Annotated in this window: 50 protein-coding genes and 1 pseudogene (2 of these 51 running past the window's edge); 29 read left to right on the top strand and 22 right to left on the bottom strand. The window is 73.5% G+C overall.

Annotated elements, in window-relative coordinates:
* From FGW37_RS26325 to FGW37_RS26270, 12 genes are all read right to left on the bottom strand, one after another.
* Window positions 1-1,088, bottom strand: partial view of a CHAT domain-containing WD40 repeat protein gene (locus FGW37_RS26325; RefSeq protein WP_179083310.1) — the 5' portion only. 1,012 nt of this gene lie to the left of the window's left edge; only the first 1,088 of its 2,100 coding nucleotides appear in the window; the start codon lies at window positions 1,086-1,088; its stop codon lies beyond the left edge, outside the window.
* Window positions 1,089-1,140: 52 nt separating this feature from the next.
* Window positions 1,141-1,770, bottom strand: coding sequence for a hypothetical protein (locus FGW37_RS26320; protein ID WP_179083309.1), 630 nt, complete (start codon window positions 1,768-1,770; stop codon window positions 1,141-1,143).
* Between the two features lie 308 nt (window positions 1,771-2,078).
* The gene (locus FGW37_RS26315; RefSeq protein ID WP_179083308.1) at window positions 2,079-2,822 is read right to left on the bottom strand and encodes a 4'-phosphopantetheinyl transferase family protein; all 744 of its coding nucleotides are present in this window, start codon (window positions 2,820-2,822) and stop codon (window positions 2,079-2,081) included.
* Window positions 2,822-6,937 carry an amino acid adenylation domain-containing protein gene (locus FGW37_RS26310; protein ID WP_425506595.1) on the bottom strand — a complete coding sequence of 1,372 codons (4,116 nt, stop codon included), beginning with the start codon at window positions 6,935-6,937 and terminating at the stop codon, window positions 2,822-2,824. The genes FGW37_RS26315 and FGW37_RS26310 overlap by 1 nt, the downstream gene beginning before the upstream one ends.
* Window positions 6,934-7,164 (bottom strand): phosphopantetheine-binding protein, encoded by a 231-nt coding sequence (locus FGW37_RS26305; protein ID WP_058042512.1) that lies wholly within the window; start codon window positions 7,162-7,164, stop codon window positions 6,934-6,936. The genes FGW37_RS26310 and FGW37_RS26305 overlap by 4 nt, the downstream gene beginning before the upstream one ends.
* A 6-nt stretch (window positions 7,165-7,170) precedes the next feature.
* The gene (locus tag FGW37_RS26300) at window positions 7,171-7,803 is read right to left on the bottom strand and encodes an isochorismatase family protein (RefSeq protein WP_179083307.1); all 633 of its coding nucleotides are present in this window, start codon (window positions 7,801-7,803) and stop codon (window positions 7,171-7,173) included.
* A 35-nt stretch (window positions 7,804-7,838) separates the two neighbouring features.
* A complete protein-coding gene (locus FGW37_RS26295) occupies window positions 7,839-9,500 on the bottom strand; it encodes a (2,3-dihydroxybenzoyl)adenylate synthase (protein ID WP_179083306.1) in 1,662 nt (553 codons plus the stop codon).
* On the bottom strand, window positions 9,497-10,762 hold the full coding sequence (dhbC, locus tag FGW37_RS26290) for an isochorismate synthase DhbC (RefSeq protein WP_179083305.1): 1,266 nt from the start codon (window positions 10,760-10,762) through the stop codon (window positions 9,497-9,499). The genes FGW37_RS26295 and dhbC overlap by 4 nt, the downstream gene beginning before the upstream one ends.
* Before the next feature lie 238 nt (window positions 10,763-11,000).
* On the bottom strand, window positions 11,001-11,789 hold the full coding sequence (locus FGW37_RS26285) for a 2,3-dihydro-2,3-dihydroxybenzoate dehydrogenase (RefSeq protein ID WP_179083304.1): 789 nt from the start codon (window positions 11,787-11,789) through the stop codon (window positions 11,001-11,003).
* Window positions 11,790-12,011: 222 nt separating this feature from the next.
* Window positions 12,012-14,000 carry a S9 family peptidase gene (locus FGW37_RS26280; protein WP_179083303.1) on the bottom strand — a complete coding sequence of 663 codons (1,989 nt, stop codon included), beginning with the start codon at window positions 13,998-14,000 and terminating at the stop codon, window positions 12,012-12,014.
* Between the two features lie 113 nt (window positions 14,001-14,113).
* Complete coding sequence (locus FGW37_RS26275; protein WP_179083302.1) at window positions 14,114-15,547, bottom strand: M20/M25/M40 family metallo-hydrolase; 1,434 nt, start codon at window positions 15,545-15,547, stop codon at window positions 14,114-14,116.
* On the bottom strand, window positions 15,540-16,376 hold the full coding sequence (locus FGW37_RS26270; RefSeq protein ID WP_179084924.1) for a M55 family metallopeptidase: 837 nt from the start codon (window positions 16,374-16,376) through the stop codon (window positions 15,540-15,542). Before FGW37_RS26270 ends, FGW37_RS26275 begins: the two co-directional genes overlap by 8 nt.
* Window positions 16,377-16,852: 476 nt before the next feature.
* On the opposite strand from FGW37_RS26270, the gene FGW37_RS26265 reads away from it, so the two are divergent.
* From FGW37_RS26265 to FGW37_RS26235, 7 genes are all read left to right on the top strand, one after another.
* The gene (locus FGW37_RS26265; RefSeq protein WP_179083301.1) at window positions 16,853-17,665 is read left to right on the top strand and encodes an alpha/beta fold hydrolase; all 813 of its coding nucleotides are present in this window, start codon (window positions 16,853-16,855) and stop codon (window positions 17,663-17,665) included.
* Window positions 17,662-19,296: an amino acid adenylation domain-containing protein gene (locus FGW37_RS26260; RefSeq protein WP_179083300.1), complete on the top strand. Its 1,635-nt coding sequence runs from the start codon at window positions 17,662-17,664 to the stop codon at window positions 19,294-19,296. The genes FGW37_RS26265 and FGW37_RS26260 overlap by 4 nt, the downstream gene beginning before the upstream one ends.
* A gap of 33 nt (window positions 19,297-19,329) precedes the next feature.
* A complete protein-coding gene (locus FGW37_RS26255; protein ID WP_179083299.1) occupies window positions 19,330-19,593 on the top strand; it encodes an acyl carrier protein in 264 nt (87 codons plus the stop codon).
* An 88-nt stretch (window positions 19,594-19,681) separates the two neighbouring features.
* Window positions 19,682-20,860 (top strand): acyl-CoA dehydrogenase family protein, encoded by a 1,179-nt coding sequence (locus tag FGW37_RS26250; protein ID WP_218650606.1) that lies wholly within the window; start codon window positions 19,682-19,684, stop codon window positions 20,858-20,860.
* 87 nt (window positions 20,861-20,947) lie between these two features.
* A complete protein-coding gene (locus FGW37_RS26245) occupies window positions 20,948-22,147 on the top strand; it encodes an acyl-CoA dehydrogenase family protein (RefSeq protein WP_179083298.1) in 1,200 nt (399 codons plus the stop codon).
* On the top strand, window positions 22,144-23,382 hold the full coding sequence (locus FGW37_RS26240; protein ID WP_179083297.1) for an MFS transporter: 1,239 nt from the start codon (window positions 22,144-22,146) through the stop codon (window positions 23,380-23,382). The genes FGW37_RS26245 and FGW37_RS26240 overlap by 4 nt, the downstream gene beginning before the upstream one ends.
* Window positions 23,379-23,888 carry a flavin reductase family protein gene (locus FGW37_RS26235; protein WP_179083296.1) on the top strand — a complete coding sequence of 170 codons (510 nt, stop codon included), beginning with the start codon at window positions 23,379-23,381 and terminating at the stop codon, window positions 23,886-23,888. Before FGW37_RS26240 ends, FGW37_RS26235 begins: the two co-directional genes overlap by 4 nt.
* A gap of 150 nt (window positions 23,889-24,038) precedes the next feature.
* Here the strand turns inward: FGW37_RS26235 and FGW37_RS26230 are convergent, their stop codons facing one another.
* The gene (locus FGW37_RS26230) at window positions 24,039-26,420 is read right to left on the bottom strand and encodes an MFS transporter (protein ID WP_179083295.1); all 2,382 of its coding nucleotides are present in this window, start codon (window positions 26,418-26,420) and stop codon (window positions 24,039-24,041) included.
* 223 nt (window positions 26,421-26,643) lie between these two features.
* Window positions 26,644-27,087: an SRPBCC family protein gene (locus FGW37_RS26225; RefSeq protein ID WP_179084922.1), complete on the bottom strand. Its 444-nt coding sequence runs from the start codon at window positions 27,085-27,087 to the stop codon at window positions 26,644-26,646.
* A 290-nt stretch (window positions 27,088-27,377) separates the two neighbouring features.
* Between FGW37_RS26225 and FGW37_RS26220 the strand changes: the two genes are divergently transcribed.
* The 7 genes and pseudogenes from FGW37_RS26220 (at window position 27,378) to FGW37_RS26190 (ending at window position 31,772) form a co-directional block, all read left to right on the top strand.
* Window positions 27,378-27,644: a hypothetical protein gene (locus FGW37_RS26220; RefSeq protein WP_179083294.1), complete on the top strand. Its 267-nt coding sequence runs from the start codon at window positions 27,378-27,380 to the stop codon at window positions 27,642-27,644.
* The gene (locus FGW37_RS26215; protein ID WP_343067194.1) at window positions 27,625-28,143 is read left to right on the top strand and encodes a DUF6879 family protein; all 519 of its coding nucleotides are present in this window, start codon (window positions 27,625-27,627) and stop codon (window positions 28,141-28,143) included. Before FGW37_RS26220 ends, FGW37_RS26215 begins: the two co-directional genes overlap by 20 nt.
* Before the next feature lie 10 nt (window positions 28,144-28,153).
* Window positions 28,154-29,002, top strand: coding sequence for a helix-turn-helix domain-containing protein (locus tag FGW37_RS26210; protein WP_179083292.1), 849 nt, complete (start codon window positions 28,154-28,156; stop codon window positions 29,000-29,002).
* A gap of 334 nt (window positions 29,003-29,336) precedes the next feature.
* Window positions 29,337-29,480 carry a hypothetical protein gene (locus tag FGW37_RS26205; protein ID WP_019885290.1) on the top strand — a complete coding sequence of 48 codons (144 nt, stop codon included), beginning with the start codon at window positions 29,337-29,339 and terminating at the stop codon, window positions 29,478-29,480.
* Between the two features lie 6 nt (window positions 29,481-29,486).
* Window positions 29,487-30,656: a methyltransferase domain-containing protein gene (locus tag FGW37_RS26200; RefSeq protein WP_179083291.1), complete on the top strand. Its 1,170-nt coding sequence runs from the start codon at window positions 29,487-29,489 to the stop codon at window positions 30,654-30,656.
* A gap of 101 nt (window positions 30,657-30,757) precedes the next feature.
* Window positions 30,758-31,214, top strand: a pseudogene (locus tag FGW37_RS26195) (radical SAM family protein); the annotation flags it as partial.
* A 30-nt stretch (window positions 31,215-31,244) separates the two neighbouring features.
* Complete coding sequence (locus tag FGW37_RS26190; RefSeq protein ID WP_246430576.1) at window positions 31,245-31,772, top strand: GNAT family N-acetyltransferase; 528 nt, start codon at window positions 31,245-31,247, stop codon at window positions 31,770-31,772.
* On the opposite strand, the gene FGW37_RS26185 is transcribed toward FGW37_RS26190, so the two are convergent.
* Window positions 31,765-32,394 (bottom strand): HEAT repeat domain-containing protein, encoded by a 630-nt coding sequence (locus tag FGW37_RS26185; RefSeq protein WP_246430575.1) that lies wholly within the window; start codon window positions 32,392-32,394, stop codon window positions 31,765-31,767. The genes FGW37_RS26190 and FGW37_RS26185 overlap by 8 nt on opposite strands.
* 370 nt (window positions 32,395-32,764) lie before the next feature.
* On the opposite strand from FGW37_RS26185, the gene FGW37_RS26180 reads away from it, so the two are divergent.
* The 9 genes from FGW37_RS26180 to pssA all read left to right on the top strand — a co-directional run bounded on the left by FGW37_RS26180 (window position 32,765) and on the right by pssA (window position 43,636).
* Window positions 32,765-34,588, top strand: coding sequence for a 3-hydroxyacyl-CoA dehydrogenase family protein (locus tag FGW37_RS26180; protein ID WP_179083289.1), 1,824 nt, complete (start codon window positions 32,765-32,767; stop codon window positions 34,586-34,588).
* Window positions 34,589-34,688: 100 nt separating this feature from the next.
* Entirely contained in the window at window positions 34,689-35,528 is an 840-nt protein-coding gene (locus FGW37_RS26175; protein WP_168091139.1) for a TetR family transcriptional regulator, read from the top strand.
* Window positions 35,529-35,922: 394 nt separating this feature from the next.
* Complete coding sequence (ccrA, locus tag FGW37_RS26170) at window positions 35,923-37,260, top strand: crotonyl-CoA carboxylase/reductase (protein WP_179083288.1); 1,338 nt, start codon at window positions 35,923-35,925, stop codon at window positions 37,258-37,260.
* Between the two features lie 9 nt (window positions 37,261-37,269).
* Entirely contained in the window at window positions 37,270-39,282 is a 2,013-nt protein-coding gene (locus FGW37_RS26165) for a protein meaA (protein WP_179083287.1), read from the top strand.
* Window positions 39,279-40,250 carry an HpcH/HpaI aldolase/citrate lyase family protein gene (locus FGW37_RS26160; protein WP_179083286.1) on the top strand — a complete coding sequence of 324 codons (972 nt, stop codon included), beginning with the start codon at window positions 39,279-39,281 and terminating at the stop codon, window positions 40,248-40,250. The genes FGW37_RS26165 and FGW37_RS26160 overlap by 4 nt, the downstream gene beginning before the upstream one ends.
* A gap of 5 nt (window positions 40,251-40,255) precedes the next feature.
* Window positions 40,256-40,768: a MaoC family dehydratase gene (locus tag FGW37_RS26155; RefSeq protein WP_179083285.1), complete on the top strand. Its 513-nt coding sequence runs from the start codon at window positions 40,256-40,258 to the stop codon at window positions 40,766-40,768.
* A 1-nt stretch (window position 40,769) separates the two neighbouring features.
* Window positions 40,770-41,975 carry an acyl-CoA dehydrogenase family protein gene (locus FGW37_RS26150; protein WP_058042490.1) on the top strand — a complete coding sequence of 402 codons (1,206 nt, stop codon included), beginning with the start codon at window positions 40,770-40,772 and terminating at the stop codon, window positions 41,973-41,975.
* 169 nt (window positions 41,976-42,144) lie between these two features.
* The gene (locus FGW37_RS26145; protein WP_179083284.1) at window positions 42,145-42,801 is read left to right on the top strand and encodes a phosphatidylserine decarboxylase; all 657 of its coding nucleotides are present in this window, start codon (window positions 42,145-42,147) and stop codon (window positions 42,799-42,801) included.
* Window positions 42,788-43,636, top strand: a complete 849-nt coding sequence (gene pssA, locus FGW37_RS26140) for a CDP-diacylglycerol--serine O-phosphatidyltransferase (protein ID WP_179083283.1) — start codon at window positions 42,788-42,790, stop codon at window positions 43,634-43,636. Before FGW37_RS26145 ends, pssA begins: the two co-directional genes overlap by 14 nt.
* 556 nt (window positions 43,637-44,192) lie before the next feature.
* Here the strand turns inward: pssA and FGW37_RS26135 are convergent.
* Window positions 44,193-45,326 (bottom strand): glycerate kinase, encoded by a 1,134-nt coding sequence (locus FGW37_RS26135; protein WP_179083282.1) that lies wholly within the window; start codon window positions 45,324-45,326, stop codon window positions 44,193-44,195.
* Between the two features lie 147 nt (window positions 45,327-45,473).
* Here FGW37_RS26135 and FGW37_RS26130 point away from each other — a divergent pair, with 147 nt between their 5' ends.
* Entirely contained in the window at window positions 45,474-47,210 is a 1,737-nt protein-coding gene (locus tag FGW37_RS26130; RefSeq protein ID WP_179083281.1) for a BCCT family transporter, read from the top strand.
* Between the two features lie 64 nt (window positions 47,211-47,274).
* On the opposite strand, the gene FGW37_RS26125 is transcribed toward FGW37_RS26130, so the two are convergent.
* The 3 genes from FGW37_RS26125 to FGW37_RS26115 all read right to left on the bottom strand — a co-directional run bounded on the left by FGW37_RS26125 (window position 47,275) and on the right by FGW37_RS26115 (window position 49,956).
* Window positions 47,275-48,060, bottom strand: coding sequence for an oxidoreductase (locus tag FGW37_RS26125; RefSeq protein WP_179083280.1), 786 nt, complete (start codon window positions 48,058-48,060; stop codon window positions 47,275-47,277).
* A gap of 113 nt (window positions 48,061-48,173) precedes the next feature.
* A complete protein-coding gene (locus FGW37_RS26120; RefSeq protein WP_179083279.1) occupies window positions 48,174-48,752 on the bottom strand; it encodes a TetR/AcrR family transcriptional regulator in 579 nt (192 codons plus the stop codon).
* A gap of 172 nt (window positions 48,753-48,924) precedes the next feature.
* A complete protein-coding gene (locus FGW37_RS26115) occupies window positions 48,925-49,956 on the bottom strand; it encodes a collagen-like domain-containing protein (RefSeq protein WP_179083278.1) in 1,032 nt (343 codons plus the stop codon).
* A gap of 382 nt (window positions 49,957-50,338) precedes the next feature.
* Here FGW37_RS26115 and FGW37_RS26110 point away from each other — a divergent pair, with 382 nt between their 5' ends.
* From FGW37_RS26110 to FGW37_RS26095, 4 genes are read left to right on the top strand one after another with little or no spacing between them, the layout of a single operon-like run.
* Window positions 50,339-50,674: a hypothetical protein gene (locus FGW37_RS26110; protein WP_179083277.1), complete on the top strand. Its 336-nt coding sequence runs from the start codon at window positions 50,339-50,341 to the stop codon at window positions 50,672-50,674.
* Window positions 50,671-51,249, top strand: a complete 579-nt coding sequence (locus FGW37_RS26105) for a hypothetical protein (RefSeq protein ID WP_179083276.1) — start codon at window positions 50,671-50,673, stop codon at window positions 51,247-51,249. Before FGW37_RS26110 ends, FGW37_RS26105 begins: the two co-directional genes overlap by 4 nt.
* Before the next feature lie 32 nt (window positions 51,250-51,281).
* The gene (locus FGW37_RS26100) at window positions 51,282-51,506 is read left to right on the top strand and encodes a helix-turn-helix domain-containing protein (protein WP_058042480.1); all 225 of its coding nucleotides are present in this window, start codon (window positions 51,282-51,284) and stop codon (window positions 51,504-51,506) included.
* 2 nt (window positions 51,507-51,508) lie between these two features.
* Entirely contained in the window at window positions 51,509-52,099 is a 591-nt protein-coding gene (locus FGW37_RS26095) for a Clp protease N-terminal domain-containing protein (RefSeq protein WP_179083275.1), read from the top strand.
* A gap of 20 nt (window positions 52,100-52,119) precedes the next feature.
* On the opposite strand, the gene FGW37_RS26090 is transcribed toward FGW37_RS26095, so the two are convergent.
* The 3 genes from FGW37_RS26090 to FGW37_RS26080 all read right to left on the bottom strand — a co-directional run bounded on the left by FGW37_RS26090 (window position 52,120) and on the right by FGW37_RS26080 (window position 56,324).
* Window positions 52,120-53,535: a phytoene desaturase family protein gene (locus FGW37_RS26090; protein ID WP_246430574.1), complete on the bottom strand. Its 1,416-nt coding sequence runs from the start codon at window positions 53,533-53,535 to the stop codon at window positions 52,120-52,122.
* Between the two features lie 27 nt (window positions 53,536-53,562).
* On the bottom strand, window positions 53,563-54,390 hold the full coding sequence (locus FGW37_RS26085; RefSeq protein ID WP_179083274.1) for an inositol monophosphatase family protein: 828 nt from the start codon (window positions 54,388-54,390) through the stop codon (window positions 53,563-53,565).
* Window positions 54,391-54,536: 146 nt separating this feature from the next.
* The gene (locus FGW37_RS26080) at window positions 54,537-56,324 is read right to left on the bottom strand and encodes a gamma-glutamyltransferase family protein (protein ID WP_179083273.1); all 1,788 of its coding nucleotides are present in this window, start codon (window positions 56,322-56,324) and stop codon (window positions 54,537-54,539) included.
* A gap of 159 nt (window positions 56,325-56,483) precedes the next feature.
* Here FGW37_RS26080 and lplAB point away from each other — a divergent pair, with 159 nt between their 5' ends.
* Window positions 56,484-56,731, top strand: partial view of a lipoate-protein ligase LplAB gene (gene lplAB / locus FGW37_RS26075; RefSeq protein WP_179083272.1) — the 5' end (the start) only. The gene runs 808 nt beyond the window's last position; the window shows 248 of its 1,056 coding nt (coding positions 1-248); the start codon lies at window positions 56,484-56,486; its stop codon lies off the right edge, out of view.

Raw genomic sequence — 56,731 nt, 5'->3', positions numbered from 1 at the left:
ATGTCGAAGAGGCGGGCGTCCCCGCCGCGCAGGTAGAGCACCGGGGTCGCCCACTCCAGGCTGTCGTCCTTGTCGACGACGAGGGCGATCCGGCCGACCCGTACGGCCTCGTCGACGGTGCGGCCCTGGGCCAGCGCCTGGTAGAAGGAGGCCGCGAAGCGGGTGGCCGCCTTGTCGGTGACGGCGAACTGCATGGCGACGACGGCCGGTACGGTGCGCACGAGCACGGCGGCCGTGCTGGAGAAGAGGTCCTCGGCGTTGCCCATGCCGCTCTGGCAGCTGTTGAGGATCACCAGCTGGGGCCGGGGCCGGGCCACGCTGAGGAGCGAGGCGAGGGCGGAGGCGTGCAGGTGGTGCTCGCGCCCGTCCGCGTCGGCCAGGGTGATCATGCCCTCGTGGCGCTGCGGGTCGTACGCGCCGTGCCCGATGAAGTGCAGGACGTGGCAGCCCCGGAGCAGCCTGCGGGAGAGGTCGTCCGCGGTCTGGCCGGGCACCCAGTCGAGGTCGGCCAGCCCGCGCTCCGTCAGCGGGCCCAGCGCGACGGACAGGGCGGCCCGCTCGCTCTCCGCGCCCAGGGGCGCGCGGGAGCGCGGCAGCGAGGTCATGCCGAGGATCTTCAGGGGCGGTTCGGAGCGCAGCGGGGCGAGGGGCTCGGGCAGGTCGACGTAGCGGACGAGGGGCCGGTGCAGGCACAGGTACTCGCCGGAGTCCTCGTCGTAGAGCAGCTCCCAGGGCAGGGCGGCGAGTTCGGGGGCGCGGATGCGCAGGACCACGCGCAGTGCTTCGTCGCGCTCGCCGGCGTGCTGGCGGCTGGCGAGGTACAGCCCGCGCAGGTGTCCGCCGAACACGGCACGGAAGAGCCGTTCCCCGACCTCCCGCACGGGCCGCTCCAGGCCGAGCGCCGCCGCGCGCGGTGTCACGGAGGAGGCGAGGACGGCCCGCTGGAGGTCGGCGAGGCGGGCGCCGATGGCGTCGGTGTCCAGGGCGACGGAGAGGCTCCCCTCGCCGGCCGGTGAGGAGACGGCCACCGTGTACCGCCCGCCCGGACCGCCGCTGACCTCCAGCACGAAATCGGCGGCTCCGCGCATCACGGCTCCGGCAATTCGCGGGAAGAATTCACCATTCTCGTTTCCCGCTTTCTCACGCGGCCGTGCCCGCGCCCGTGCCGTGCAACGGTCCGGCCGTCATCCACCAGGCGCACAGCCGCCCGTAGGAGGCGAGGGGGGCGTGGGCCTCCGCGACGATGTTCAGGTCCTCACTGGACCAGGTGAGATAGGCGTCGCCGTCGGAACTCTCGTAACAGGCGAGGTCGCCCACCGTCTTTCCGCCGACTTTGTACCTCTGCCGCCCGTCGAGCGGAACCGAGGGGCCGCACGCGTCGTGCGTGATCGTGGCGTCGCCCAGCAGCCTGTCGTAGGCGCCGCTCATGCTGATGCCGTCCACGAACCGGGTGTAGATCACGGGAAATCCGCCGGGCGGCGTGCAGGCGACCACGGCGACGACGGACGGCGGGAACCTGGACGCGTCGCCGTCGGAGCAGCTGGGACGGATGGCGTCGGGCACGCGCTCGAGCAGGGCCGCCGTCGCGGTACGGGTGGAGCCCGGGGCCGGCGCCGTGGGCGGTACGGCCGACGGCGGCGTGGACGGCGGGGCGGGCGACGGGCCGGCGGACGGTGGCGTGGAAGGCGGCGTGGACGGCGGGGCGGACGGCGGCGTGGTGGCCGGCACCACGGTCCCGTGCAGGCCGCCGCGGGAATTCCCGTTCGCCATCAGGACAATGCTCGTCACCACGAGTCCGGCCCCGAGGAGGGCTGCGGTGGACCGGATCACAGGACTGATCCGGGGAAAGGAGATTTCCCTGACGGAAAATCCGCTGCCGAGCAGGGAGATGAGGACCATGAGGCCCCCGAAGACACATAAGATGATCGAAGCAGAGGTCGGCATGGTTCCCCCCGACGCGTCATGACCCTCCGCGGAACGCTCAGGCTATAGGTAATTCAGATGAATACCCTCGGGCCGTGCGCCGCTTATTCAGCCGGTCACCACTGCACGCCCCCTAAATGCGCCCCGCGCCCCGTTCAGCGCGGGGCGTCCGTCGCCGCGCCCGTGACCGCCCTCGTGACCGCGACCGCGACGGCCGCCGCGTACCCCGGCGCCGCGGGGACGTCCTCCAGCGCCCACCCGGCGGGCGAGGCCGGGACGGGCCCCGTGCCGACGTACGTCACCGACGGGTTCTCCGACAGGCCCGTGCCGGTGCCCTTCAGGTAGGCCTCCTTGCGCGTCCAGCAGCGCGCGAAGGCCTCCGGGAGCCGCGGCGCGGGCAGCGCGGTCAGCTCCGCGGTCTCGGCCGGGTGCAGGACGCCCGCCAGCTCCCGGGCCGTCCCGGCGGGCTGCACCTCCTCCACGTCCGCGCCGACGGGCGTGTCCGCGAAGGCGAAGAGCGCGAGGTCGCCCGCGTGCGAGAGGTTGAAGTGCAGGGCGGCGCCGACCGCGGCCGGGCGGCCGTGCGGACCGCCGCAGCCGGGGCAGGGCTCGCGCACGAGCGCGACCGCGGCCGGGTCGGTGCCCAGGTAGGCGCCGAGGAGCAGCCGCAGCCCGGTGTGCGAGGCGACGTAGCGCTCGCGGTGCAGGTCGCGCACGAACGCCGCGGCGCGCGCCCGTTCCCCGGCGTCGAGGATGCGCTCCGGGTCCTGCGCGGGGCCGGGCAGGGGCCTGTCGGTCCGCAGGAGCCACACGTGCGGCGGGCCGGGCGTCCACACCCCCGGAAGGGGGTCCTCGCCGAGGACCCGGGGCGCGGTGCCCGGCCCGTCACTCACGCGCATCAGCTCTCCCCCAGGTGGCGGGTCACCGCCTCGGCGACCTCCGCGGCCGGCCCCGGCCGCGTCATGTGCGCGTGCGGGCAGGCGATATCGCGGTTGATCACCCTACCCGTGACGTAGGGCCGCCACGCCTCCCGCGTCACGGATCCCGCGGCCGTACGCGTGCCTGCGGCCGTACCCGTACCCGTGGCCGTACCCGTGGCCGTGAAGAACAGGACGTCGCCGTCGAAGACGCGGTGCGGGTGCCGCCCGGCGAGGGCCGTCGTGCCGAGCGCGACGTCCACCACCGCCTGCAGGGTGCGCGGGGTCAGCGCGGCGAAGGCGCCGCCGTCGGCGCGCAGGGCGGCGAGGACGCCGTCCCGGGTGAGCGGAGCGCCGTCGCCGTGCGCGCGGCCCGCCATGTCCAGCAGGGCGCCCAGGACGGCCTGTTCCTCGAACGCGGCGGCCGCGGGGTAGGCGTCGAGCATGGCGAGCAGCTCGACCTTCTCCCCGGCCTCCTGCAGCCGTACGGCGACGGCGTGCGCGAGGACGCCGCCCGCCGACCAGCCCAGCAGCCGGTAGGGGCCCTGGGGCCGGATGTCCCGGATGCGCTGCGCGTGGTCCGCGGCCATCTCCTCCAGCGTCGCGGGCAGCGGCTCACCGGGCGTCAGCCCGCGGGCCTGGAGGGCGTGGAGGGGCTGGTCGGGGCCGAGGCCGGCGAGCAGCGACGCGTAGCACCAGCCGAGGCCCGCCGCCGGGGGCAGGGCGAACAGCGGCGTACGGCTGCCGGTGGCGCGCAGCGGCAGTACGGGCTGCGGTGCGGCGCCGTCCATGCCGCCCGTGCCGTCCGTGTCTCCGGCGCCGTCCATGCCGCCGCCCAGCCTGCGGGCGAGCGCGGCCGGGGTCGGCTCCCGGAAGAGGGTGCCCATGGCGAATCCTCCGTCGCCGGTGTCGCCCATGACGCCGACGCCTTCGCCGAAGACGTCCCGGACGCGGGCGACGAGCCGGGCCGCGAGCAGCGACGTGCCGCCGAGGGCGAAGAAGCTGTCGTCGACGCCGACGTGGGGCAGCCCGAGGACCTCCGCGAACAGCCGCGTCAGGGTCTCCTCGCGGGGCCCGGCGGGGGCCCGCCCCCCGGCATCGGCCTGCGGGCCGGGCGCGGGGAGCGCCGCGCGGTCCAGCTTGCCGTTGGGGCCCGTGGGGAAGGCGTCCAGGACCACGACGGCGCTCGGCACCATGGCCTCGGGCAGCTGCGCGGCCAGCGACTCGCGCAGGGCGTCCGGGGCGGGCCGCGAAAGGGGGCCGGCCTCGGCGGCGGCATCCGCCGAGACCGGAGTCACGTAGGCGACCAGGCGGCGGTCGCCGGGCCGGTCCTCGCGGACGACGGCGCAGGCCGCCTGTACGCGAGGGTCGGCCAGCAGGACGGCTTCGACACCGTCGGGTTCGATGCGGCGCCCGTGCAGCTTGACCTGGCGGTCGGTGCGGCCGAGGTACTCGGCCTCGCCGTCCTGGCGCCAGCGGGCGAGGTCGCCCGTGCGGTACATGCGTGCGCCGGGCCCCGCGAAGGGGTCGTCCACGAACCGTTCGGCCGTCAGGTCCGGCCGTCCCAGGTAGCCGGTGGCGAGCTGGGCACCCGCCAGGTAGAGCTCGCCGGGGACGCCGGGCGGGCAGGGCTGCAGGGCCGGGTCGAGGATGTAGAGGCGGGTGTTCCAGGCGGGCCGTCCGATGGGGACGGGCCCGCTCGCGCCCGGCCGGCAGGTGTGGTGGGTGACGTCGACGGCCGCCTCGGTCGGGCCGTAGAGGTTGTGCAGGGCGGTGCCGGGGAGCAGTCGGTGGAAGTCCTCGGCCGTGGCGCGCGGCAGGACCTCGCCGCTGCTGAAGACGTGGCGCAGGCCGGTGCAGGCGGCCGCGCCGGGTGCGGCGAGGAAGAGCTGCAGCACCGAGGGCACGAAGTGGGTGACGGTGACGCCCTGTCCGGCGATGGTGCGGGCGAGTTCCGCGGGGTCGCGGTGGGCGCCGGGCCCGGCCAGGACGAGGGTGGCGCCCTCGCGCAGCGGCCAGAAGAGCTCCCACACCGAGACGTCGAAGCCGGCGGGGGTCTTGTGCAGGACGCGGTCGCCGGGGGCGAGCGGGTACTGCGCCTGCATCCAGCGCAGCCGGTTGTCGATGGCCGAGTGCGGGACGACGACGCCCTTGGGGGCTCCGGTGGTGCCGGAGGTGTGCAGGACGTACGCGGGGTGCTGCGGGGTCAGAGCCCGGCCGGGGTCGGTGGGCAGGTGCGCGGCCAGCGCCTCGCCGAGCGCGGGGTCGTCGAGGGCGACGACGGGCGCGGCGCCGGCGGGCAGAGCGGCGGCGCCGGCGCGGTCGGTCAGGACGCATACCGGTGCGGCGGTGTCCAGCATCTCGCGCAGGCGCACGGCCGGGTCCGCGGTGTCGAGCGGCACGTACGCGCCGCCGGCCTTGAGGACGGCGAGCAGGGCCACGACGAGCTCGGTGGAGCGCGGCAGGGCGACGGCGGCGCGGGTGCCCGGAGCGACGCCCAGCGTGCGCAGGTGGCGGGCGAGCCGGTTGGCGCGGGCGTTGAGCGTGGCGTAGGTGAGGGTCCGGTCGCCGTCGACGAGCGCGGTGGCGTGCGGGGTGCGGGCGGCGCGGGCCTCCACGGGGCCGATGAGGGTCGTGGGCGGCACCTCGGTCGCGGTGTCGTTGAACTCGGTGAGGACCTGCTCGCGCTCGGCGTCGGTGGCCAGCGGGAGGCCGCCGAGCGGCAGGTGCGGGTCGCGCTCGGCGAGGCGGGTCAGCAGGTCGAGGAAGCGGCCTTGGTGCGCGGCGAGTTCGTCCTGGCCGTAGCGGGCGGGGTTGGCGTCGTAGTCGATGCGCAGGCCGCTGCCGTCGGCGCGGTCGTAGATGCCGACGGTGAGGTCGTCGACGGGGCCGGGGGCGAGGTTGTGCGCGTCGGAGCGGGCGCCGGCGAAGGTGAGCCCGTAGTCGAACGGCATGACGTTGACGAGCGGGCCGGTGAGCGGCCGGCCCTCGCCGAGGAGGCCGAGGTCGCGGCGGATGTCCTCGTAGCGGTAGCGCTGGTGGCGGCGGGCGGCCCGGATGCCGAGGACGGCCTGGTGGACGAGTTCGGCGAAGGTCGTGCCGGGGGTGACGGTCATGCGCAGCGGCAGCACGTTCATGACCATGCCGGGCACGCGCAGGGCGACGGAGCCCATGCGGCCCATCATGGGCAGGCCGAGGACGACGTCCTCGCTGCGGGTGGCGCGGGCGACGTAGAGGGCCTGGGCGGCGAAGAGGACGTCGGTCCAGGTGGCCCGCACGGAGGCGGCCAGCCGGCGCAGCCTGGCGGTCGCCTCGGGGGCGAGGTGCGCGGTGGCGCGCAGGTGGCTGCGGGAGGGCAGGGCGGGGCGTGCCGCGGGGCCGGCGGAGGCGAGGCTCGGCGCCTCGGGGCGGTCGGCGAAGGCCGTCAGCCAGTGGGCGCGGTCGCGGGTGCGCGTGGCGGACTCGCGGTAGGCGGCGTCCTCGGCGACGAGGTCGGCGAGCCGGCCGAAGGGGCTCGGGGCGGGGTCCTCGCCGGTGGCCAGGGCCGTGTAGAGCTCGGCGACGCGGCGGGCGACGAGGGAGTAGCCGTAGCCGTCGAGGACGGCGTGGTGGACGCGCTGGTACCACAGCCAGCGCGCGTCGCCGACGCGGAAGAGGCCGTGGGAGAAGAGCGGGCCGCGGGCCAGGTCGAAGGGCTCGGCGAGGTCGGCGCGCATCCGGGCGAGGGCGCTCGCGTCCGGGTCGCGCTCGTCGCGCAGGTCGGCGGTGTGCAGCGGGAAGCCGTGGCCGGGGGCCTCGACCGCGATGGGCAGCTGGCGCGGGCCGCCGGGGGCGTCGGTGATGCGCACGCGCAGGGCGTCGGCCTCGCCGACGGTGCGGTGCAGGGCCTCGGCGAAGCGCGCGGGGTCGATGTCGCCGTGGATCTCGAGATATTCGGCGGTGCCGAGGGCGGGGCTGCCCGGGTCGAGGGCCTGGGCGAACCACATGCCCGACTGGGCGGCGGTGAGGGGGAGCCCCTCCGGCGCGGGGGACCGTCCCGCGCCGGAGGGGCCGGTCAGGGGGAGTGCCCCCGCCCGGTCGAGGGTGCGGGCGTTCACGTCCCCGCCCCCAGCAGCGGTGCCCACTGCTCTATGGCCGGCTGCTCGGCGAGGGCCACGAAGGTGACCTCGGTGCCGTGGTCGCGGCGCCAGCGCTCGACGAGAGTCATGATGCGGACGGAGTCGAGCCCGTAGTCGACGAGGTTCTCGTCGTCGGGGATGTCGGCGGGGTCCTCGCCGAGCACGTCGGCGACGTCGGCCCGGATCTGTTCGAGGGTGAGTGCCATGGGTGCTTACGCCCCTTCGAAGAGCCGGTCGGTGGTGGTCACTACGGCGCACTTGGCGCCCGCCCAGCGCAGCGCCATGGCGTGGTCCTCGGCCGAGAAGTCGGCGACGGCGTCGGCGACGAGGAAGGGCCGGATGTCGCGCATCCAGGCGTCGCAGGCGCTCATCATGACGCCGATGTGCGCGTACACGCCGACGATGATCAGCTGGTCGCGGCCCTGGGCGGCCATCCGCTCCGCCAGGTCGGTCCGCACGAAGGCGCTGTACTTCCACTTGGTCAGGACCGTGTCGGCGGCCGCCGGCGCGACGGCGTCGGCGATGGCCTTGGCGCGCTCGTCGTCCGGCAGGCCCGGGCCCCAGAAGTCCTGCTGCAGGCCGCGCTCGGCGGGGCTCTGGCCGCCGGGCTGGGCGGAGTAGACGACCGGGACGCCGAGGCGGTCGCAGTCCTTCTTCACCGCGGCGACGTTGGCGAGCAGCTCGGTGACGGGCGACGCCCCGGCCTCGAACGCGTCGAGGAAGTAGTTCTGCAGGTCGTGCACGAGCAGCACCGCGCGGCTCGGGTCGACGGTCCAGCCGACCTTGTTCGCGGGCAGGTCGGCCTCCCGCGGCATGGGATACGGGGCGATGGCAGGCAGTGCCATGGTGGTCGGTGAGCCTTTCTCGGTTCTCGGCGTTTTCAGCGCGTCGCTGCTGCTGCGGCGACCTGTGCGGCGATGGCCGCGCGGAGGTCCTTCTTCGACACCTTGCCGATGCCCGTCTGCGGGAACTCCGTCACGAACTCCACCCGGTCGGGGACCTTGAAGGCGGCGAGGCCGCGCTCGCGGACGAACTTCTTGACGGCGATCGACTTGAGGGGCCCGGCCCCTTCGCGCAGGACGACGTAGGCGCAGGTGCGCTCGCCCAGGTAGGCGTCGGGCATGGAGACGACGGCGACGTCGTGTACGGCCGGGTGGGCGAGGATGTGGTTCTCGATCTCCTCGGCGGCCACCTTCTCGCCGCCGCGGTTGATCTGGTCCTTGGCCCGTCCCTCGACCACGATGTGGCCCGTCTCCGTCATCCGGACGACGTCGCCGGTGCGGTAGAAGCCGTCGGCGGTGAAGGCCGTGGCGTTGTGCTCGGGGGCCCGCCAGTAGCCGCGGATGGTGTACGGGCCGCGGGTGAGCAGGTGGCCGGTCTCCCCCGCGGGCAGCTCGTTGTCCTCGTCGTCGACGATGCGGATCTCGTCGTCCGGCGAGATGGGGCGTCCCTGGGTGGTGACGATCGTGGTCTCGGGGTCGTCCAGGCGGGTGTAGTTCACCAGGCCCTCCGCCATGCCGAAGACCTGCTGGAGGGTGCAGCCGAGGGCCGGGCGCACGCGGCGGGCCGCCTCCTCGCTGAACTTCGCGCCGCCCACCAGCAGGACCTGAAGGCTGCTCAGGTCGTGCGGGGTCTCGGCCGCGGCCTCGGTCCACACCAGGGCGAGCGGGGGCACCAGGCCGGTGATCGTGACGCCCTCGGCGGCGATCAGCGGGAAGGCCACGTCGGGGCTGGGGCGGGGGGCGAGGACGACGCGGGCGCCGGCGTAGAGCGCGCCGAGGGTGCCCGGGGAGCTCAGGGGGAAGTTGTGGGCGGCGGGCAGGGCGCAGAGGTAGACGCTGTTCTCGTCCACGCCGCAGATCTCGTTGGAGCCCCACAGCGAGTAGATGTAGTCGTCGTGGGTGCGCGGGATGAGCTTGGGCACGCCCGTGGAGCCGCCGGAGAGCTGGAGGAAGGCCAGCTCGTGCGGGGCCGGGGCGCCCGGGGCGGCCACCGGCTCGGTGGGGACGTCGGCCAGCGCCGTGTGCTCCCCCGGCTCACCGGCGACGAAGACGTGCTTGAGGCCGGGGACCTCGGCGCGGACCTTCGTGGCCAGCTCGCGGTAGTCGTAGCCCTCGCTGACGTCGGCGATGACGTAGGCGGCGGCCTCGGTGAAGGCGCAGAAGTGGCGGATCTCGGTCTCGCGGTGGGCGGGCAGCGCGAAGACGGGGAGGGCGCCGATGCGGAAGAGCGCGAAGACGACCTCGAAGAACTCGGCGACGTTCGGCAGCTGGACGACGACGCGGTCGCCCTTGCCGATGCCGTGGGCGAGGAGACCGGCGGCCAGCCGGTCGGCGCGCAGGTCGAGCTCGCCGTACGTCCAGCGCCGCGTTTCCTCCCCGCGCAGCGTCCCGGAGGGGTCCACGATCGCGATCCGGTCCGGGTGGGCCTGCGCGCGGTCGCGCAGCATCTGCCCGAACGTTTCTCCACGCCAGTAACCCGCCGCGCGGTAGCGCTCGGCGAACTCGGCCGGATAGCCCGGAGCGTCGGTCGTCTCGGTCACTGGTCAACCCCCACAGCCTGCAGGAACGTCTGGAACTTGGCGCCGGTCTCGGCCGTCTCGGCCTCCGGCGAGGACTGCGCGACGACACCCGCGCCCGCGTACAGCCGCAGGGAGCGCTCCTCCGCCTCGGCGCAGCGGATGGTGACGACCCATTCGCCGTCGCCGTTCGCGTCGCCCCAGCCGACCATGCCCGTGAAGAAGCCGCGGTCGAAGGGCTCCAGCTCGCCGATGACGTCGCGCGCGGTGGTGGTCGGGGTGCCGCAGACGGCGGGCGTGGGGTGCAGCGCGGAGGCCAGCTCCAGCGCGGACACCGCGGGGTCGGCCGGCTCGCCGGTGACGGTCGTCGACAGGTGCCACATGGCGGCGGTGCGCACCAGCGTGGGGCGCTCGGGCACGTGCAGGCTGCGGCAGTACGGGGCGAGGGCCTCGCGGACGGCGTCGACGACGACGGCGTGCTCGTGCAGGTCCTTCTCCGACTGCAGGAGGGCGGCGGCGCGGCGGACGTCCTCGGCGAGGTCGGCGCTGCGCGGCGTGGAGCCGGCCAGCGGGTTGGCGACGAGGGTGCCGCCGCGCCGGGAGACCAGCAGCTCGGGGCTGGCGCCGAGCAGGGTGCGGCCGGGGCCGGTGGGCAGGGCGAAGGTGTAGCCGGCCGGGTCGCGGCGGGCCAGGCGCTGCAGCAGGGCGGGCAGGTCGAGGTCGCGGTCGGAGGCGAGCTCCAGGGTGCGGGCGAGGACGACCTTGGCGAAGTCGCCGCGCTGCATGCGGGCGACGGCCTCGGCGACCGCGGCGCCGTAGCCCGCGGGCTCGGGCACGGGCCGCACATCCCAGCGGGCGGCGCCGGGCGCGGCCGCGGGCAGGGCGATCAGCGGGTCCTCGGCCAGCGGCGGCGCCCAGCGGACGGCCTCGGGCACGGCCAGCGCGGCGGGCGCGCCCTGGTCGAAGGGGACGGCGCCGACGACGACCGGCGCCTCGTCGCCGGCCAGCACCCGGGCGGCGAGCGTCTCGGCGACGCGCTGCGCCACGGGGGCGGTGCCGTGCGGCACCTCGGCGCGCACGCCGTGGGCGAGGAGGGTACGGGTGGGCGAGGCGAAGAACCGGGCGCGGCCGGGTTCGTAGGCGTCGAGGAGCGAGGTCGCGGCGCCGACGGTGTCGGCGGGCCCGCCGGCGCGGCGCCCGGGGGCGGCCGGTGCCCCGGTGCGGGGGGCGTCCGTGCGGACGCCGGGCCCGCTCGGCCGGTCGGCGACGTGGTGAGCCGTGGTCACCTGTTGCTCCTTTTCCTTCCGGTGGGTCTCACCGGGTGTGCTGTGGGGTCCTGCTGCCGGCCGGACCGGGTGGGCCGGGCGGCGGCATGTGGCCGGTGCCCGGTGGGGTGGCCCGGGCGGGCCGACCGTGGGGGACCGGGCCGGGGCCCGGTCGTGGGCGGCGGTGTGCGGGCGGCTGTGCGCCCGGCGGTCGTTCGCGAGTGCGGACGGCGGTCCGCTCCCCGCGCCCGACGCGCTGTCAGGCGCGCAGCGTCGCGCCGCCGTCGACGTACAGGTCGTGCATCGTGATGTGCCGCGCGCGGTCGGAGACGAGGAAGGCGACGGCGTCGGCGATGTCGGCGGGCTCGGCGATCCGGCCGAGGGGGATGCCGACGCGGTACGACTCGGGGTCGCCGTCGATGACGCGCTGGGGCGCCTGCTCGTCGGCCCACAGCCCGCGCTGCATGGCGGTGTCGGTGGAGCCGGGCGAGACGACGTTGCAGCGGACGCCGCTGCGGGCGAGCTCGAGCCCGAGGCACTTGGTGAACATGGTGGCGGCGGCCTTGGAGGCGGCGTACGCGGCCATGCTGGTGCGCGGCACGCCGGCGGCGTTGGAGCCGACGGTGACGATGCAGCCGGAACGGCGCTGCGTCATGCGGCGGGCCACGGCGCGCGAGGTGTTGAAGACGCCGGTGGAGTTCACGGCGAAGGTGCGGTGCCAGGTGTCGTCGGTGATGTCGACGACGGGCGAGGTGCGCAGCACGCCGGCGACGTTGACGAGGATGGCGAGGGGGCCGAGGGTGTCCTCGACCTCTTCGACGACGGCCTCGACGGCGGCGCTGTCGGCGACGTCGGCGGTGTGGGCGGTGACCCTCCTGTCGCCGTCCCGGCCGAATTCGGCCTCCAGGTCCTTGATGCCGTCCGGGGTCCAGTCGAGGGCCGCGACGCGCGCTCCCCGGGCGACGAGGGCGCGGGTCACGGCCTCGCCTATGCCCTGGCCGGCGCCGGTGACCAGCGCGATGCGGCCGGAGAGTTCTGACTGCTGCACTTGCGGTTCCCCCGATTCCCAATCCGAACTAAGGTAAGCCTTACCTTACATGACCCGCCCGGCCGGATCGAACGGCCGCACGGAGGGGGCGCCTTGCCTCATCCGTGCGCGGGGGGCGCACGAGCAAGGCTTAGGTTAGGCTAACCTCACGCTCTTGCCTATAGGGGGGTGGCCCCCGGCTGCCCGGCGGCCACCCCCCGGCGGGGCGCAGGTTCCGGCCCGTCAGGTCACGAGCTCCAAGGCCGCCATGCCCGGCGCGGTGACCCCGAAGGTCTGCGCGTACAGGGACAGTTCCGCCTCCAGCGCACGCACGACCGTGGCAGCCCGGCGGAAGCCGTGGCCCTCGCCCTCGAAGGCGATGTAGGTGTGCGGCACCCCGCGGCCGGCCATCGCCGCCAGCAGCCGCTCGCTCTGCACGGGCGGGCAGACGGGGTCGGCCAGCCCCTGCAGCAGCAGGAAGGGCGCGGAGATCCGGCTCGCCCGGTGCAGCGGCGAGCGCTCCCGGTAGCGCTCGGGCACCTCCTGACGGGGGCCGATCAGCGACTCCAGGTAGCGCGACTCGAAGTCGTGCGTGCCGCCCTCCGCCGTCCAGGCCTCCGGGTCCAGCACCGGGTAGAGGATGGTGCCGCAGGCGTAGAGCGAGGTGGCGGCGAGCGAGGCCGCAGCCGTCCAGCCGCCCGCGCTGCCGCCGCGGATCGCGATCCGGGCCGGGTCGGCGATGCCCTCGCGGGCCAGCGCCGCGGCCACCGCCGCGCAGTCCTCGACGTCCACCACGCCCCACTGCCCGCGCAGCCGCTCGCGGTACGCGCGCCCGTAGCCGGTCGAGCCGCCGTAGTTCACCTCGGCGACGCCGATGCCGCGGGAGGTGAAGAAGGCGGTCGCCAGGTCGAGCACGAGGGGCGAGCGGGCGGTGGGGCCGCCGTGCGCCCACACCACGTACGGCGGCAGCTCCCCGTCCGGGGCGGCGTGGCCGGGGTTGCGCGGCGGGTGGAGGTGGGCGTGCACCTCGCGCCCGTCCGGCCCGCCGAAGGTGCGCGTCAGCGGCTCGGGGTAGTAGGCGGGGTCCACGCGGTCGGTGTGCCGGGCGCCGACGGCCCGGGCCCGGCCCGTGCAGGCGTCGAGCTCGACGACCTCGTACGCGCTGTGCGGGCTCGCGGCCACCCCCACGGCGCGGGTGCCGCTCACCGCGAGGGTCGGCGCCCACTCCGTCCACGGCCCAGCGACGTCCGCGATCTCCCCGCTGCGGGGGTCGAGGACGCCGAGGACGGCGGCGCCGCGGCCGTGGAGCGCGGCGACGAGCCCTCCCGGCAGCGGCGCGAACCAGCGCATCCCCACGCGCCACAGCGGCCCCGCGAACTCCTCCTCGCGGCGGCACAGCGCCGTGCTCTCCCCCGTCGCCGGGTCGACGCGGTACAGATTCCACCAGCCGGTGCGGTCGCTCGCCGCGAGCAGCGAGCCGTCCTCGGCCCACTCCACCTGGGCCACGGACTCCGCGGGCCCGCCCATGACGGTACGGGCCTCCGGCAGCCGGCCGTCCGCGCTGACCTGAGCGGTCTTCAGCTCGGTGCCCTCCCAGGGCATCCGGGGGTGGTCCCAGGCGATCCAGGCCGCCTGCCGACCGTCCGGGGAGAGCCGCGGCCCGGTGACGAAGCGGTTCCGGCCGTCGGTCAGCTCCCGGACGGCCCCGCGGTCTCCTGCCGCGGAGCCGTCCAGCGGGACGGCCGCGAGCAGCCGGCGCACGTCGCACGGCCCCTCGCCGGTGAACTCCTCCAGCACGCACCACACCTCGCCGCGGCCGGGCGGCAGCACCGGATCGGCCCAGCGCAGCCCGCCGCCCACCGGCGACAGCGGGGTCAGGGGCCGCGGGACGGCACCGGGGACGTCGGGCTCGAAGGCGTAGAGCCGCTGGTCCGCGAAGTGGGTGAAGACCACCAGCGGGCCGCCGGAGGCGCGGGCCACCGCCGCCCACGGCAGGCCGCCGTACTCCAGAACCCGGTTGCGCACGTTCCAGGGGGCGGGCAGCACCGTCCCCTCGGCCCCGCCGGCCCGCCGCCGCACGAGGGTGAAGCGGCCCTCCTCCGCCGGGCGTGGTGCGGCCCACCACAGCTCGTCGCCGACCGTGCCCACGAAGTCGGGTCCGCCGCCGGCCGACGCGGCGAGCTCCGCGCCGACCGGGGACTGCCAGGCTCCGTAGGGCGCCGTGGACACCATGATCTGTTACGCCTCCTCGAAACGGCCCGTCAGGCCGTGCTCATCACGCTGTTTCCGTCAAGCCGTGTTCAGCAAGCTGCGTTCATCAGGCTGTGCGCATCAGGCTGCGTTCATCAAGCTGCGTTCATCAAGAAGTGGTCGAGCACCCGCACGCCGAAGTGCAGCGCGTCGCAGGGCACCCGCTCGTCGGCGCCGTGGAACAGCGCCTGGTAGTCGAAGCCCGGGGGCAGCTTCAGCGGGGCGAACCCGTAGCAGTCGATGCCCAGGCGCGAGAACTGGCCGGCGTCGGTGCCGCCGGACATGCAGAACGGCACCACGTGCCCGCCGGGGTCGAAGCGCTCGAGCGCCTCCCGCATCAGCGCGAACAGCGGGGCGGCGAGCGGGGCCTGCAGCGCCGTGCCCCTTTGGTAGTACTCCCACTCCACGTGCGGCCCGGTGAGCCGGTCCAGCGTGGTGCGGAACTCCTCCTCGCCGCCCGGCACGACGCGCCCGTCCACGTGCCCGACGGCGGCCCCCGGGATCACGTTGACCTTGTACCCCGCGTCCAGCATCGTCGGATTGGAGCTGTTGCGGACCGTCGGGGCCAGGAGCCGGGACGCGGAGCCCAGCTCCTCCAGCAGCGCGTCGGCGTCGAAGCCCGGCGCGCCGGGGTCGGCCTCGATGCCGTGCGCGGCGGCGATCTCCACGAGGGCGGCGCGCACGGTCGGGGACAGCCGCACCGGCCAGCGGTGCCTGCCGATCCGGGCCAGCGCCTCGGCCAGCCGGGTGACGGCGTTGGCCTGATTGGGTTTCGCGCCGTGCCCCGCTCTGCCGCGCGCCGTGAGCTTGAGCCAGGCCGTGCCCCGCTCCCCCGCCGCCACCGGGTAGAGCCGCAGCCCGCCGTCCGCGTGGAAGGTGTAGGCGCCCGACTCGCCGATCGCGTACCGGCAGCCCTCGAACAGGCCCGGGTGCTCCTCGGCCAGGAAGGCGGCGCCCGTCCAGGCGCGGTCCTCCTCGTCGGCGGTGAAGGCGAGCACGATGTCGCACGGGGGCCGGGCGCCGGTGCGCGCCCAGGCCCGTACGACCGACAGGACCATGGCGTCCGTGTTCTTCATGTCGACGGCGCCACGGCCCCACACCACGCCGTCGCGGACCTCGCCGGAGAAGGGGTGGACGCTCCACTCGGCGGGGTCGGCGGGGACCACGTCGAGGTGGCCGTGGACGAGCAGCGCGGGGGCGCCCGGATCGGTGCCCGGGACGCGGGCGACCACGTTCGTCCGGCCGGGCTCCTTCTCCAGCAGCACCGGCTCGATGCCGGCCTCGCTCAGCGCCGCGGCCACGTACTCGGCGGCGGGCCGCTCCCGGCAGTCGCCCGCGCCGCGGTTGGTCGTGTCGATGCGGATCAGGTCGGAGGTGAAGCGCACCACCTCGTCGAGGGCGCGCTCGTCCACCCGGACGGCCGCCCCCTCCGCCCCCTCCGCCGCATCCGCCCCTGCGGTCCCTGTGGTCCCTGCCGTCTGTTCCCTCTGTTCCGTCTGTTCCGTCTGTTGCGTCGTGATCTCAGCCATACTGCTCCTCCACCGCGGCCGACACGACGGTCGTGACCGCCTTGAAGCAGCGGATGCCGTCGTACATGGTCGCCGTGGTGTACGAGACCCGGCGCTCGCCGCTGGGCACGACGCCCGGGATCACCGTCGCCGCCCCGGCCAGGTGGTCGGCGTCGAACTCGATGTCGACGGTGAACGGGCCGCCGCCGGTGACGGGCTCGTACCGCACGGCGAGGGCCGTCGCCTCCCGGGCCGCGGCGCGGATGTCCGCGGCCGTGCGCGCGGGGGTGCGGCAGACGGCCGCATAGCGGGAGACGCAGTCCTTGACGGCCACCGAACGGGCCAGCGGGGCATATCCCTTGGCGTCCGCACAGGTCAGGTCGTCGCCCGTCACCAACACCACGGGAACACCGTATTCCGCGACGACGAGGGAGTTGAGCAACCCCTCGCTCGCCCGCGCGCCGTCCACCCAGACGCCGGTGATGGTGTTGGAGAGGTAGGTATGGGCGAGGACGCCCGGGGTGCCGGCCCCCGTGTGATAGCCCACGAAGGCGATGCCGTCGACATCGCCGTGCTGCACGCCTTCGACCATGCTCAGGCTCTTGTGCCTGCCGGTGAGCATCTGGGCCCGGTCGTCCAGCTTCTCCAGCAGCAGATTGCGCATCCCCCAGTGCGCTTCGTTGATGAGGACCTCGTCGGCACCGCCGTCGAAAAAGCCTGCGACGGCCGCATTCACGTCCGAGGTGAACAGATGGCGGCACCGTTCCCACTGCGAGGCGCCGGGCAGCACGTCGGCCGGCCAGGTGACACCGGTGGCGCCCTCCATGTCCGCGGAGATCAGGATCTTCACCATGCCTCAGTCCTACCGCAGGTGGCAGGCGGCCGCACGGGTCCTGGCACAGTCGCCGCAACGGGCCCGCAGCGGGACTCGGCCGTCCGGCGGACGGCTGCGGGGGCGGCTTCGGGACGGCTGCCGCACCGGACGCCGCGCTCGATCAGGCGTTCGGCAGGCTGTGGGAAAGGCGGCGGCATTCCCTCGCGGCCCCGCCCGGCAGTGGCGGAAGACACCGCCGGGCCATGGAGGCGAACCTCCATATCCATGCAGGGGAATTACACATTCCAAGTTTTGCCGCATTTTACCACGCACGCCGGGACGGTTGCCTCAACTCCATGAAAATATAAAGCAGTTGACGGCGCCATTGACCTTCGCAATTATCGGTTCCCGGCGACGGCCGGCGCTTCCTTTCGGGCAACCGGCCCTCACACCAAGGACACTGCACGCCAAGGACACTGCACGCCAAGGACACTGCACGCCAAGGACACTGCATGCCCACCATCGCGATATCCCGAGGGCCTGTCGAATACACCGTCCTCGAAGGCGACTGCGAAGCCGCCCCACTCGTCCTCCTCCACGAAGGCCTGGGCTGCATCGCCATGTGGCGGCGCTTCCCGGCCCGCCTGGCGGCGGCCACCGGCCGCCGGGCCCTGGTCTTCTCCCGCCACGGGCACGGCGGTTCGGGCCCGGCCCCGCAGGAGCGCACCCCGCGCTCCCTGCACGAGGAGGCCCACGAGGTCCTCCCCGAGCTGCTCGGCCGGCTCGGCATCCACCGTCCCGTGCTCGTCGGCCACAGCGAAGGCGCCTCGATCGCGCTGCTGCACGCGGCCGGGCACCCCGTCGAAGCCGTCGTCGCCCTCGCCCCGCACCTGTTCGCCGAGCCGCAGACGCTCCGCGGCGTCGCCGCGGCCCGCGAGGCCCACGCGTCCGGGCCGCTCGCCAAGGAGCTGGCCTTCTACCACCAGGACCCGCTCACGGTGTTCCGGCGCTGGAGCGGGCTGTGGCTCTCCGAGGCCTTCCGCGGCTGGGACATCGAGAGCGACCTGGCCGGCGCTACCGCCCCCGTCCTCCTCATCCAGGGCGACAGCGACCCGTACGGCACCTTCGCCCACCTCGACGCGGCCGAGCGCGCCCTCGGCGGGCCCGTGCAGCGCCTGGAGCTGGCCGGCTGCGGCCACGCCCCGCACCTCGAACGGCCCGACGACGTCGTCGACGCCGTCCAGACCTTCCTCGCCACCGCCACCGCCACCGCCACCGCCCCCGGCCCCGTCGGCCGGCCCCCGCGCCTGGAGATCCGGCCATGAGCGACCTCGACGACGTCCGCCTGGACGGCCTGCTCGCCGCGTCCGCGCGCCGGCACCCCTCCCGGCCCGCCCTCACCGCCCAGGGCCGCACCTGGACCTACGCCGGGCTCGACCGCGCCGTCGACGGGCTGGCCCGGCAGCTCCGCGCGGCCGGCCTGGAGACCGGGGACCGGGTGGGCGTCCTGGCCCCCAAGGGGCCCGAGGCGGTCCTCGGCATCTACGCCGCGCTGCGGGCCGGAGCGGTCGTGGCCCCGCTCGACGTCGCCGACCCGCCCGTCCGCACGGCCCACATGGTGCGCGGCGCCGGGATCTGCCTGCTGCTCGCCTCGGACCGCTCCCTGGAGGGCTGCCGCCGCGCCGCCGCCGAGGCGGGCGCGGGCCCCTCGCCGGACGAGGGCGCCCTGGACCACGGCCTGCACCGGATCCGCACCCTCGCCCCGGCGGACCGCCCCGCCCCGCTGCCCGCACCCGCCGGCAGCGGCGGCTACGTCCTGTTCACCTCCGGCAGCACCGGCCGCCCCAAAGGGGTGCTCCTCTCCCACGCCAACGTCGCCCACTTCGCGCTGTGGGCCGCCGCCGAGCTCGGGCTGACGGAGACCGACCGCGTGGGCTCGCAGGCCGCGCTGACCTTCGACCTCACGACCTTCGACCTGTTCAGCACGGCCGCGGCGGGCGCCTGCGCCGTCCTGATGCCCGACGTCCTGCGGGCCTTCCCGCGCGACGTCGTCGGCTGGCTCCACGAGCAGCGCATCACCGCCTTCTACGCGGTGCCCTCCCTCTACCAGGGCATGCTCGAACGGGGCGGCATCGCGGAGCACTTCCCGGCCTCGCTACGGGTCGCGGCGTTCGCAGGCGAGCCCTTCGCCCCGCGCCCCCTGGAGCGCTATCTGCAACTCCTGGGCGACGTACCGCTCTACAACCTCTACGGGCCGACGGAGACCAACGTCTGCACGTACAGCCGGGTGCCCGCCGACTGGACCGCCGATCAGGAGGTCACCATCGGCCGGGCCGTCGACGGCGACGTCGTCGACGTCCTCGGCGAGGACGGCCTGCCCACCGACGGCACCGGCGAGATCCACGTCGCCGGTGCCACCGTCTTCCAGGGATACCTGCAGGACGGGACCCTCACCGACCCCACCCGCACGGTGCGCTTCCGCGACGGCGTCGCCCGCCGCGCCTACGCCACCGGCGACATCGGCCGCATCACCGCCGACGGCCGCGTGTTCCTGCGCGGCCGCGGCGACACCCAGGTCAAGCGGCGCGGCCACCGCATCGACCTGCTCGACGTCGAGAGCGCCGTGCTCGCGCTGCCCGGCGTCACCGCCGCCGCGGTGGTCGCCAAGGACGGCGCGCACCACGGCGAGATCTGGGCGTACGTCCAGAGCGGCGGGGGCGGGAGGGACGTGGGCGGAAAGGGGGCCTCAGCCACTGCGGAGACCTCCCCCGCGGAGATCGCCAAGGAGAACACCGAGGAGGTCGCCGAGGAGATCCTCGCCGGTCTGCGCGGGCTCCTGCCGCTGCGCATGCTGCCCGACCGCGTCGTCCCCGCCGCCGCCCTGCCCGTCAACGCCCGCGGCAAGGTCGACCGCCGCGCGCTCGCCGCCCGCACCGACGGGCCCCGTACCACCTGACCGTCCGCCACTCCCCACAGAAGGAGCCCGAGCGTGAACACCGTAGAGGACCTCTGCACCCTGATCAGCAGCAAGATCACCTGGGGGCGCGGCGAGGAGCCCCGGGAGCTCCTGCCCGGCACCCCGCTGCTCGAACAGGGCCTGCTGGACTCCCTGTCCATCATGCAGATCGTCGCCGCGCTCGACGCACAGGCCGGCATCGTGCTGCCGGACACCGAGATCGTCGCGGCCAACTTCCGCAGCCCGCAGGCGCTGTGGAGCGTGCTGGAGGAGCTCCGGGCGGGGGCGGCCCGGTGAGCGACGCACGCGCGGCCGCCGGGCCGCACCCGACCGTGATGCCCGCACCTCTGCGCCGCGCGGGCGGAGAAGCGATCGAGGAGGCACTGTGAACGCCGCCGAGCGTCTGCTGCGCTCCGGTCCCCCGGGGACCGAGGCCGTGGTGGACGAGTACCGCGACCGGGCGCTGCCCCTCGTGGAGCAGCTGACCGGCAAGGGCTTCCGCGACCAGTGGGAGGCCCTGGCCGGGCTCGGCGTGCTCCGTCTGGACCCGCCGGAGCCCGGGCCCGGGGCGCTCGCTGCCGCCGCCCCCGGGCCCGTCACCCGCTCGCTGGCCATGATCGAGGGCATCGGCCTGGCCGGCGCCGACCCCGGCGTCGTCTACGCCATGGCCTCCCAGGTGTTCGGCATGGAGTATCCGCTGCGCGCCGTGCTCCCGGCCGGCGCGTGGCGGTCCGTCGCCCGCATCCAGGAGGGGCGCGAGCTGATGTGCCACGCCCTTACCGAACGCAAGGGCGGCAGCGACCCGCTGTCCATGGACACCCGCGCCACGCGCGACGGCGACGGCTATGTACTGGAGGGCGCCAAGACCTTCATCACCGCCGCCCCCGTGGCGGGCCTGGCCCTCGTCTTCGCCCGCACCGAGCAGGGCCGCTCGCCCTTCTCCCTGTCCGCCTTCCTGTTCCCCGTCGCCACCCCGGGCGTGACCCGCGCCGAGGCCTTCGCGAAGACCGCGCTGCCCGGCGTGCCGATGGGCGAGCTCGTCTTCGACGGCGTACGCCTGGACGCGGGCAGTCTGGTGGGCGGCGAGGGGTCGGGGCTGGCGCTGCTCTCCTCCACCACCACCTGGGAGCGGGCCCTGCTGCTCGGCTACGCCCTCGGCCCGATGCGCCGCACCCTGCAGCGCCTGACGGACTGGGCCTGCGGGCGCGGGCACTTCGGCCGCCGCATGGGCGCCAGCCACCAAGTGGCCGCCCGTATCAGCGACATGGCGCTCGTCCTGCACCGCTCCCGCACGCTGCTGTACGCCATGGCGGCGCGGCTCGACGCGGGAACGCCCACCCGCCGGCTGTCGGCCGAGGCCGCCCTGACCAAGATCTCCGTCTCCGAGGACTACGTACGGCTGACCGAGCACGCCACCGCGCTGTCGGGCGTACGGGCCTTCATCGCCGATTCCGAACTCCCCGCCGATCTGCACAGCCCCATGGCGGCGCTCACTTATGCAGGCCCCAACGACCTGCTGCGCATCGGGGTCGCCCGTGAATTCGGGCTCCCCGTCGAAAACTGATGCGCGAACCGATTCCCGAGCCGACTCCCGAGCCGGGAACCCGATTTCCGAGCCGGGAACCCGATTTCCGAAAGGCCCCTCATGGCCATGTCCCTGCCCACCGAGCTGCTGCCCGCCGAATTCGACGAACTGCTCGACGTCGCCGAGGCGACCGGGGCGGCCCTCGCCCCGTTCGCCGCCGAGGTGGACGCGGGCCGCTCCACCGGCCACGAGACCTACCGCATCCTGCGCGAGGCCGGGCTGCTCGGCCTGCTCGTGCCCCGCGCGGCCGGCGGGGCCGGGCTCGGCTTCGCCGGGTACTCCCGGGTGCTCGCCGTGCTGGGCGCCCACAACGGCGCCGCCGCCCTCGGCTTCAACATGCACAACGTCGCGATCGGCTCCCTGTGCGAGTCCGCCGGCACGCCCCTGCCGCCCGCGGCCGAGGCCTTCCGGTCCTGGCTCTTCGACGAGGTGGTCCACGGGCACAAGCTGTTCGCCTCCGCCACCTCCGAGGCCGGCAGCGGCGCCAAGCTCCGCGGCGTGCGCACCTCCTACCACCGCACGGGGGACGGCGGGTACGTCATCACCGGCGAGAAGTCCTTCGTCTCGCTAGCGGGCGTCGCCGACTACTACGTGGTCGCCGCCCGCGCCGAGGGCACCGACGGCAGCGGCGAGGTCTCGCACTTCGTCGTCGCGGCGGACGACCCCGGCGTGAGCTTCGGAGAGGTGCACAGCCTGTCCGCCATGTACGGCACCAGCACCGCGGGCATGACCCTGGACGCGGTGACCGTGCCGCGCTCGCGGCTCTTCCTCGGCGTCGAGGGGATGTCCCTGTACAAGCTGGTGCGCGAACCCCACTGGATGATCGCCGGGTACACGGGCGCCTACCTGGGCATCGCCGAGGCGATCCTCCGCTTCACCACGGACCACGTGGCCGCCTCGCCCCGGCGCGCCGGGTCGCCGGTGCTGCAGCGCGAGCTCGGCCGGATGTCCGCGCGGCTGAGCGCCGCCCGGGCCCTGGTCGCCGAGGCCGGTGCGCGCGTGGACGCCGCGCGCGGCAGCGCCGGGGCCAACGCCGCGGTGCACGCCGCGAAGTACGTCGTCGGCGAGACCGGCCCCGCCCTCGCGCAGGACGCCGTCCGGATCTGCGGCTCGGTGGCCGTGAGCCGGTCGCAGCCGCTGGAGCGGCTGCTGCGCGAGGCGTCCTTCGCCTCCGTGATGCCCGCCAAACCGGAGGAGTGCCTGGAGTATCTGGGCAAGGCCGCGCTCGGCGTGAACCTGTACGACGCGACGGCCTTCGACTGGTGAGGGCCGACGGACAGCGGCGGCTCGCCGCGGCGGGGGCCCCGGCCTCCGCCCTGCCCGCCGTACCGCGTGCCGCCGTCCCCACCGTCACGTACGTGCTGTTCGTGGTGATGGCCGGCGGCACCCTGCCCACACCCGTCTACGCCCTGTACGCGCAGCGGCTGCACCTGTCCCCGCCGGTCGTCGCCCTGGTCTTCGCGGCCTACGCGGTGGGCATCGTGGCCGCCCTGCTGCTGTTCGGAGGGCTGTCCGACAAGATCGGGCGGCGCGCCACGCTCGTCCCGGCGCTGGTCGTCGCCGCGGCGAGCAGTGTCGTCTTCATCGCCTCGCCCACCCTGCCGGGGCTGTTCGCCGGGCGGCTGCTCTCCGGCGTCTCGGTGGGCCTGACGACCGGCGCCGCCACCGCGTACCTGAGAGAACTGCACCCCTCACCGCCCCGGGCCGCGCTCATCGCCTCGGTCACCAACATGGCCGGGCTCGGCAGCGGGGCGCTGCTGTCGGGCGTCCTCGTGGAGTACGCGCCCTCGCCCGCCGTGCTGCCGTATACCGTCCTGATCGCCCTGCTGCTGCCGGGCGCGGCGCTCGCGCTGCTGCCCGAGCGGGTCGTGGCCCGCGGGGGCGGGATCCGCCCGCAGCGGATCGGCGTGCCGCCCGCCGTGCGGCGGCCGTTCACCGCCGCGGCGGTCGCCGTCTTCGCCTCGTTCGCGCTGCTGGGCCTGCTGGCCGCGCTGGCGGGCAACTTCCTCGTGCAAGGGCTGCACAACCACAGCCACCTCGCCGTCGGCCTGGTGGCCTTCAGCGCCTTCGGCTCCGCGGGGGCGGCCCAGCTCCTCGCGGTACGGATGGCGCCGCGGGCCGGCCTGGTCGCCGGGATGACCGCCGTCCCGCTCGGGCTCGCCCTCATCGTCACCGGCCTGTCCGCCGCCTCGCTGCCCGCCTTCCTGTGCGGCTCCGTGCTGGGCGGGGCGGGCGCGGGCACGTCCTTCAAGTCCGGCCTGGCGCTGGTGACGTCCCGGGCCGCGCCCGACCGCGTCTCGGAGCTGGTCTCCGGCTACTTCGTCGCCGCGTACCTGGGCCTGACCGTGCCGGTCGTCGGCGTGGCCGTGCTGCTGGCCGAGGGCACGCTCATGACGGCGGCCGGCGTCTTCGCCGGGGTGGTCACGGTGCTGTGCCTGGGCAGCATCGGCGTCACCGCGGCCCTCGGCAACCGCACACCCACCCGAAGGACCCCGCCATGACCACCGCGCTCTCCCCCGTCGGCCCCGACAGCTACCGCGCCCTGATGGCCGCCCATCCCGGCGGGGTGGCCGTGGTCACCACGGACGACGGCCTCGGCACCCCGTACGGCTTCGCCTGCACGGCGTGGTGCGGCGTGTCCCTCGACCCGCCGCTGCTGCTGGTGTGCGCCTCCACCACGGGCAGCACCCTGCCGGTGCTCGCCGGGCGCGGCTGGTTCGCCGTCAACCTCCTGCACGGGGCGGGGCGCCGCGCCGCGGAGGCCTTCGCCCACCGCGACGCGGGCCGCTTCTCGGCCGTCCCCTGGCAGCGCTCCCCGGCCACGGGCCTGCCCCTCCTGCCGGAGGACGCCCACACGGTGGCCGAGTGCCGCGTCCACCGCCTGAACCCCGCCGGCGACCACACCGTGATCATCGGCGGAATAGTCCGCACGACCACGACGCGGGGCGCGGACCAGCCCCCACTGCTGTACGGCATGCGCCGGTACGCGACGTGGCCGGCCCCGTAGGGGACGGCCCGCCTGCCGACGAGGACACGGGGTCCCGGGTCACCCGCCACACCCGGCAAAGCCGGGAAACCCCAGCCCGCAACGGCGCCGCACCCCCCACCGTAGGCCCGGCGGAAGCCGGACCCCGCGTCGCGGAACCCAGCCGGACGGCTAGTCCGCGTGGCCGAGTTGGAGGTCGCGTTCCGTGCGGCCTCCGCCGGCGACCTGGAGCACCGTGGCCACCGGCGGGTACCCCGCGGCGATGACGGTGTACTCGCCCGCCGAGAGGTCCACGAACCGGAAGGACCCGTCGGGGCCGGTGGTGGCGGTGTCGACGACGTTGCCCGCGGCGTCCAGGAGGGTGACGCGGGCGTCCTCGACCAGCCGGCCGCCGCCCGCCCGCACGACGCCGCGCAGGACGGCCCCTCCGGCGAGCTCGATGTCCTGACGGGTCTCGCGGCAGGACTGGACGGTCACCGGCAGCGCGGCGGGCCGGAAGACGGGGGCGCTGCCGGCCAGCGTGTACTCGCCGGCGACGAGTTCGGTGATGTCGTAGCCGCCGTCGCGGCCGGTGCGGGTGGAGGCGACGACCTCGCCGTGCACGTTGGTGAGGGTGACGAGCGCGTCCCGCACGGGCGAGCCGTCGGCGGTGAGCACGGTCCCGGCGAGGCGGCCGGCGCCGCCGAGCACCACGTCGAGCTCGACGGGGCGTTCGCCGACGGTGACGGTGACGGCCTGGGGCTGGTGGCCGCCCGCGGCCGCGATGAGGACGTAGGAGCCGGTGCCGGGCGTGCTGAGGGCGTACCGCCCGTCCTCGCCGGTGGCCCCGCGCCCGATCTGCCGTCCCCCGCTGTCGATCAGGGTGAGGGCGGCGCGGGGCACGGTGGTGCCGTCGTGGTGCTGGACGATTCCGGTGACGGGGATGCCCGGCACGAAGGGGGGTTCTTCCTCCGGCGGTGCGGTCCGCGCGGAGGGGATGACGGGGGCTTCGGCGAGGTTTTGGGACACCGGCGGTTTCTCCTTCAGCAGGAAGGCAAGTAAAAGGCCCAGGACGAGGACGGGTACGAGGTACAGGAAGATCCGCGGCATGGCGTCCGCGTAGGCGCGCACGTAGCCGCTGCGGAGCTCGGCGGGCAGGGCGCGGAGCAGCCGCGGGGTGAGCGCGTGCGGGGCGGACGGCGCGCCGCCGCTGCCCGCCCCGCCGGCGAGGCGGTGGGCGAGGAGGGCGCCGAGGGAGGCCACGGCGAGCGCGCCGCCCAGCTGCCGGAGGTACGTGGTGGCGCTGCCGGCGGCCGCGAGGTCCGCGGCGGGCACGGAGTTGCGCACGGCGCGGGCGAGGGCGGGCAGGGCGAGCCCGGTGCCGGCGCCGAGGGCCGCCGTCGCGAGGGCGTAGGCGGGCCAGGTCGTGCCGGTGCCGAGGCGGGAGAGCGCGTACGCACCGGCGGCGGCCGCGGCGCAGCCGGCGGCGGCGAAGAGGCGGCAGCGTCCGGTGCGCCGGGCGAACCGCCCGCTGAGGAGGGAGCCGAGGACGGCGCCGGCCGTCAGGGGCAGGAGCAGCAGCCCCGCCCGGACGGCGCCTGCGCCGTCGGCCATCTGCAGGAAGGTGGGCAGACAGCCGACGGCGCCGAAGAGGGCCGCGCCGGTGCCCGCGCCGAGGGCGGCGCAAACGAGGAAGGTGCGGTCGCGCAGGAGGCGGGGCGGGACGAGGGGGTCGGCCGCGAGGTGCTCGACGACGATGAAGAGCAGGGCGGTGCCGAGGGTCGCGGCGGCGAGGCCGAGGACGGCGCGCGCGTGCCAGGCGGGGGCGGCCCCGGCCCGGTCGGCCAGCAGTACCGCGCTGACCGAGAAGGCGACGAGGAGCAGGGCGCCGAGGGTGTCGAAGCGCGCCCGGTGCGCGGGCCGGGGCAGCCGCAGCCCGGAGGAGACCGCGAGGAGGGCGAGCAGGCCGAGGGGGACGTTGAGGTGGAAGCACCAGCGCCAGGAGGCGTGGTCGGTGAGGAGGCCGCCGAGCGGCGGCCCGGCGAGGGAGGCGAGTGCGAGGACGGCGGCGGCCGCGCCGAGGCGGCGGCGCCGCTCGCGGGCGGGGGTCAGGTCGGCGATGATCGCGTGGACGCCGGCCAGCACGCCACCGCCGCCGACGCCCTGGAGGGCGCGGAAGGCGAGGAGCTGGTCCATGGTCTGTGCCCGGGCCGCGAGGGCGGAGCCGGCGACGAGCAGGACGACGGCGAAGGCGAAGACGCCCTTGCGGCCGGCGGTCTCGCCGAGCCGGCCGTGCACGGGAACGGCGACGGCGGAGCCGAGCAGGTAGGCCGTGATGACCCAGGTCGCGCGGCCGGCGCCGTGCAGGTCTCCGGCGATGGCCGGGAGCGCGGTGGCGACGACGGTCTGGTCGAGCGCGGCGAGGAACAGCGCGAGCAGCAGGCCGGCGAGGACCACGCCCGGCCGCCCCCGGACGGAGGGGGGTTCGGGGGGCGCCGGAGGTGCGGGGGCGGCCTCGGGTGCGAGCAGGACGGGCACCGGCCCGTCGCTCTGTACCAAAGTGGTCCCACCCACGTGCCGCTCCCCTCGTAGCACCTGCTATCGCCGCCCTTTTCTCGCATTTCGCGACAACGGCGGGCAACCGAGGGGATTGACCCGAGAGACCATCGGTGGGGCTTTTGCGCCGGTCGGAGGCATACGGCGGCCCCCTGTGGCGCCGGGGAAACCACCCGAAACGGTGAAGCCCGGACCGCGACCGGTCCGGGCTTCCACCGACTACCTCTCGGCCGTGCGCCGCCTACTTCTCGGTCTCCGCGGCCAGCTTGGCGAGGACGGCGTCGTAGATGCGGCCGAGGCCCTTGGGGGCGAAGGTGCGCTCGAAGAAGCCGCCGATGCCGCCGGCGCCGTTCCACACGGTGCTGACGACGACCCGGGCCTTGCCCTCGCCGGCCGGGGTGACGGTCCAGGTGGTGACCATGGAGGAGTTGCGGTCCTTCTCGACCAGCTGCCCGGTGGTGGGCTCGGCGACCTCCAGCAGGCAGTCGCGGACGCGCTTGCTGGTGGCCTGGAGCTTCCAGTGCACGAGGGTGCCCTCGCCGTCCCCGCCCTCGCGCACCTCGTACTCGCTGAAGTGCTCGGGCAGCAGCTTGGCCCGGGTGCCGGTGTAGTCCGCCAGCGCGTCGAACACCTCCTCCGGGTCCGCCGCGATGATCCGCTCCGTCGTGGCCTCGACCTGGCCCATGGCTGCCCTCCGGGACATGTGAAAAAGCTGTGCTTGCCGTACCTGCTTCGCGGCACAGCCAACCACCAACGCCACACCCGCCCAAATCCGGGCCCCTCGCCCGGCACGAACATGTGTTCCAATCTCGACGGGAGGGATCGGGATTGATGCCGCAACCTAGATACCTGACACTGCGTCAATTGACTGGACGGTCTGCCGCGCCATCCCTACCTCCTGCACTCTTGCGCTGATCAGGCGCAGAGGCGAGGCTCGTGCACGTCCGTGCAACTGACTCGGTACAGGAGTGCCCCATGGCCCTAAAGTTTCTGGGGATCTGGCCCAACACGCCCGACGACGGATCACCCACGATCTGGCTGGACGACACGACAGGTGACCTGATCATCCAGTCTTGGAAGGCGGACGAGGAGACGATCCGGCAGGCACAGGCAGTCGGATCGGTGCCGGGCCACTCCACGGACGTCCCGGACCACGAGACCGTGATCCGGCTGCCTGCCAACATGCTCCAGTTCATCCCCCGCCCGAGCAGTGAGGACAACGGTGGCAACAGCGGTACGTGAATGCCTCGCAAAGGCGCAGCGCTCAGCGATGCACCTTGAGATGCGGGACAGCTACATGCGGGACGACCCCGAGTTCATCCGCTGGCAGGAAGGGCACCGGTACGACCCGGCCGACCGCGAATCGTGGTGGCGCTCGTGGCTGGACGTGGTGGCCGAGACGACCGGCCGGGGTGTCGTCATGCGCCGCCTACGCGTCGTCTCCGAGCCGCTGAGCGACTACGTCCGGTACGAGTACGACGGCACCTTTACGAACGTCACAGCGGGCGAGGACGTGCGGTGGCTGCCTCGGTCACGCGCTCGTGATCTGCTGCTCCCTGCGCTGGACGGGTGGGTCATGGATGAGGAAACCGTGATCCTCCACCACTTCAGCGGCGAGGGTGAGTGGACCGGGCCGCGCATGGAAGTCGTGCACGACCCGGCCTTGGCCTCGCAGTACGTCCGGGCCTACGAGGCAGCGTGGGAGCGAGCGATTCCCCACGCGGAGTACCGGCCCGTCTGATCACGCACCCATGGCTGTCTCTGCATCTTCCAGTGCCCAGCAGGCCCGGCAGGCTCTGGCGAAACGTCTTGCGGATCTCTGCCGGGATGCCGGGCTGACCGGGGCCGATCTTGCCGAACGCTGCGGGTGGAGCCGGTCCAAGTCATCCCGGATCATGAACGCCCGTACGCCCCCCTCCGCTGACGACATCCGCGCGTGGTGCCAGGCGTGCGGGGCCGAGGGGCAGACCGAGGACCTGATTGCCTCGCTGCGGACGGTCGAGGGCATGTGGGTGGACTGGCGGCGCATGGAGCGGGCCGGGCTCAAGCAGGCCCAGGAGGCTCGCCTACCGCTGTATCAGCGGACCCGCCGTTTCAGGTCCTACTCGTCGTGGCTCGTGCCCGGCCTGATCCAGACGCAGCCGTACACGACAGCCGCCCTCCAAGCGATCCAGCGACGGCGCGGCCTGGTGGACGACGTGGCCGACGCTGTAGCTGCCCGCATGGAACGTCAGCGGGTGCTCTACGAGAGTGACCGGCGGTTCGCCTTCCTGGTCGAGGAGTCCGTGCTGCGTGCCGGAATCGGCGGCGCTGACGTCATGGCCGGACAACTTGGCCACCTGATCTCGGTCGCCTCACTTCCCAACGTCAGCTTGGGAGTTGTGCCCATGACGCCGAATCGGGAGCGCTGGCCGGCTGAGGGGTTCTGGCTCTACGACACGGCACAGGTCAACGTCGAGTTGATCTCTGGCTATCTCACGATCACGCAGCCGAGCGAGGTGGCGATGTACGCCGAGACGTTCGCGGAATTGGCAGCGCTGGCCGCCTACGGGGCGAGTGCTCGTGCGCTGATCACATCGGCGTTGGACTCTCTGGGGTAACTGGCGTGCAACCTCGTGCAATCGGCTGGGAGTTGGGGTTCCTCTCTCCCTAGCGTGGTCGTCGTCGGATCACGCGAGGGGACGGCGGACGATGGCGAGCCAGACCGGACAGGACACAGAAGCGAAATCGGAGTACCTGACGTACGCCCCCAGGGGTGAGACGTGCTCGAACTGCAACAAGCCGAACGGCCTTTCTCTGGCCCGAACACGGGGGTCGTGAGTGGCACGCCGACCCGAGCGCCGTGAAGCGCGCCTGACCCTACAGATTCCCGCCCCCGCCAGGGCGGGTCGGCAAGTGCAAGCCCCCACACCATCACGAGTGAAGGAGCACCAGATGCCCAAGCACGGCGGCGGTACCGGAAGCGGTCAGGGCGGCAGCCAGCAGGACGACGGCAGCAGCGGGCGCGGACACGGGGGCGGCGGCTCGGAGACGAGCGGCGGCAACTCCTCCGACGGCTCCGGCCCCGCGAAGAAGTAGCACCGGATGACCGCGCGCAAAGAGGAGGTAGGCCCTTCGGGGCTCGCCTCTGCGCTCGTTGCTTCGGGCGCCCTGCAATCCGACTGGCTGCCGACGTTCAAGGCAGTTCCTCGGGACCTGTTCGTCCCTGACCGCATCTGGCCGGGCATCGCGGACGGCACCCGGCAGAACCCCGTGGTGGACCGCGCTAAGGACCCTGACGCCTGGTTCAGGGCGGTGTACTCGGACATCCCGCTGACCACACAGTGGGACGACGGCAACCACACCGGGGACGGCCTGGGGAAGACGCCTTCCAGCTCCAGTTCGCAGCCTCACATGGTGTTTTCCATGCTGGCCGATCTCGATGTGAAGGACGGGCACAGGGTCCTGGAAATCGGGACGGGTACGGGCTGGAATTCGGCGCTACTCGCACACCGGCTCGGTGGTGAGATCGTCGTCTCCATCGAGTACGACCCCGAGGTCGCGAGGGGGGCCGGGGAGAACCAGCGCAATGCAGGACTGTCTCCGCTGGTGATCGTCAGGGACGGACGGCTGGGGTACGCGGGAGGGGCCCCGTACGACCGCATCATCGCGACGTGCTCAGTCGGGGAGGTTCCCCGGGCATGGGTGGACCAGACGCTCACCGGCGGGCTGATCGTGGCCCCCTGGGGAACCCTGTACGGCGGTGAGGCCATCGTCCGGCTGACCGTGGACGACGGGACGGCCAGCGGACGTTTCACGCGCTCCAGCGCCTTCATGCGTCTTCGGCAGCAGCGCCCGAACCTGCCCCCGCATGACGCTTATCTCAAGGGTCATGCGTGGCCCGGCGACGGCGTCAGGAGCACCACCACGCTTTCGCCCGCCGAGGTTGGCGGGTGGGTGGAACAGTTCGCCATCGGGCTCCAGATGTCCGGGGCGTTCTGGAGCGTGGAGCGCTACGACGACGGCTCGTACACGCTGTGGACGTACAGCACCGACACCCTGTCGTGGGCATCCGCCGACTACGAACCGGGAGCCGACTCGTTCGAGGTCGTCCAGTCGGGCCCACGCAGGTTGTGGGACGAGACGGAAGCCGCCTACTGCTGGTGGGAGGCACAGGGACGACCCGGGTTCGATCGATTCGGACTGACCGTAGCCGAGGGCGCGGAGCGGCCCTGGCTCGACTCCCCGGACCACCCCGTCCCCGCAGTGGGCTGACACCCCGTACCGCCCCGATCGGCGCCTCCCCCGTGAGCGCTGGTCGGGGCGGTACGCGTTTCCGCAGGTCAGATGCTCTTATGGGAGTGCACAACACGCCGCTGCTGCGCGAGGCCGCCGCGGTCACCGACGTCGGGGTGTCGATGTCCGTCGGCTTCCTCGACCGCGAGCTGTGGCGCACGGTCGAGCCCGGCACCCCCTCGCCGGCGCGCCGGCTCGACGCCGTCCGGGCGCTCACCGAGCACGGCATCCCCTGCGGGGTGCTGATGACGCCGGTCATCCCCTTCCTCGGCGACTCCCCCGAACAGCTGCGGGCGACGGTGCGCGCCGCCGCCTCCTCCGGCGCCACCTCGGTCACCCCGCTCGTGCTGCACCTGCGACCCGGCGCCCCGCGAGTGGTTCACGGCCTGGCCGGCCCGCCACCACCCGCACCTGGTGCGGCGCTACGAGACGGCCGAGTTCGGCATAGGCCCCACGGGCCCCGGAGAGCACCGCCGCGCCCCCGCGCCCCCGCCCCGCCGGCCCCGGACCCGGCCCCTCCGTAGGCGACCCGGCTGACCCTGCTGTGAGGCCCGCTACCGTACGGCCATGGTGCGCATACGGACGATGACCGAGGACGACGTCGACGCCGTGGCCGAGATCCGCGTGGGCGGATGGCGGACCGCCTACGCGGGCCTCGTACCGCAGGGCCGGCTCGACGCCATGGACGCCGCCGAGGACGCCGCGCGGCACCGGAGGTTCTTCCGGCAGGACGGCGGCCTGCAGCAGGTGAACCTGGTCGCCGAGACGGCGGGCGGCGACGTCGTCGGATGGGCCTGCTACGGGCCCTGCCGGGACGCCGACGTCACCGGCGGGAACGGCGAGCTGTACGCGCTCTACGTACGCCCGGACCTCATCGGCACCGGGGCCGGCCGCGCCCTGTGCGCGGCCGTGATCGAAGGCGCGGCCGCACGCGGCTTCCACCGGCTGCTGCTGTGGGTGCTGGAGGGCAACCACCGCGCGCGGGCCTTCTACGCCCGCGCCGGCTTCGCCCCCGACGGCGCCGGGCGGCCGGACGACATCGACGGCACCCCCGTACCGGAGGTGCGCTACGCGATGCCCCTCCCCGTCACATGAGCCGCTCCAGCGCCTCGCGTGCCGCCGCCCGGAGGCGGTCGTGCTCGCGGGCGGCGACCAGGGCGTCCTCCGCGCGCCGGTCCCCCAGGGCGCCCAGGCCCTCCACGCAGGCGCGGGCTATCGGCCAGCAGTGGTCGCGGGCCGCCAGCAGCCGTTCGAGCGTGGCCAGCAGGGCGGGGACGGACTCGGGGGCGCGCAGCTCGGTCAGCAGGCGGACGGGGTGCAGGGCGTAGGCGGTGCGCAGCGGGTTGGTGGCGAGGGCCGCGGCCGCGCGGGCGGTGCGGGGGTCGCCGAGGCGGGCGAGGACGAAGGCGGCGGTGGCGCAGCGCACCGGCTCGCGGTAGTTGAGGAGCAGGATCAGCGTCTCGAAGGCCCGCCGGTCGCCCTCCGCCCCCAGGACGAAGGCGGCGATCTCGCGCGCCCACAGCGGCTGTTCGGGGGCGACCAGGATCCCGGCGAGCTCGTCGCGCCGCGCGCGCCGGGCGGGGGGACCGCCCTCGCGCGAGCGGACGAGCGCGAGGAGCCGCTCGAACTCCGAGAACTCGGCCGACGTGCCCAGTTCGGCCCGCACCCGTTTCACCAGCGCACGGAATTCCTCTTCTGCCCTCTCGGCTCCTGTCACTGCCCGCTTCTCCTCCCCGAGTGGCCTGCGCCACATCGTAAGTCGCCCGCCCCGCCCCTGGCGCTCTTGGTTACCCGTGAGTTAATCTCCCGGCAAGAGCGGCACCCCCGCTCGGGCGGCCTGGTGACGCAGCCGCCCGCTGCTTTCGACGCCGGTTCGTCGGTTCGGCCCGTCGAGTACGGCACGGCCCCGGGACAGGGCCTGCCGGTCGCACAACTCCCTTTCCGTGGTCGCCCCTTACCCGTACGTACCCGGAAATCCCGCACCCGGAAAATCCCGCAGCCGCCGCGGCCCGCCGGGGCCGCCCCGCCTGCACCGGCAACCGACCGATGCATCCCCGCGCCCGGGGAACACCTTCTGGAGTCTCGCGATGGACCGTACGTCCACCCCTGAGCCGTCCCTCTCCTCCCCCTCCCCCTTGAGGACCGTCGCCGTCGTCGGCCTCGGCACCATGGGCACCGGCATCGCCGAAGTCCTCGTCCGGGCCGGCCGCGAGGTCACCGGCATCGACGTCTCGGAGGCCGCGGCGGCGCACGCCGTCCGCGCGCTGGAGACCGCCACCGCCCGCGCGGTGCGCCGCGAGCGCATCACGGAGGACGAGCGGCGGGCCGCGCTCGCCCGCTTCCGCACGGCCACGGACCTGCGGGCCGCGGCCGGCGCCGACCTGGTGATCGAGGTCGTGCCCGAGGACTACGCCGTCAAGCACGAGGTGTTCACCGCCCTGGACGCGATCGTGCGCCCGGAGGCCATCCTGGCGACGGGCACCAACGCCCTGTCCGTGACCCGGCTGGCCGCCGACTCGGCGCGCCCGGAGCGCGTCCTCGGGATGCACTTCTTCAACCCGGCGCCGGCGATGAAGCTGGTGGAGGTCGTCTCGTCGGTGCTCACGGCGCCCGCCGCCGTCGCGGCCGTCACCGCGCTGGCCCGGGAGCTGGGCAAGGAGCCCGTCGCGGTCGGCGACCGGCCCGGTTTCGTCGCCGACGGGCTGCTGTTCGGCTACCTCAACCAGGCCGCGGCGATGTACGAGGCGCGCTACGCCACCCGCGAGGACATCGACGCCGCGATGCGGCTGGGCTGCGGGCTGCCGATGGGCCCGCTCGCCCTGCTGGACCTGATCGGCATCGACACCGCGCGCACGGTCCTGGAGGCCATGTACGCGGCCTCCCACGACCGGCTGCACGCTCCCGCACCGGTCCTCGGCCAGCTCGCGGAGGCGGGGCTGACCGGCCGCAAGGCGGGCCGCGGCTTCTACACCTACGACGGGCCGGACTCGGCCCTGGTGGTGCCCGACGCGCAGACGCCCGGCGCGGGCGGCAGCGGGGCCGCGGCTCAGGCGCGCGAGGTGCGCGCGGTCGGCGTGGCCGGGTCGGGCACGATGGCGAGCGGCATCGCCGAGGTCTTCGCCAAGGCCGGCTACCGCGTCGTGCTCGCGGCGCGCTCGCAGGATAAGGCCGAGGCCGCCAGGGCCCGGATGGCGAAGTCGCTCGCGCGCTCGGTGGAGAAGGGCCGCATCACGGCCGCGGAGCGGGAGGCCGCGCTGGCGGCCGTCGAGCCGGCGGGGTCGCTGGACGCCTTCGCCGACGTCGACCTGGCGATCGAGGCGGTCGCGGAGGACCTGGCGGTCAAGCAGCAGCTGTTCGCCACGCTGGACAAGGTCTGCAAGCCGGGCGCGGTGCTGGCCACGACCACCTCCTCGCTGCCGGTCGTCGCCTGCGCCCGCGCCACCTCGCGCCCGCAGGACGTCATCGGGATGCACTTCTTCAACCCGGCGCCGGCGATGAAGCTGGTGGAGGTGGTCCGCACCGTCCTGACCGCGGACGACGTGCACGCCACCGTCCGCGCGGTCTGCGCGAAGGTGCGCAAGCACGCCGTGGACTGCGGCGACCGGGCCGGGTTCATCGTCAACGCCCTGCTGTTCCCGTACCTGAACAACGCGGTGAAGATGGTGCAGGAGCACTACGCGAGCCCGGACGACATCGACGCGGCCATGAAGCTCGGCGGCGGCTATCCGATGGGGCCCTTCGAGCTGCTCGACGTCGTGGGGCTGGATGTGTCCCTGGCCATCGAGAAGGTCCTGCACCGCGAGTTCCGCGACCCCGGGCTCGCTCCGGCACCCCTGCTGGAGCACCTGGTGGCGGCGGGCTGCCTGGGGCGCAAGACGGGCCGCGGCTTCCGCGAGTATGCGAAGGCCTGACCGGACCGCGCGCGAGCGCGACGTGGGCTGGGGCGGACTGCTCGAACCCGGGGACGGTCCGCCCCGGCACGCCCGTACGGACGCGTGTTACGTTCCCCACATGCCCCAGCCCGCCAAGGCCGTCCGCACCCCGCGCACGGCCGGAGAAGTACCCCGCGAGACCAGAGACCCGCACCCCGACACCGAGAGCGCCGGCAGCCGCCGCGCCGCCGCCCAGCGGCTCACCATGCGCCGCAAACTCGCCGCGGCCGCGATGGAGTTGTTCGCGACGAAGGGCTACGAGGCGACGACCGTCGACGAGATCGCGGCCGCGGCCGGCGTCGCCCGCCGGACGTTCTTCCGCCACTTCCGCTCCAAGGAAGAGGCGATCTTCCCCGACCACGACGACACGCTGGTGCGGGCCGCGGGGGTGCTGGACGCGGCCCCGCCGCACGAGAACCCCCTCGACACCGTCTGCCGGGGCATCAAGGAAGTCATGCGGATGTACGCGGCCTCCCCGGCCGTCTCCGTGGAGCGCTACCGCCTGACCCGCGAGGTGCCGGCCCTGCGCGAGCGCGAGATCGCCTCCGTGGCCCGCTACGAGCGGCTCTTCACCCGCTACCTCCTCGGCCACTTCGACGAGAGCGCCCACCACGTCGGCGACGACGACCCGCTGCTCGCCGAGGTCGCGGCCTCGGCCGTCGTCACCGCGCACAACCACGTGCTGCGCCGCTGGCTGCGCGGCGGCGGCCAGGGCGACGTGGAGACCCAGCTCGACCACGCGTTCGCGATCGTGCGGGAGACCTTCGGCACGGGCATCGGGGCCGGGCGCGCCCGGACGGAGGACGGGCCGGCCGCCTCGGCGCGGACCGAGGGCGAGGTGCTGGTGACCGTGGCCCGGACGGACGCGCCGCTGGGCGAGGTCATGCGGGCGATCGAGAAGGCCCTCAAGACGAAGTAGACAAAAACTCTCTTTTGCCAACGAAGGCCGCCCCTCGGGGCGGCCTTCGTTGCTCATACGTGCCATCGGGATGACATCTGAGAGAAATTGTTGGCACCCAGTGTCTTGTCGTGTGGCACGCCGTGCCATACGTTGTGGCTGTCCGGGCGGCCGGCGCGCAGACACCGAACGTCGTGCGCCGGCTGTCCCCACAAGAACGTTGTGCGCCCGGACGCCTGCGTCACAGGCATTCCCAGCGCGCCCACCGGCGCCGCATCACCGCACCAGGCACCGCACCAGGCACCGCCCCGCACCACCGCCGAACCGACGGCACCGCCTCTGTACCACCGCCCCCTGCACCACCCCCGACGTTCCCTCAAGCCGTTTCCCGACGTGCTTCGCCGGAGGCAATACCGTGAACCAGATACTCGACGCGATCCTCGCGCCGGACACCACGCCCGAGGACTTCGCAGCCCTGGCCGTCCCCGAGTCCTACCGCGCGGTCACCGTGCACAAGGACGAGGCCGGCATGTTCGAGGGCCTGTCCACCCGCGAGAAGGACCCGCGCAAGTCGCTGCACGTCGAGGAGGTGCCGGTGCCCGAACTCGGGCCCGGCGAGGCGCTCGTGGCCGTCATGGCCAGCTCGGTGAACTACAACTCCGTCTGGACCTCGATCTTCGAGCCGCTGTCCACCTTCGCCTTCCTGGAGCGCTACGGCAAGCTCTCCCCGCTGGCCAAGCGGCACGACCTGCCGTACCACGTCATCGGCTCCGACCTCGCGGGCGTCGTGCTGCGCACCGGCCCCGGCGTCAACGCCTGGAAGCCCGGCGACGAGGTCGTCGCCCACTGCCTGTCCGTGGAGCTGGAGTCCGCCGACGGCCACGACGACACGATGCTCGACCCCGAGCAGCGCATCTGGGGCTTCGAGACCAACTTCGGCGGCCTGGCGGAGATCGCACTGGTGAAGTCCAACCAGCTGATGCCCAAGCCCCGCCACCTGAGCTGGGAGGAGGCGGCGGCGCCGGGCCTGGTCAACTCCACCGCCTACCGCCAGCTCGTCTCCCGCAACGGCGCCGGCATGAAGCAGGGCGACAACGTCCTGATCTGGGGCGCGAGCGGCGGACTCGGCTCGTACGCCACCCAGTTCGCGCTCGCCGGCGGCGCCAACCCCATCTGCGTGGTGTCCAGCGACAAGAAGGCGGAGATCTGCCGGCGGATGGGCGCCGAGGCGATCATCGACCGCTCCGCCGAGGACTACAAGTTCTGGAAGAACGAGCACGAGCAGGACCCGCGGGAGTGGAAGCGCCTCGGCAAGCGCATCCGCGAGCTGACCGGCGGCGAGGACGTCGACATCGTCTTCGAGCACCCGGGCCGCGAGACCTTCGGCGCCTCGGTCTACGTCACCCGCAAGGGCGGCACGATCGTCACCTGCGCCTCGACCTCCGGCTACAACCACGAGTACGACAACCGCTACCTGTGGATGTCGCTGAAGCGGATCGTCGGCTCGCACTTCGCCAACTACCGCGAGGCGTGGGAGGCCAACCGCCTGATCGCCAAGGGGAAGATCCACCCCACGCTGTCGAAGACGTACCGCCTGGAGGACACCGGGCAGGCCGCGTACGACGTGCACCGCAACCTCCACCAGGGCAAGGTCGGCGTGCTCGCGCTGGCCCCCGAGGAGGGGATGGGGGTCCGCGACGAGGAGATGCGGGCACGGCACATCGACGCCATCAACCGCTTCCGGAACGTGTGAGAGCACGGAATGACAGAGCGTCAAAAAGACCGGCCCTGGCTCATGCGGACCTACGCCGGGCACTCCACCGCCGAGGCGTCCAACGAGCTCTACCGGCGCAACCTCGCCAAGGGCCAGACCGGTCTCTCGGTCGCCTTCGACCTGCCGACGCAGACCGGCTACGACTCCGACCACATCCTCGCCCGCGGCGAGGTCGGCCGGGTCGGCGTGCCGGTCGCGCACCTCGGCGACATGCGGCGGCTGTTCCGGGAGATTCCGCTGGAGCAGATGAACACCTCCATGACCATCAACGCCACCGCCATGTGGCTGCTGGCCATGTACCAGGTGGTCGCGGAGGAGCAGGGCGCCGACATCACCCGGCTGCAGGGCACGACGCAGAACGACATCGTCAAGGAGTACCTCTCGCGCGGGACGCACGTCTTCCCACCGGGGCCGTCGCTGCGGCTGACCACCGACATGATCACGTACACGGTCAACAACATCCCGAAGTGGAACCCGATCAACATCTGCAGCTACCACCTGCAGGAGGCGGGGGCCACTCCGGTCCAGGAGATCTCGTACGCGATGTCCACCGCGATCGCCGTGCTCGACGCGGTGTTCGCATCCGGTCAGGTCCCCGAGGACCGCAAGGGCGAGGTCGTCGCCCGCATCTCGTTCTTCGTCAACGCGGGCGTCCGGTTCGTCGAGGAGATGTGCAAGATGCGGGCGTTCGGCCGCATCTGGGACCGGATCACCCGTGAGCGCTACGGCATCGAGAACCCCAAGCAGCGCCGCTTCCGCTACGGCGTCCAGGTCAACTCCCTCGGCCTGACCGAGGCCCAGCCGGAGAACAACGTCCAGCGCATCGTCCTGGAGATGCTGGCCGTGACCCTCTCCAAGGACGCCCGCGCCCGCGCCGTGCAGCTGCCGGCCTGGAACGAGGCGCTGGGCCTGCCGCGCCCCTGGGACCAGCAGTGGAGCCTGCGCATCCAGCAGGTCCTCGCGCACGAGAGCGACCTGCTGGAGTACGACGACATCTTCGCCGGCTCGCACGTGATCGAGGCCAAGGTCTCCGGCCTGGTCGCCGAGTGCCTGGAGGAGATCGAGCGGATCCAGGGCATGGGCGGCGCGATGGCGGCCGTCGAGTCCGGCTATCTGAAGTCGCAGCTGGTCTCCTCGCACGCCGAGCGCCGGGCCCGGATCGAGGCGGGCGAGGAGAAGATCGTCGGCGTCAACTGCTACGAGTCGACCGAGCCCAACCCGCTCACCGCCGATCTCGACACCGCGATCATGACCGTGGACCCGGCCAACGAGGCCCGCGTCGTCGCCTCCCTGCACGCCTGGCGCGACGACCGCGACGAGGCCCGCGCCCAGGAGTCGCTGTCCGCGCTGAAGAAGGCGGCGGCCGGCTCGGACAACCTCATGGCGGCCACCCTGGAGTGCGTCCGCGCGGGCGTGACGACCGGCGAGTGGTCCTGGGCCCTGCGCGACGTCTTCGGGGAGTTCCGGGCCCCCACGGGCGTGAGCAGCGCCCCCGTGGCGGTCACTGCGGAGGCCGGCACCCCGCTGGCCGCCGTCCGCGCCAAGGTGGCCCGCACCGCCGACGAGCTGGGCAGCGGCAAGCTGCGCCTGCTCGTCGGCAAACCCGGCCTGGACGGCCACTCCAACGGCGCCGAGCAGATCGCCGTCCGCGCGCGCGACGCCGGCTTCGAAGTGGTCTACCAGGGCATCCGGCTGACCCCGGAGCAGATCGTCTCGGCGGCCGTCGCCGAGGACGTGCACTGCGTCGGCCTGTCGATCCTCTCCGGATCGCACGCCGAGCTCGTGCCCGACGTGCTGGCGCGGCTGCGCGCCACGGGGGCCGACGACGTCCCCGTCATCGTCGGTGGCATCATCCCGTCCGCGGACGCCACCGCCCTGCGGGCGGCCGGCGTCGCCGCGGTCTTCACCCCCAAGGACTTCGGCATCACGGAGATCATCGGCCGTATCGTCGACGAGATCCGGAAAGCGAACCACCTCGACCCGTTGGAGGTCCCCGCATGACCACGCCCGCCCCGGTGAACCGGCTGCGCCCGCGCCGCTCGTGCCTCGCGGTCCCCGGCAGCAACCCGCGCTTCCTGGAGAAGGCCCAGGGCCTCCCCGCCGACCAGGTCTTCCTCGATCTGGAGGACGCCTGCGCCCCGCTGGCCAAGGAGGGCGCCCGCCACTCGATCGTCGACGCGCTCAACAACGGCGACTGGACGGGCAAGACCCGGGTGGTCCGCGTCAACGACTGGACGACGCACTGGACGTACCGGGACGTCGTCACGGTCGTCGAGGGCGCGGGCCCGAACCTCGACTGCATCATGCTGCCGAAGGTGCAGGACGCCCAGCAGATCGTCGCCCTGGACCTGCTGCTGACCCAGATCGAGAAGACGATGGGCTTCGAGGTCGGCCGCATCGGCATCGAGGCGCAGATCGAGAACGCCAAGGGCCTGGTGAACGTGGACGACATCGCCGCCGCGTCACCCCGTATGGAGACGATCGTCTTCGGCCCGGCCGACTTCATGGCCTCCATCAACATGAAGTCCCTGGTGGTCGGCGAGCAGCCGCCCGGCTACCCGGCGGACGCCTACCACTACATCCTGATGCGGATCCTGATGGCGGCCCGCGCCCACGACCTGCAGGCCATCGACGGCCCCTACCTCCAGATCAAGAACGTGGACGGCTACAAGGACGTCGCCCGCCGGGCCGCGGCCCTCGGCTTCGACGGCAAGTGGGTGCTGCACCCCGGCCAGGTGGAGGCGGCCAACGAGGTCTTCTCGCCCACGCAGGAGGACTACGACCACGCCGAGCTGATCCTGGACGCCTACGACTGGTGCACCTCCGAGGCCGGTGGCAAGAAGGGCTCGGCGATGCTCGGCGACGAGATGATCGACGAGGCCAGCCGCAAGATGGCGCTGGTGATCGCGGGCAAGGGCCGGGCGGCGGGGATGACGCGCACGTCGAAGTTCGAGATCCCGGAGGCCTGAGCACGATGCAGTTCGGCCGGACTTACGAAGAGTTCACCGTCGGTGACGTCTACAAACACTGGCCCGGAAAGACCGTCACCGAGTACGACGACCACTTGTTCTGTCTGCTGACCATGAACCACCACCCGCTGCACATGGACGGCAACTACGCCGAGAAGACGACCGATTTCGGCAAGAATGTCGTGGTCGGCAACTACATCTACTCCCTGCTGCTGGGCATGTCCGTCCCGGACGTCTCGGGCAAGGCCATCGCCAACCTGGAGGTGGAGTCGCTGAAGCACATCGCGCCCACCTTCCACGGTGACACCATCTACGGCGAGACGAAGGTGCTCGGCAAGACGCCGTCGAAGTCGAAGAGCGACCGCGGGATCGTCCACGTCGAGACCATCGGCTACAAGCAGGACGGCACCGTGGTCTGCACCTTCCGGCGCAAGGTGATGGTGCCCACCGCCACGTACATCAAGGAGCGCGGCGGGGAGCAGCCCGGCCGTCCCGAGCCGATCATCCGGGAGAAGTGAGATGGGCCGCCTGGCGCAGACCGACGGGCTGACGGACGTCCAGCAGGAAATCCTGGCGACGGTCCGTGACTTCGTCGACAAGGAAATCATCCCGGTGGCCACCGAGCTGGAGCACCGTGACGAGTACCCCACCCGGATAGTCGAGGGCCTGAAGGAACTCGGGGTGTTCGGCCTGATGATCCCGGAGGAGTACGGCGGCCTCGGTGAGTCCCTTCTCACATATGCGCTGTGCGTCGAGGAGATCGCCCGGGGCTGGATGAGCGTGTCGGGGATCATCAACACCCACTTCATCGTGGCTTACATGATCAAGCAGCACGGCACCCAGGAACAGAAGGACTATTTCCTGCCAAAGATGGCGGCGGGCGACATCAGGGGTGCTTTCTCGATGTCGGAGCCCGGCCTGGGCTCGGATGTGTCGGCAATCACATCGAAGGGGGTGCGCGACGGCGACGCGTACGTCCTCAACGGCCAGAAGATGTGGCTGACCAACGGCGGCACGTCCACGCTGGTGGCGGTGTTGTGCAGGACGGACGAGGGCCATCCGGAGGGGACCGCCCCGCACAAGTCGATGACCACCTTCCTGATTGAGAAGGAGCCGGGGTTCGGCGAGGTCAAACCGGGTCTGACCATCCCCGGAAAGATCGACAAAATGGGCTACAAGGGCGTCGACACCACCGAACTGATCATGGACGGCCTGCGGGTTCCGGCCGACCGCGTGCTCGGCGGGGTCACGGGCCGGGGCTTCTACCAGATGATGGACGGCGTCGAGGTGGGCCGGGTCAATGTCGCAGCGCGTGGCTGCGGTGTCGCTCAGCGCGCGTTCGAGCTGGGCGCGGCCTACGCACAGCAGCGGCACACCTTCGGAAAACCCATCGCTCAGCACCAGGCCATACAGTTCAAACTCGCTGAAATGGGGACAAAGGTCGAAGCGGCGCATGCGATGATGGTGAATGCGGCCCGGAAGAAGGATTCGGGCCGCCGCAACGATCTCGAGGCCGGAATGGCCAAGTACCTGGCCTCCGAGTACTGCAAGGAGGTGGTGGAGGACGCTTTCCGCATCCACGGCGGATACGGGTTCTCCAAGGAGTACGAGATCGAGCGCCTCTACCGAGAGGCCCCCATGCTGCTCATCGGTGAAGGGACGGCAGAGATCCAGAAAATGATCATTGGCCGCCGGCTACTCGAGGAGTACCGGATCCAGGGATAAATATCCGATTAGGGGTGATTTGACCGAGAAGAAGATCACACCCAGTCATCGGAGTTCGGCCATCTACTGGCCCTGGCGCTTAGCCAGTTGCCGGTCGCAACCGATAGCATCCCCGGAAAGCCGCCGTCCCCCAATCGTTTCGCGGCACCCTCCGCTACGAAGGTCACCCATGCCCCACAGCTCTTCCTCTGCACATCGCGACAGCCTCGCCGGCGTACGCCTCGCGCGCGGAGCATCGCCGTGGCTTCTTCCGACCGTCGCCACGGCGGCGGTCAGCCTCACCCGCGCCCGGCGCTCCGGGCGCTGGGCGGCGCTGGCCGTGCCCACCACCGCGCTCGCGGCGGGCATGCTGTGGTTCTTCCGCGATCCCGATCGCGAGATCGCGAGCGGCCGGGTCATCTCCCCGGCCGACGGCGTGGTGCAGAGCATCATGCCGTGGAAGGACGGCCGGACCCGCGTCGCCATCTTCATGAGCCCGCTGAACGTCCACGTCAACCGGGCCCCGCTGGCCGGCACCGTGACGTCGGTCGAGCACATCCCCGGCGGCTTCGTTCCCGCGTTCAACAAGGAGAGCGAGAACAACGAGCGCGTCGTCTGGCACTTCGACACCGAGCTCGGCGACATCGAGATGGTGCAGATCGCCGGTGCCGTCGCCCGGCGGATCGTGCCCTACCTCACCGCGGACACCAAGGTGGAGCAGGGTGAGCGGATCGGTCTGATCCGTTTCGGCTCGCGCGTCGACATCTACCTCCCGGAGGGCGTCGAGGTCGCGGTGGAGGTCGGCCAGAAGACCACGGCGGGGGTGACACGCCTTGACCGTGATTGATCAAGAGGCATCCTGGGTGCCCGAGGCCGACGAGGCCGAGGACACGGAGGACATGCCGCTGTCCACGCGGCTCTCAATAGCGGACACGCTCACGCTGGGCAACGCGATCTGCGGGTTCATGGCGGTGTACTTCACCACCACCGGCGTCCTCATCCCCCACCTCACGGGTAACGAGGACGGCGGCATGGCCCGCCACAGCGCGGCCACCGCGGTGATACTGATGCTGCTGGCGTCCGTCTTCGACCTCTTCGACGGGCTCGTGGCGCGCAAGCTGCGCAGCTCGGCGATGGGCGCGGAGCTGGACAACCTCTCCGACCTGATCAGCTTCGGGCTCGCCCCGGCGTACTTCGTGGTCGTGTGGGGCATGGTCGCCGACGACGCCCACCAGCGGGTGTCGGCCGTGGCCGCGGTGGTGGTCCTGCTGGCGGTCGTCCTGAGACTGGCGCGCTTCTCGTGCGTCACACTGCGGGACGGCATCTTCCAGGGCATGCCCAGCCCCTTCGGGGCGCTGACCGTCGTCTCGATCGTGCTGCTGGAGCTGCCCTTCGTCCCGACGCTGCTGGCGATCGTGGGCGTGGCGTGGCTGATGGTGAGCCGTGTCGAGTACCCGAAGCCGCGGGGGCGCCTCGCGGTGGCGATGCTCAGCTGGATCGTGCTCAGCATGGGCCTGCTGGCGGCCTGGGCGTTCGACGCGCCCGGCGGTGAGCTCCTGCTCCAGACGGGCTGTGCGCTCCAGGTCGTCCTGGGCGCGGTGATCCCCCTGTTCGCCACGGCGCGCCGGGTGAACACGTTCCGCGACAACCGCCGCGAGGCGAGGGCGACGCAGCTGCCGTAGCGACTGCGTCGCGGGGTGACCACGAGTGGGGTGGTCCCGAACCTCCGGGTTCGGGACCACCCCACTCGGCGTTTTCCGTCCCCCGGGGGGCACCTCCGGTGGGGGGTGCGCGCCGCGGCGGCGGGTTTCTCCGCCCGCGGCAGAGGTAGGGGGCCGGCCGAGAGGACCGGCTCCCGCTTCCGCCCAGCGGCAGGGCCGAAAGGCCTCGCCTCCTCACCCCAGCGGGGGGTACCCCAACCCCGGGGGACGCCCTGAGGCAGGCCGGGCACCGCCGGTGGGGGTTGCGCGCCGCGGCGGCGGATTTTCTCTGCTTGCGGCAGAGACGCGGGACCGGCCGAGAGGACCGGCATCTCGCTCCCGCTGCGGCGGGGGCGCTCCGCCTGCGGCAAAGCCGCGAGCCGGGCGCGAGGCCCGGATCTCCCCTCCGCCGAGGAGTGGCAGGGTCGAGAGGCCAGGCCTCTCACTTCCCGTCGCGGCGGCGCGCAACCCCCACCGGACGTGGCCGGCGGTGCCGTACCTACGGGTCGTGCCTACGGGTCGTACCCACCGGTCGTGCCTACGGGAGGCAGTCCCCCGCGATGCGTTCCGCGAGGCGTTCCAGTAGCGGGCCCGCCAGGGTCATGCATCGCTTCGGGTCCGCCTCCAGGTCCGTCAGGGCGTACACGCGGCCGATGCCCGTGCCCTGGAGCGCGGAGTTCTCCAGGGCCAGGCGGCCGCAGACCGCCACGACCGGCACGCCGCGCTCGCGGGCCGCCGCGGCCACCCCCGCGGGCGCCTTGCCGTGGAGGGTCTGGGCGTCCAGGGAACCCTCGCCCGTGATCACGAGGTCCGCGTCCTGCAGGGCGTCGGCGAAGCCGAGGACGTCGAGCATGACCTCGATGCCGAGCCGGAAGCCCGCGCCGAGCCCGGCCAGCGCCCCGTACCCGAGCCCGCCCGCGGCACCGGCGCCGGGCGCGCCCGCGAGCGCGCCGCCGTCGAGCACGGCGGCGTAGTGCGCGAGGGCGGCGTCCAGCACGGCCACGTCGTCCGCTCCGGCGCCCTTCTGCGGGCCGTAGACGGCCGCGGCGCCCGCCGGGCCGGTCAGGGGGTTGCGGACGTCGCTCGCAAGGACCAGGGCCGTGGTGCGCAGCCGCGGGTCGAGGCCGGAGAGGTCGGCCGTGGCGAGGCCGGCGAGGGCCGCGCCGCCGGGGCCGACCGGCGTGCCGGACGCGTCGAGGAGCCGCGCACCGAGCGCGCTCAGCATCCCGGCCCCGCCGTCCGTGCCGGCGCTGCCGCCGATCCCGAGGATCACCGTGCGGGCCCCCGCGTCGAGCGCGGCCCGCAGCAGCTCGCCCGTGCCGTAGGTGGTGGCCGTAAGGGGCGCGGGGACCCCGCCGGGGAGCCGCCGCAGCCCGGACGCCTCGGCCATCTCCACGACGGCGGTGGCGCCGCGCAGCGCGAACGCGGCGGTGACCGGATCCCCCGCCGGCCCCGTCACCCGCACCTCGCGGCGCTCGAACCCGGCCGCCACGGCGGCATCGACCGTGCCGTCACCGCCGTCGGCAACGGGCAGCTCGCTGACGGCGAGCCGCCGGCCGGCGGCGTCCGCGCCGCGCCGGAGCCCGGCGGCGACGTGCCGGGCGACCTCGGCGGCCGTCAGGGACCCCTTGAACTTGTCCGCGGCGATCAGCACCCGCACTGCGTCCGTCATCGCGCGCCACCCCTCGCATCGGGCCCGGCCCGCCCTCGCAGGGCCGCGCGGCCTGAACCCTACCGGGGCGGATCAGCCCTTGCCCATGCCCGTGCACGGCGTGCCAGTCCGCCCGATTCCGTACTCTTCCGGCCATAGTGGGGCGTCATGAGCACCGATGCGCACGATCCGGCCGACCCACCCTCCCCTGCCGCTCCGGGCGGCGTGGAGGAGCCCCCGGACCCGGCGCTGGTCGCGATCGGCGGCGCCGCGGTGCTCGCGGTCGTCGCGTGGGCGGCGCTGGGCAAGCACTCCTTCGACCGGGTGACGAAGTCGGCGCTGAACTGGGTGCTGTCCAACTTCGCCTGGCTGTTCGTGATCGCCGCCGACGTCTTCCTCGCCCTGTGCGTGGTCATCGCCTTCAGCCGCTTCGGCCGGATCCGGCTCGGCCGGGACGACGACCAGCCCGAGTTCAGCAACCTCGCGTGGATCGCGATGATGTTCAGCGCGGGCATGGGCATCGGCCTGATGTTCTACGGCGTCGGCGAGCCGCTCCTGCACTTCGTCTCCCCGCCGCCGGGCAGCGGCGTCACGGCGAACACGCCCGCGGCGGCCCGCACGGCGCTGGAGTACTCGTTCTTCCACTGGACCCTGCACCCGTGGGCGATCTACGGCATGGCCGGGCTCGCGCTCGCCTACGCCGGCTTCCGCAAGGGCCGCGGCAACCGGCTGAGCTCGGCGTTCGTGCCGCTGCTCGGCGAGGAGCGGGCGGCGGGCTGGCCGGGCCGGGTGATCGACCTGCTCGCGGTCTTCGCGACCGTGTTCGGCACGGCGACCAGCCTGGGCCTGGGCGCCCTCCAGGTGGCCAAGGGCCTCAACATCACGACGGGCGTGCAGGACACCAAGTCCCTGGAGCTGGTGATCATCGGCGGGCTGTCGGCCGCGTTCGTGCTGTCGGCGTTCTCCGGGCTGCACAAGGGCGTGAAGTGGCTCAGCACGCTCAACATCGCGCTGGCCGCCTGCCTGATGCTCTTCGTCTTCCTCCTCGGCCCCACCGTCTTCGTCCTCAACACCATCCCCGCGGCCACCGGCGGCTATCTGCACGACCTGCTGACGCTCGCGACCCGTACGGGCGCGTTCACCGACTCCAAGTGGCTCGGCGCGTGGACGATCTTCTACTGGGCGTGGTGGCTGTCGTGGGCGCCGTTCGTCGGCACCTTCATCGCCCGGATCTCGCGCGGGCGGACGATCCGCGAGTTCCTCGTCGGCGTGCTGCTCGTGCCCAGCGGGGCGACGGTCGTGTGGTTCTGCGTGATGGGCGGGAGCGCACTGCGGCTGGACATGACGGGCGCGGCCGACATGGCCGGGACCGTCAAGGACGGCGCGGAGGCGTCCTTGTTCGCGCTGCTGGACACCCTGCCGCTGGAGACGCTCACCTCGTGGATCGCGATGGCGCTGGTGATGACGTACTTCATCACCAGCGCGGACTCCGCGTCCCTGGTGATGGGCTCGCTCTCCAGCCGGGGCGCACTGCACCCGCGCACGTGGCTGGTGGTGACGTGGGGGGTGCTGATGGCGGCGGTGGCGGCGGTCCTGCTGGTGGCCGGCGGGCTGCAGTCGCTGCAGTCGGCGACGATCCTGGTCGCGCTGCCGTTCGTGCTGGTGATGCTGGCGCTGTGCTGGTCGCTGATGACGGAGCTGCGCGAGGACCCGGGTGCGGGCCCGGCCCGGCACCACGCCATGCACGGGCTGCGGGACGCGCTGCGGACGATGGTCGGCGACGCGATCGAGGAGCGGGCCCCGGGCCCGGTGCGCCACCCGCGGCTGCGCCGGGTCGCGGAGAGCGCCCGCGAGCGCGACGACCGCGACGACGGCCAGCAGCAGGGCGACGGGCCGCGGAGCTAGGGCCCGCGGCCGGACCGCGCGGCGCGGCACTCCGTCCGGACCGGCACTCGGTCCGGACGGTGCGTCAGACGGTCTTCACCGTGCCGCCGTCGATGACGTGGTCCGCGCCGTTGATGTTGGCCGCCACGTCGGAGAGCAGGAAGGTGATCAGGGCCGCGACCTCGCCGGGCTCGGTGATCCGCGGGCTGGCCATGCCGAAGCGCTCCGGGAGCTGCTCCAGGAACTCGGCGTGGTCGACCCCGGCCGCCGCGGCCACCTTGCTGCCGAACCCCTCCGGGTCCTCCCAGATCGCCGTGCGGACCACGCCCGGCGAGACGGTGTTGACCCGCACGCCCCGCGGCCCGAACTCCTCGGACAGGGACTTGCCGAACGCGGTGAGCGCGGCCTTGGCCACGCTGTAGGCGACGGGGCCGGCGGCGGGGAGCCGCGCATTGATGGAGGAGACGTTGACGACGGACCCGCGCCGCTCGACCAGGGAGGGCAGGGCGGCGCGGCTGACGCGCACGGCGCTGAGGAAGTTGAGGTCGAGGTTCGCCTGGAACTCGGCGTCCTCGGAGTCGAGGAACCCGCCGAGCACGACCTCGTCGCCGCCGCCGACGTTGTTGACCAGCAGGTCGATCCCGTCACCGAGCCCGGCGACCGCCTGCTCGACGAGCCGGCGCCCTCCGTCGGGGGTGCTGAGATCCACGGCGACGGCCGCGGTGGCGGCCTCCTTCAGCTCGGGGGTGATCGTCCGGGCGGCGCCGACGACCCGTACGCCCTCGGCGGCGAGCGACCGGACGGTGGCGAGGCCGATGCCGCGGCTGGCGCCGGTGACGAGGGCGGTCTTGCCGTTGAGGTGGAGATCCATGAGAGCACTCTTTCTTTACCTATAAGTACAAAATATGGGTAAGCCGAACCGCAGCAGAACCGAGGGAAGGGCCGCCGCCCCTGAAGGCCCCCGAGGACCCCGGAGAGCGCGCCTCAGAGCGCGTCGAGCGCCGCGTCCACGATGCGCCCCAGCCGCTCCCTGCCGCCCTGAGCCCGGGCGATGACCCGCATCCCGACGAGCGCCGCGAGCAGCAGGCTCGCCGCCGCGTCCGCGTCCCGGTCCGGGGCGAACTCGCCCGTGCGCCGCCCGCGCTCGAGGGCCGCCTTGAAGGCGCCCTCGGTGCGCTCGAACATGCGGCGTACGAGCTCGGTGGAGGCGTCGTCCCTGCCCCCGAGTTCGGTGGCGGTGTTGACGGCGAAGCAGCCGCGGCGGCCGGCCGGACCGAGGTCGGTCTCGATCAGCAGCTCCAGCGCGGAGCGCAGCAGCGGCCGGACGGGGCCCGGCTGGTCGAGCAGTTCCACCAGCGCCGCCGACTGGGTGTCGCGGTAGCGCTCCAGCGAGCGCTCGAACAGGGCGTGCTTGCTGCCGAAGGCGTTGTAGAGGCTGCCCTTGCCGATGCCGAGCTCGTCGACGAGGTCCTGCGGCGTGGTGGCCGCATAGCCCTTGCGCCAGAAGACGTCCATGGCCTTGCCGACGGCCACGTCCGGGTCGAACTGCTTGGGTCTTCCCATGGGGAGACCGTATGACTTTTTGACCTGTGGGTCAATTACTTGCCGTGGCGGTGAGCCCGGCCGGGTGCGCGGAGCGGAGGGCGGGCGGCCCGCCATGCCGGACGGGCCGCCGCCGCTTCACTGCCGGCGCTCCACTGCCGCCGCTTCACCGCCGCCGCTCCGCCGCCCCCGGTCAGGCCACCGGCTGGCAGACGGCGAAGACCCGCAGGTCGACGGCGGCGGGGCTCGTGTTGTTCACGCCCACCAGATAGACGTTCCCGGTGACGCTGGGGTACGCGTCGACCGTCTCCACACCGCCGACCCGGCCGCCGGGCTGGAAGTAGCCGCCTCCGGCGATCCGTGTGCCGTCGGGGCACGTGGGGCTCCTCAGCAGCTGACGGAGGGACATCGGCGGGACGGTGTAGTCCCGCACGACGGTCTGCATCCGGCCGGAGGCGCCGGGGACGTCCGGCAGGCCCGTGAAGCCGACGGGGCCGACCGGTCCGCTCGGCTTGGTGGCGCCGGTGGGTTTGGCAGGCTTGGTGGGCTTGGTGGGCTTGGTGGGCTTGGTGACCTTGGCGGGTTTGGCGGCACCGGCGGGTTTGACCGGCGCAGCGGGCTTGCCGGGACCGGGGGGCTTGGCAGGCGCGGCAGGCCTGACGGGCACGGCGGGCCTGGCGGGACCCGTCGAACCGGGGCTGTCCTTGCCTCCCGCGGCGGCGGGCGGGCTCGTCCCGCCCGCGGGACCGGCAGTCCCGGGTGCCTCCTTCGGGTCCGGCGCTCCCGCAGGAACCGCGGGACCCGCCGGGCCGCCGTGCCCCGCGTCTCCCTTCTGCCCCTTCGGGCCGCCCTTCTGCCCCTTGGCACCCGCTGGTTTGCCGGAGCTCCCGCCTCCGCCTCCCTTGCAGACCGGGACCAGCCCGGACACCTGGACGTAGTGAGCACTCAGCCACCCCCGCCCGTCGGCCAGCCGGTACCAGAGCCCGTCACCCTGCACCCGCCCTCCGGCGGCCTGGCACGCGATGAGCACGTGCGCTCCGGCCCCGTAACTGCCGACGACCGGCGCGGAGAGCGCAGGGCTCTTGCGCACCTTCTGGCCGAGCCGCGAGATCACTTCACCCGGCACTCCACCGCGCACGTCTCCGTTGCCGTCGGACACCCCCGCGCCCGCCGACGCGCAGAACGTGAACAGCACGCCCAGCGCGACGACTCCGCTTCCTGCCACAAAGACCCCGGCCCGTCTCTGTTTTAGCGACATATCGCTCCTTTCACTCCCAGGGACCCGGAATGGCACAGGAACACAGCCGTGGACGCACACTCACGAGGCGAGTCCGGCCCTTGGCCCGGATGCCGCCTTCACATTCACTCGCGCGAAGGAGCCCCGGGCATAAAAAACGACGCCATTGGAATGACGCGCCGAAAAGTCGATAAATCATTAGCTCGATGGCCCGCTCACCGGCGTCCGGCGACGGGCCCGGAATATCGACAGATCCACAGGACGCCCGTCGCCGGGCGGACACCGGCCCGCCTGTACTCCCGCCACGAACCTCGAACAACACGTCAAGAAAATGTTGACAAAGGTCGGGCGTCAAGGAAACCTTGACACCATGATCACGCCGAAGCGGCCCGCGGCCGTATCCCAGCCCGCCTACGTCAACGTCGCCCTCGCGACCCTGTTCCCCGCCATCGCCCTGATCACGTTGGCGCTCACGCTGGCCGAAGACCTCGGCGACGTGCCGTTCTTCTGCCTGATCGGCGCCGAGATCGCGCTCATCGCCGGCATGGGGGCGCTCTTCGGCCTGGCGTCCGCCCAAGCCGCGGCCGAGGCGATCGAAACCGGCACCGAGCGGCTCCAGCGTGACGAGGACACCCTCAACGCCCTCGACCCACTGCGGCCGGATGCGCCGCTGCAGCCGGACGTTCGCGAAGGCAGTGGGCGATGAGCGGCGCGGAACTGCTCAGCCCGGAGGAGGAGACCCGCATCCGCGAGGCCGTCGCCGGCGCCGTACTCGGCGCACCGGAAGGGCTCGCCGAGTCCCTGGAGCACGACCCGGAGGGCTATCTGCGCCTGGTGGCGGCCACCCGGACCGGCGCCGAGGAGACGAGCCGGCTGCTGCGCGAGGCCGTGCAGGGCGCCCGGGCCGCGGGGCACAGCTGGGACACCATCGGACGCCTGCTGGGCGTGAGCCGTCAGGCCGCGCAGCAGCGCTTCGCCGCCAAGGGCGCCGCCGTCCCCGAGGCGTCCCCCGAGCGCCGGATCCTCACCCCGCTGACCGCGTTCAACGAGATGGCCGCCCTCACCGAAGCGGGCCTGGACCGCTGGGAGCTGGTCGAGTTCGGCCCGCTCTACCACGCGGTGGAGGCGTCCGACCGGCAGTGGGAGTACCGCCGCGTCCCGCTCGCGGTCGCCGGGCGCCGGCGGCGCCTGGAGGCGGACGGGTGGACCCAGGTCGGTACGGACTCCTTCCCGTGGAGCTACTTCAAGCGCCCGCTGAACCCATCCGTCAACGACGGTTGACACCTCTGCGCCTGTCATCCAAAGTTGACAGCATGGCCGGAACGGATGCGAAGGACGCGGTCGGCACCACCGAGGCCGCCATGGACAGCGATCCCCACGTGGGCCTGCGCGCCGTCGCCGCGCTGCGGCGGCTCGTCGAGCGCCTGGAGGCGCTGCAGGTCGACAGCGCGCGCCGGCAGGGCTGGTCCTGGGAGGAGATCGGGGCCGCGCTCGGAGTCAGCAGGCAGGCAGTGCACAAGAAACACGCCAGGAGGTAGGCATGTTCGAACGGTTCACCCGGGATGCGCGTGTCGCCGTCGTACAGGCGCAGGAGGAGGCCCGCACGCTGGGCCATGCGTGGATCGGCAGCGAGCACCTGCTGCTCGGCGTCCTCATGCAGGACGGGGCGCCCGGAGTCGCCACGCTGGCCCGGTTCGGCATCACGCCCGAGACGTGCCGGAGGGCGCTCGCGCCCGCCGGAGCCCTCGGTACGGACGACGCGGAGGCGCTGCGCGCCTTCGGCATCGACCTGGAGGCCGTACGGGCGCAGGCCGAGGGCACGTTCGGGCCGGGGGCCCTGGACCGGCCCGGTCCGCCGGAGGAGCGGCGGCGGATCCTGCCGTTCGGCCGCCGCCGGAACGAAGCCGGCCGGCAGGGCCACATCCCTTTCACACCCCGCGCGAAGAAGGCCCTGAGCCGTTCCCTGCGCGAGGCCCTGGCCCGCAAGGAACGCCACATCGGCGCGGAACACGTCCTCCTGGGCATCCTCGATCCGGACGACAAGATGACGGGCGGCGTCCTGCGGAAGCTGGGGACCGACGCCGTCGCCGTACGGAACGGGATCCTGGCGGACCTGCCGGGCGCCGCCTGAGCGGCCCGCACGGCGCCCGCCTAGCGCGTACGCAGCCTCCGCCACACCGCCTTCGCCGCGTGGTGCCCGCACATGCCGTGGACGCCGGGGCCGGGCGGAGTGGCGGAGGAGCACAGGAAGACGGCCGGGTGGGCCGTGGCGTAGGGCACGCGGGCGAGCTTGGGCCGGATGATGAGGCGCAGGCCCGCCACGGAGCCGATGGCGAAGTCGCCGCCCACGTAGTTGGCGTTGCGGGCGGCCAGCTGCGGGGGGCCGGCCGTGGCGCGGGCCAGGACGAGGTCGCGGAAGCCGGGGGCGAAGCGCTCGATCTGACGCTCAATCACCTCGGTGGCGTCGCCCTCCCAGCCGCTCGGCACGTGCCCGTACACCCAGAAGGTGTGCTTGCCCTCGGGCGCGCGGGTGGGGTCGACGAGGCTGGGCTGGGCGGTGATGAGGAAGGGCACCGACGGGTCCCGGCCCTGCAGTGCGGCGTCGAGGGCGGCGTCGATCTCGCCGTACGTCGGGCCGATGTGGACCGTGCCGGCGCGGCGGGCCTCCTGCGCCGTCCACGGCACGGGGCCCGACAGCGCATAGTCGATCTTGAAGACGCTGGGGCCGTAGCGGTAGCCGCGGTAGGCGTTGCCGAGGCCCGCGATCCGGGCGAGGGCGGTGGGCGAGGTGTCGAAGACGTAGGCGCGGGCGGGCGGCAGGTCGTCCAGGCGCTTGACCTCGAAGCCGGTGTGCACGGTGCCGCCGCACGCGCGCAGGTACGAGGCCAGGGCGTCGGCGATGGACTGGGAGCCGCCGCGCGGCACCGGCCAGCCGCCCGCGTGCGCGGCCAGCGCGAAGATCAGTGCCATGCCGCCGGTGCCGGGGCCGGTGAGGGGGGCGATGCCGTGCGCGGCGAGGCCCGCGATCAGGGCCGCCGCCTTCTCGTCCCGGAAGCGGCGGGCCAGCAGGGACGCCGGCTGGATGCCTGCCAGGCCGAAGCGGGCGTAGAGGAGGGGGTCGCGCGGCAGGCCGTCCCACTGGGTGCGCAGGAAATCGGCCGCGAGCGTCTCCCACCTGCCCTGGAAGGGCTCGACGAGGCGCCGGTACGCCCCGGCGTCGCGCGGCCCGAAGGAGTGCGCCGTCTCCCCCACGCTGCGGGCGAGGACGGCGGCCGTGCCGTCCGGGAAGGGATGCGCCATGGGCAGCTCGGGGTGCACCCACTCCAGGCCGTGCCGGGCCAGCGGCATGGCGGCGAAGGCGGGCGAGCCCGCGGCCAGCGGGTGCACGGCGGAGCACGGGTCGTGCCGGAAGCCGGGCAGCGTGAGCTCCTCGGTCCGCGCGCCGCCGCCGACGCCACCGGCGGCCTCGAAGACCTCCACCGACAGGCCGCGCCGGGCCAGCTCCACGGCGGCGGTGAGCCCGTTGGGCCCGGCACCTACGACGACGGCGTCGAGCATGGTCGGCACCGGACGCCACTCCCCTCGTCCTCGGGATCAGCCGGCGGACGCCAGCAGGTCCAGGATATGACGGAGCGTCGCCTCGTCCCGCGCAGCGGCGAAGGGGAGGGCGTTGCCGCCGGCTATGCGGAAGGACTCCCCGGCGACCGTCCCGCTCGCCCCGCCCGCCTCGGCGACCAGCAGCAGCCCGGCGGCGTGGTCCCAGGGGTTCTCCCAGCTGAAGGCGAGGCCGTCGATGACGCCCCGCGCCACGTTGAGGTACTCCAGGCCGGCCGAGCCGCAGGGGCGCGGCGCGACGCCCTCCGTGGCGAGCGCCGACAGGACGCGCTTCTGCTCGTCGTCGGTGAAGTCGTAGTGGGAGATCGCCACTTCCAGGACCTTGCCCGGGGCGGGCGAGCCGGCGCTGAGCGGCTCGCCGCCCAGCCGGGCCCCGGCGCCGCGGCGAGCGACGGCCATCAGGTCGAGCGCGGGCGCGTACGTCCAGGAGGCGAGGAGCTCGCCGCGGTGGGCGAGGCAGACGAGCGTGGCGAAGCCGGGCTCGCCGTGGACGAACTGGCGGGTGCCGTCGACCGGGTCGACGATCCACACGGGTGCGTCGCCGCCGACGGCGCCGAGCACGCCCGGATCCGCGTGCACCGCCTCCTCGCCGACCACGACCGAGCCGGGCAGCAGGGCCGTGAGGGCGGCGGCGAGGTGCTCCTCGGCGCGCCGGTCGGCGACGGTGACGAGGTCGTGCGGGCCGTTCTTCTGGACGATCTCGTCCTCGGCGAGCTGCCGGAAGCGGGGCATGATCTCGGCGGCGGCCGCCTTGCGGACCGCCTCCTCGACGTCGGTCAGATCACCTGCGAGAAAGTCTTCGAGCATGTGTCCATCGAACCATGCCCCACCGACAATCGGTGGCGGGCCGGCGTCCCCCGGATGTCCCCCCGGTGAACCCCGCGGTGTGCACCCGGTGCACACGGGCCCCTGCCGTCGGCCGGGGCGTCCCCACCGCCCGCCGCGCCGCCCCGTCAGCGGCCCACCGCGTACCCCTGCATGCCGCGCGGATTGGCCGCCGCCGACAGCACGCCCGTGCGCGGATCGCGCGCCACCGCGCACAGCCGTCCCTCCGACCACGACTCGGCCACCGTCACCCGGTGACCCCGCCGACGCAGTTCCCCGATCGCCGTCTCGCCCATCCGCCGCTCGACGACGACCGCTCCGGGACTCATGGTGCGCGGGTAGAAGGAGCTGGGGAAGGAGTCCTGGTGCCAGTTGGGCGCGTCGATCGCGCCCTGCAGGTCCAGGCCGCCGCGCACGGGCGGGCGCAGGGCGACGGCGAGGAAGAAGTGCAGCTGCCACTGGTCCTGCTGATCGCCGCCGGGGGTGCCGAAGGCGAGGACGGGCTCGCCGTCCCGCAGGGCCATGGACGGGGTGAGGGTGGTGCGCGGGCGGCGTCCGGGGGTGAGGGAGCCCGGCAGCCCGGGTTCGAGCCACGCCATCTGCAGGCGGGTGCCGAGCGGGAAGCCGAGCTCCGGGACGACGGGGTTGGACTGCAGCCAGCCGCCGCTGGGGGTCGCGGAGATCATGTTGCCCCAGCGGTCGACGACGTCGAGGTGGCAGGTGTCGCCGCGGGTCGCGCCGCTGACGGTGACGGTCGGCTCGCCCGCGCCCGCGCCCGCCGCGGCCGGGGCGGTCCGCTCCGCCGCGGCGACGACCTGCCGGGCCAGGCGCGGCCTGCGGCCCTCGGGGTTGCCGGGGCGCAAGGTGTACGAGGCGAGGTCGCCGATCAGCGCGCGGCGGGCGGCGTTGTAGCCCTCGGAGAGCAGGGCCTTCAGCGGGACGTCGGCGGCGTCGCCGTACCAGGCCTCGCGGTCGGCCATGGCGAGCTTGCCGCCCTCGATGAGGGTGTGGACGTACTCCGGGGTGCCGTAGTCCGGCGGCCCGTCGAGCAGGGCGAGCTGCTGCAGGAGGACCGGGCCCTGCGACCAGGGGCCGGGCTTGCAGACGGTCCAGCCGTTCCAGTCGTGGCACGCCGGCTCCTCGTAGCCGGCGCGGAAGCCGGCGAGGTCGTCGCCGGTCAGCGGCGCGGTGTGGCGCTCGCCGGAGGTGTCGAGGGTCGGGCGCGCCGCCGCCGCCACGAGCGCTTCGGCGACGAAGCCCTCGCGCCAGACGCGGCGGGCCGCGTCGATGCGCTGCTCCCGGCTGCCGCCGCCCGCATCGGCCTCGGCGAGCAGGCGGCGCCAGGTGGCGGCGAGCGCGGGGTTGCGCAGGAGCGTGCCGGGGGCCGGCGGGCGGCCGCCGGGCAGGTAGAGCGCGGCGGAGGACGTCCACTCCGTCTCGAAGATCTTGCGGACGGTGGCCACGGTCCGGCCGATGGCCTCGACGGGCGCGTGGCCGTGCTCGGCATAGCCGATGGCGTACGCGAGGACGTCGGCCAGCGGCTTGGTGCCGTGGTCGCGCAGGAGCAGCATCCAGGCGTCGAACGCGCCCGGCACGGCGGCCGCGAGGGGGCCGGTGCCGGGGACCAGGTCGAGGCCGAGCGAGCGGTAGTGCGCGATGGTCGCGCCCCGGGGCGCCGGGCCCTGGCCGCAGAGCACCTGCACCGGGCCGCCCGCCGGCGCGAACACGGCGGGCACCTCGCCGGCCGGGCCGTTCATGTGCGGCTCGACGACGTGCAGGACGAATCCGGCGGCGACGGCGGCGTCGAAGGCGTTGCCGCCGCTCTCCAGTACGGCCATCGCGGACTGCGAGGCCAGCCAGTGGGTGGTCGACACCATGCCGAAGGTGCCCTGCAGGGTGGGCCGGGTGGTGAACATGGCGTCCAGAAAGGCAGATCCACCCGCCGGTGCGCAATACCGCCTGCGGGGGATCCGTGCGCCGTCCGTCCGAGGGCCGTCCGCACAGGGCGCGGCGTTACGGTTGATTCCGCTGCCGGCAGCCGGGCCGGCCGGGGAAAACAAGCTGGAGGATGCGCCGTGCACGGTGAATACAAGGTGCCGGGCGGCAAGCTCGTCGTCGTCGACCTGGACGTCGCCGACGGGGTGCTGCGCGACGTACGGGTGGGCGGGGACTTCTTCCTCGAACCCGACGAGGCGCTCCTCGACATCAACCGCGCCCTGGAGGGCGCGCCCGCCGACCTGACCGCCCCGCAGCTCGCGGCGCGCATCGACGCGGCCCTGCCGGAGGGCACGGTGATGTTCGGTTTCTCCTCCGAGGCGGTGGG

This window comes from Streptomyces rectiverticillatus, from assembly GCF_013394065.1.
In the GTDB taxonomy this organism is placed as follows: domain Bacteria; phylum Actinomycetota; class Actinomycetes; order Streptomycetales; family Streptomycetaceae; genus Streptomyces; species Streptomyces rectiverticillatus.
This window is presented reverse-complemented; position numbering and strand designations above follow the sequence as displayed.

Excerpts from the sequence above, each read along its gene's own strand:
- FGW37_RS26320 (WP_179083309.1), bottom strand. The coding sequence starts at position 1,770 with ATGGCGAACGGGAATTCCCGCGGCGGCCTGCACGGGACCGTGGTGCCG.
- FGW37_RS26315 (WP_179083308.1), bottom strand. The coding sequence starts at position 2,822 with ATGCGCGTGAGTGACGGGCCGGGCACCGCGCCCCGGGTCCTCGGCGAG.
- FGW37_RS26305 (WP_058042512.1), bottom strand. The coding sequence starts at position 7,164 with ATGGCACTCACCCTCGAACAGATCCGGGCCGACGTCGCCGACGTGCTC.
- FGW37_RS26300 (WP_179083307.1), bottom strand. The coding sequence starts at position 7,803 with ATGGCACTGCCTGCCATCGCCCCGTATCCCATGCCGCGGGAGGCCGAC.
- FGW37_RS26280 (WP_179083303.1), bottom strand. The coding sequence starts at position 14,000 with ATGGTGTCCACGGCGCCCTACGGAGCCTGGCAGTCCCCGGTCGGCGCG.
- FGW37_RS26275 (WP_179083302.1), bottom strand. The coding sequence starts at position 15,547 with ATGGCTGAGATCACGACGCAACAGACGGAACAGACGGAACAGAGGGAA.
- FGW37_RS26265 (WP_179083301.1), top strand. The coding sequence starts at position 16,853 with ATGCCCACCATCGCGATATCCCGAGGGCCTGTCGAATACACCGTCCTC.
- FGW37_RS26260 (WP_179083300.1), top strand. The coding sequence starts at position 17,662 with ATGAGCGACCTCGACGACGTCCGCCTGGACGGCCTGCTCGCCGCGTCC.
- FGW37_RS26245 (WP_179083298.1), top strand. The coding sequence starts at position 20,948 with ATGTCCCTGCCCACCGAGCTGCTGCCCGCCGAATTCGACGAACTGCTC.
- FGW37_RS26235 (WP_179083296.1), top strand. The coding sequence starts at position 23,379 with ATGACCACCGCGCTCTCCCCCGTCGGCCCCGACAGCTACCGCGCCCTG.
- FGW37_RS26225 (WP_179084922.1), bottom strand. The coding sequence starts at position 27,087 with ATGGGCCAGGTCGAGGCCACGACGGAGCGGATCATCGCGGCGGACCCG.
- FGW37_RS26220 (WP_179083294.1), top strand. The coding sequence starts at position 27,378 with ATGGCCCTAAAGTTTCTGGGGATCTGGCCCAACACGCCCGACGACGGA.
- FGW37_RS26210 (WP_179083292.1), top strand. The coding sequence starts at position 28,154 with ATGGCTGTCTCTGCATCTTCCAGTGCCCAGCAGGCCCGGCAGGCTCTG.
- FGW37_RS26205 (WP_019885290.1), top strand. The coding sequence starts at position 29,337 with ATGCCCAAGCACGGCGGCGGTACCGGAAGCGGTCAGGGCGGCAGCCAG.
- FGW37_RS26200 (WP_179083291.1), top strand. The coding sequence starts at position 29,487 with ATGACCGCGCGCAAAGAGGAGGTAGGCCCTTCGGGGCTCGCCTCTGCG.
- FGW37_RS26190 (WP_246430576.1), top strand. The coding sequence starts at position 31,245 with ATGGTGCGCATACGGACGATGACCGAGGACGACGTCGACGCCGTGGCC.
- FGW37_RS26180 (WP_179083289.1), top strand. The coding sequence starts at position 32,765 with ATGGACCGTACGTCCACCCCTGAGCCGTCCCTCTCCTCCCCCTCCCCC.
- FGW37_RS26175 (WP_168091139.1), top strand. The coding sequence starts at position 34,689 with ATGCCCCAGCCCGCCAAGGCCGTCCGCACCCCGCGCACGGCCGGAGAA.
- FGW37_RS26165 (WP_179083287.1), top strand. The coding sequence starts at position 37,270 with ATGACAGAGCGTCAAAAAGACCGGCCCTGGCTCATGCGGACCTACGCC.
- FGW37_RS26160 (WP_179083286.1), top strand. The coding sequence starts at position 39,279 with ATGACCACGCCCGCCCCGGTGAACCGGCTGCGCCCGCGCCGCTCGTGC.
- FGW37_RS26155 (WP_179083285.1), top strand. The coding sequence starts at position 40,256 with ATGCAGTTCGGCCGGACTTACGAAGAGTTCACCGTCGGTGACGTCTAC.
- FGW37_RS26150 (WP_058042490.1), top strand. The coding sequence starts at position 40,770 with ATGGGCCGCCTGGCGCAGACCGACGGGCTGACGGACGTCCAGCAGGAA.
- FGW37_RS26145 (WP_179083284.1), top strand. The coding sequence starts at position 42,145 with ATGCCCCACAGCTCTTCCTCTGCACATCGCGACAGCCTCGCCGGCGTA.
- FGW37_RS26135 (WP_179083282.1), bottom strand. The coding sequence starts at position 45,326 with ATGACGGACGCAGTGCGGGTGCTGATCGCCGCGGACAAGTTCAAGGGG.
- FGW37_RS26130 (WP_179083281.1), top strand. The coding sequence starts at position 45,474 with ATGAGCACCGATGCGCACGATCCGGCCGACCCACCCTCCCCTGCCGCT.
- FGW37_RS26125 (WP_179083280.1), bottom strand. The coding sequence starts at position 48,060 with ATGGATCTCCACCTCAACGGCAAGACCGCCCTCGTCACCGGCGCCAGC.
- FGW37_RS26120 (WP_179083279.1), bottom strand. The coding sequence starts at position 48,752 with ATGGGAAGACCCAAGCAGTTCGACCCGGACGTGGCCGTCGGCAAGGCC.
- FGW37_RS26110 (WP_179083277.1), top strand. The coding sequence starts at position 50,339 with ATGATCACGCCGAAGCGGCCCGCGGCCGTATCCCAGCCCGCCTACGTC.
- FGW37_RS26105 (WP_179083276.1), top strand. The coding sequence starts at position 50,671 with ATGAGCGGCGCGGAACTGCTCAGCCCGGAGGAGGAGACCCGCATCCGC.
- FGW37_RS26100 (WP_058042480.1), top strand. The coding sequence starts at position 51,282 with ATGGCCGGAACGGATGCGAAGGACGCGGTCGGCACCACCGAGGCCGCC.
- FGW37_RS26095 (WP_179083275.1), top strand. The coding sequence starts at position 51,509 with ATGTTCGAACGGTTCACCCGGGATGCGCGTGTCGCCGTCGTACAGGCG.
- FGW37_RS26085 (WP_179083274.1), bottom strand. The coding sequence starts at position 54,390 with ATGCTCGAAGACTTTCTCGCAGGTGATCTGACCGACGTCGAGGAGGCG.
- FGW37_RS26080 (WP_179083273.1), bottom strand. The coding sequence starts at position 56,324 with ATGTTCACCACCCGGCCCACCCTGCAGGGCACCTTCGGCATGGTGTCG.